This is a genomic window from Fulvivirga imtechensis AK7, from assembly GCF_000331535.1.
In the GTDB taxonomy this organism is placed as follows: Bacteria; Bacteroidota; Bacteroidia; order Cytophagales; family Cyclobacteriaceae; genus Fulvivirga; species Fulvivirga imtechensis.
Genome location: NZ_AMZN01000015.1, coordinates 1 through 57671 on the forward strand (window position 1 = coordinate 1; position 57671 = coordinate 57671).

General features: G+C 42.3%; 56 protein-coding genes (1 of these 56 running past the window's edge). 34 read left to right on the top strand and 22 right to left on the bottom strand.

The features are described 5' to 3' along the window. Positions 1-66 precede the first annotated feature (66 nt). The 3 genes from C900_RS05300 to C900_RS05310 all read right to left on the bottom strand — a co-directional run bounded on the left by C900_RS05300 (position 67) and on the right by C900_RS05310 (position 3047). Positions 67-525, bottom strand: coding sequence for a bactofilin family protein (locus C900_RS05300; protein WP_009578625.1), 459 nt, complete (start codon positions 523-525; stop codon positions 67-69). A 430-nt stretch (positions 526-955) separates the two neighbouring features. Continuing rightward, positions 956-2206, bottom strand: coding sequence for a cation:proton antiporter (locus C900_RS05305; protein WP_009578626.1), 1251 nt, complete (start codon positions 2204-2206; stop codon positions 956-958). Continuing rightward, positions 2199-3047: a universal stress protein gene (locus C900_RS05310; protein WP_009578627.1), complete on the bottom strand. Its 849-nt coding sequence runs from the start codon at positions 3045-3047 to the stop codon at positions 2199-2201. Before C900_RS05310 ends, C900_RS05305 begins: the two co-directional genes overlap by 8 nt. A gap of 164 nt (positions 3048-3211) precedes the next feature. Here C900_RS05310 and C900_RS05315 point away from each other — a divergent pair, with 164 nt between their 5' ends. Next, entirely contained in the window at positions 3212-3550 is a 339-nt protein-coding gene (locus C900_RS05315; RefSeq protein ID WP_009578628.1) for an MGMT family protein, read from the top strand. A gap of 509 nt (positions 3551-4059) precedes the next feature. Here C900_RS05315 and C900_RS05325 read toward each other — a convergent pair. From C900_RS05325 to C900_RS05365, 9 genes are all read right to left on the bottom strand, one after another. Further along, positions 4060-4764, bottom strand: coding sequence for a M48 family metallopeptidase (locus tag C900_RS05325; protein ID WP_009578629.1), 705 nt, complete (start codon positions 4762-4764; stop codon positions 4060-4062). Next, on the bottom strand, positions 4764-7886 hold the full coding sequence (locus C900_RS05330; protein WP_009578630.1) for a type I restriction endonuclease subunit R: 3123 nt from the start codon (positions 7884-7886) through the stop codon (positions 4764-4766). The genes C900_RS05325 and C900_RS05330 overlap by 1 nt, the downstream gene beginning before the upstream one ends. Next, complete coding sequence (locus tag C900_RS05335) at positions 7879-8880, bottom strand: virulence RhuM family protein/type II toxin-antitoxin system death-on-curing family toxin (RefSeq protein WP_009578631.1); 1002 nt, start codon at positions 8878-8880, stop codon at positions 7879-7881. The genes C900_RS05330 and C900_RS05335 overlap by 8 nt, the downstream gene beginning before the upstream one ends. Positions 8881-8983: 103 nt before the next feature. Next, positions 8984-9388: a GxxExxY protein gene (locus C900_RS05340; RefSeq protein ID WP_009578632.1), complete on the bottom strand. Its 405-nt coding sequence runs from the start codon at positions 9386-9388 to the stop codon at positions 8984-8986. Positions 9389-9614: 226 nt separating this feature from the next. Beyond that, positions 9615-10916, bottom strand: coding sequence for a restriction endonuclease subunit S (locus tag C900_RS28125; RefSeq protein ID WP_157493900.1), 1302 nt, complete (start codon positions 10914-10916; stop codon positions 9615-9617). 20 nt (positions 10917-10936) lie between these two features. After that, positions 10937-12340 carry a Fic family protein gene (locus C900_RS28130; protein ID WP_009578634.1) on the bottom strand — a complete coding sequence of 468 codons (1404 nt, stop codon included), beginning with the start codon at positions 12338-12340 and terminating at the stop codon, positions 10937-10939. Positions 12341-12346: 6 nt separating this feature from the next. Further along, positions 12347-13855 carry a type I restriction-modification system subunit M gene (locus C900_RS05355; RefSeq protein WP_009578635.1) on the bottom strand — a complete coding sequence of 503 codons (1509 nt, stop codon included), beginning with the start codon at positions 13853-13855 and terminating at the stop codon, positions 12347-12349. Next, entirely contained in the window at positions 13845-14186 is a 342-nt protein-coding gene (locus C900_RS05360; protein WP_009578636.1) for a hypothetical protein, read from the bottom strand. Before C900_RS05360 ends, C900_RS05355 begins: the two co-directional genes overlap by 11 nt. A 5-nt stretch (positions 14187-14191) precedes the next feature. Next, complete coding sequence (locus C900_RS05365; protein WP_009578637.1) at positions 14192-14773, bottom strand: restriction endonuclease subunit S; 582 nt, start codon at positions 14771-14773, stop codon at positions 14192-14194. Between the two features lie 126 nt (positions 14774-14899). On the opposite strand from C900_RS05365, the gene C900_RS05370 reads away from it, so the two are divergent. From C900_RS05370 to C900_RS05380, 5 genes are all read left to right on the top strand, one after another. Continuing rightward, complete coding sequence (locus C900_RS05370) at positions 14900-15565, top strand: JAB domain-containing protein (RefSeq protein WP_051052790.1); 666 nt, start codon at positions 14900-14902, stop codon at positions 15563-15565. Between the two features lie 83 nt (positions 15566-15648). Further along, positions 15649-15825 carry a hypothetical protein gene (locus C900_RS29725; RefSeq protein ID WP_157493901.1) on the top strand — a complete coding sequence of 59 codons (177 nt, stop codon included), beginning with the start codon at positions 15649-15651 and terminating at the stop codon, positions 15823-15825. Between the two features lie 83 nt (positions 15826-15908). After that, a complete protein-coding gene (locus C900_RS29730; RefSeq protein WP_157493902.1) occupies positions 15909-16082 on the top strand; it encodes a hypothetical protein in 174 nt (57 codons plus the stop codon). A gap of 428 nt (positions 16083-16510) precedes the next feature. Then, positions 16511-19525 carry an eCIS core domain-containing protein gene (locus tag C900_RS29735; protein WP_009578643.1) on the top strand — a complete coding sequence of 1005 codons (3015 nt, stop codon included), beginning with the start codon at positions 16511-16513 and terminating at the stop codon, positions 19523-19525. Positions 19526-19760: 235 nt separating this feature from the next. Further along, positions 19761-20120: an iron chaperone gene (locus C900_RS05380; RefSeq protein WP_009578645.1), complete on the top strand. Its 360-nt coding sequence runs from the start codon at positions 19761-19763 to the stop codon at positions 20118-20120. A 727-nt stretch (positions 20121-20847) separates the two neighbouring features. Here C900_RS05380 and C900_RS05385 read toward each other — a convergent pair. Continuing rightward, a complete protein-coding gene (locus C900_RS05385) occupies positions 20848-21747 on the bottom strand; it encodes a LysR family transcriptional regulator (RefSeq protein WP_009578646.1) in 900 nt (299 codons plus the stop codon). Positions 21748-21942: 195 nt separating this feature from the next. Between C900_RS05385 and C900_RS05390 the strand changes: the two genes are divergently transcribed. From C900_RS05390 to C900_RS05455, 14 genes are all read left to right on the top strand, one after another. After that, positions 21943-22335 (top strand): rhodanese-like domain-containing protein, encoded by a 393-nt coding sequence (locus C900_RS05390; protein WP_009578647.1) that lies wholly within the window; start codon positions 21943-21945, stop codon positions 22333-22335. Next, on the top strand, positions 22335-22781 hold the full coding sequence (locus C900_RS05395; protein WP_009578648.1) for a GNAT family N-acetyltransferase: 447 nt from the start codon (positions 22335-22337) through the stop codon (positions 22779-22781). Before C900_RS05390 ends, C900_RS05395 begins: the two co-directional genes overlap by 1 nt. 66 nt (positions 22782-22847) lie before the next feature. Beyond that, complete coding sequence (locus C900_RS28135) at positions 22848-23159, top strand: ArsR/SmtB family transcription factor (protein ID WP_009578649.1); 312 nt, start codon at positions 22848-22850, stop codon at positions 23157-23159. A 12-nt stretch (positions 23160-23171) separates the two neighbouring features. Beyond that, positions 23172-23513: a hypothetical protein gene (locus C900_RS05405; protein WP_009578650.1), complete on the top strand. Its 342-nt coding sequence runs from the start codon at positions 23172-23174 to the stop codon at positions 23511-23513. A gap of 5 nt (positions 23514-23518) precedes the next feature. Next, positions 23519-23869, top strand: coding sequence for an MmcQ/YjbR family DNA-binding protein (locus tag C900_RS05410; RefSeq protein WP_009578651.1), 351 nt, complete (start codon positions 23519-23521; stop codon positions 23867-23869). Positions 23870-23933: 64 nt separating this feature from the next. Beyond that, the gene (locus tag C900_RS05415; RefSeq protein ID WP_009578652.1) at positions 23934-24662 is read left to right on the top strand and encodes a class I SAM-dependent methyltransferase; all 729 of its coding nucleotides are present in this window, start codon (positions 23934-23936) and stop codon (positions 24660-24662) included. A gap of 470 nt (positions 24663-25132) precedes the next feature. Further along, positions 25133-26284: a M57 family metalloprotease gene (locus tag C900_RS29135; protein WP_185113952.1), complete on the top strand. Its 1152-nt coding sequence runs from the start codon at positions 25133-25135 to the stop codon at positions 26282-26284. A gap of 297 nt (positions 26285-26581) precedes the next feature. Further along, positions 26582-26914 (top strand): winged helix-turn-helix transcriptional regulator, encoded by a 333-nt coding sequence (locus C900_RS05425; protein ID WP_040495751.1) that lies wholly within the window; start codon positions 26582-26584, stop codon positions 26912-26914. Then, positions 26911-27813: an NAD(+) diphosphatase gene (gene nudC, locus C900_RS05430; RefSeq protein WP_009578655.1), complete on the top strand. Its 903-nt coding sequence runs from the start codon at positions 26911-26913 to the stop codon at positions 27811-27813. Before C900_RS05425 ends, nudC begins: the two co-directional genes overlap by 4 nt. Positions 27814-27941: 128 nt before the next feature. Beyond that, on the top strand, positions 27942-28472 hold the full coding sequence (locus C900_RS05435) for a dihydrofolate reductase family protein (RefSeq protein WP_009578656.1): 531 nt from the start codon (positions 27942-27944) through the stop codon (positions 28470-28472). Positions 28473-28953: 481 nt separating this feature from the next. Further along, positions 28954-29424: an OsmC family protein gene (locus tag C900_RS05440; protein WP_009578657.1), complete on the top strand. Its 471-nt coding sequence runs from the start codon at positions 28954-28956 to the stop codon at positions 29422-29424. Positions 29425-29648: 224 nt separating this feature from the next. Then, complete coding sequence (locus C900_RS05445; RefSeq protein ID WP_009578658.1) at positions 29649-30062, top strand: hypothetical protein; 414 nt, start codon at positions 29649-29651, stop codon at positions 30060-30062. 225 nt (positions 30063-30287) lie between these two features. Continuing rightward, a complete protein-coding gene (locus tag C900_RS05450; protein ID WP_009578659.1) occupies positions 30288-30758 on the top strand; it encodes a DinB family protein in 471 nt (156 codons plus the stop codon). 78 nt (positions 30759-30836) lie between these two features. Next, the gene (locus tag C900_RS05455; protein ID WP_009578660.1) at positions 30837-31295 is read left to right on the top strand and encodes a GNAT family N-acetyltransferase; all 459 of its coding nucleotides are present in this window, start codon (positions 30837-30839) and stop codon (positions 31293-31295) included. Between the two features lie 826 nt (positions 31296-32121). Here C900_RS05455 and C900_RS05460 read toward each other — a convergent pair. Beyond that, positions 32122-34782: a cation-translocating P-type ATPase gene (locus C900_RS05460; protein ID WP_009578662.1), complete on the bottom strand. Its 2661-nt coding sequence runs from the start codon at positions 34780-34782 to the stop codon at positions 32122-32124. 946 nt (positions 34783-35728) lie between these two features. Continuing rightward, positions 35729-37204, bottom strand: coding sequence for a sodium:solute symporter (locus C900_RS05465; protein ID WP_009578663.1), 1476 nt, complete (start codon positions 37202-37204; stop codon positions 35729-35731). Between the two features lie 69 nt (positions 37205-37273). Between C900_RS05465 and C900_RS05470 the strand changes: the two genes are divergently transcribed. The 4 genes from C900_RS05470 (at position 37274) to C900_RS05485 (ending at position 40793) form a co-directional block, all read left to right on the top strand. Then, a complete protein-coding gene (locus C900_RS05470) occupies positions 37274-37549 on the top strand; it encodes an ATP-dependent Clp protease adaptor ClpS (protein ID WP_009578664.1) in 276 nt (91 codons plus the stop codon). Between the two features lie 133 nt (positions 37550-37682). Beyond that, positions 37683-38294: a recombination mediator RecR gene (recR, locus tag C900_RS05475; RefSeq protein WP_040495753.1), complete on the top strand. Its 612-nt coding sequence runs from the start codon at positions 37683-37685 to the stop codon at positions 38292-38294. Positions 38295-38606: 312 nt separating this feature from the next. Next, on the top strand, positions 38607-39800 hold the full coding sequence (locus C900_RS05480) for a pyridoxal phosphate-dependent aminotransferase (RefSeq protein WP_009578666.1): 1194 nt from the start codon (positions 38607-38609) through the stop codon (positions 39798-39800). Next, a complete protein-coding gene (locus C900_RS05485; RefSeq protein ID WP_009578667.1) occupies positions 39801-40793 on the top strand; it encodes a bifunctional heptose 7-phosphate kinase/heptose 1-phosphate adenyltransferase in 993 nt (330 codons plus the stop codon). 229 nt (positions 40794-41022) lie between these two features. Here the strand turns inward: C900_RS05485 and C900_RS30335 are convergent, their stop codons facing one another. The 3 genes from C900_RS30335 to C900_RS05500 all read right to left on the bottom strand — a co-directional run bounded on the left by C900_RS30335 (position 41023) and on the right by C900_RS05500 (position 43029). After that, the gene (locus C900_RS30335) at positions 41023-41295 is read right to left on the bottom strand and encodes a DUF2335 domain-containing protein (RefSeq protein WP_009578668.1); all 273 of its coding nucleotides are present in this window, start codon (positions 41293-41295) and stop codon (positions 41023-41025) included. A gap of 13 nt (positions 41296-41308) precedes the next feature. Then, complete coding sequence (locus C900_RS05495; protein WP_009578669.1) at positions 41309-41506, bottom strand: hypothetical protein; 198 nt, start codon at positions 41504-41506, stop codon at positions 41309-41311. Between the two features lie 302 nt (positions 41507-41808). Beyond that, positions 41809-43029 (bottom strand): carboxypeptidase-like regulatory domain-containing protein, encoded by a 1221-nt coding sequence (locus C900_RS05500; protein ID WP_040495755.1) that lies wholly within the window; start codon positions 43027-43029, stop codon positions 41809-41811. Between the two features lie 234 nt (positions 43030-43263). Here C900_RS05500 and C900_RS28140 point away from each other — a divergent pair, with 234 nt between their 5' ends. After that, positions 43264-44382, top strand: coding sequence for a sensor histidine kinase (locus C900_RS28140; protein ID WP_051052780.1), 1119 nt, complete (start codon positions 43264-43266; stop codon positions 44380-44382). Between the two features lie 28 nt (positions 44383-44410). Beyond that, on the top strand, positions 44411-45160 hold the full coding sequence (locus tag C900_RS05510; protein WP_040495757.1) for a LytR/AlgR family response regulator transcription factor: 750 nt from the start codon (positions 44411-44413) through the stop codon (positions 45158-45160). Here the strand turns inward: C900_RS05510 and C900_RS05515 are convergent. Further along, positions 45157-45702 (bottom strand): hypothetical protein, encoded by a 546-nt coding sequence (locus tag C900_RS05515; RefSeq protein WP_009578674.1) that lies wholly within the window; start codon positions 45700-45702, stop codon positions 45157-45159. The two genes, C900_RS05510 and C900_RS05515, sit on opposite strands and share 4 nt — an antisense overlap. A gap of 208 nt (positions 45703-45910) precedes the next feature. Here C900_RS05515 and C900_RS05520 point away from each other — a divergent pair, with 208 nt between their 5' ends. After that, complete coding sequence (locus tag C900_RS05520) at positions 45911-47590, top strand: alanine/glycine:cation symporter family protein (protein ID WP_009578675.1); 1680 nt, start codon at positions 45911-45913, stop codon at positions 47588-47590. A 223-nt stretch (positions 47591-47813) separates the two neighbouring features. Here the strand turns inward: C900_RS05520 and C900_RS05525 are convergent, their stop codons facing one another. After that, positions 47814-49181: a TonB family protein gene (locus C900_RS05525; protein WP_157493903.1), complete on the bottom strand. Its 1368-nt coding sequence runs from the start codon at positions 49179-49181 to the stop codon at positions 47814-47816. Positions 49182-49221: 40 nt separating this feature from the next. Next, positions 49222-49797, bottom strand: a complete 576-nt coding sequence (locus tag C900_RS05530) for an RNA polymerase sigma factor (protein ID WP_009578677.1) — start codon at positions 49795-49797, stop codon at positions 49222-49224. A 108-nt stretch (positions 49798-49905) separates the two neighbouring features. Between C900_RS05530 and C900_RS05535 the strand changes: the two genes are divergently transcribed. Both C900_RS05535 and C900_RS05540 read left to right on the top strand, forming a co-directional pair. Then, positions 49906-51762, top strand: a complete 1857-nt coding sequence (locus C900_RS05535) for a YfbK domain-containing protein (RefSeq protein ID WP_009578678.1) — start codon at positions 49906-49908, stop codon at positions 51760-51762. 375 nt (positions 51763-52137) lie between these two features. Next, positions 52138-53622 carry an ArnT family glycosyltransferase gene (locus C900_RS05540; protein WP_009578679.1) on the top strand — a complete coding sequence of 495 codons (1485 nt, stop codon included), beginning with the start codon at positions 52138-52140 and terminating at the stop codon, positions 53620-53622. On the opposite strand, the gene C900_RS05545 is transcribed toward C900_RS05540, so the two are convergent. Continuing rightward, entirely contained in the window at positions 53602-54279 is a 678-nt protein-coding gene (locus C900_RS05545; RefSeq protein WP_157493904.1) for a lipopolysaccharide core heptose(II) kinase RfaY, read from the bottom strand. The two genes, C900_RS05540 and C900_RS05545, sit on opposite strands and share 21 nt — an antisense overlap. A 294-nt stretch (positions 54280-54573) precedes the next feature. Between C900_RS05545 and C900_RS05550 the strand changes: the two genes are divergently transcribed. From C900_RS05550 to C900_RS05570, 5 genes are all read left to right on the top strand, one after another. Next, on the top strand, positions 54574-55158 hold the full coding sequence (locus C900_RS05550) for a sigma-70 family RNA polymerase sigma factor (RefSeq protein WP_009578681.1): 585 nt from the start codon (positions 54574-54576) through the stop codon (positions 55156-55158). Between the two features lie 4 nt (positions 55159-55162). Beyond that, a complete protein-coding gene (locus C900_RS05555) occupies positions 55163-55456 on the top strand; it encodes a hypothetical protein (protein WP_051052781.1) in 294 nt (97 codons plus the stop codon). Positions 55457-55462: 6 nt separating this feature from the next. Further along, the gene (gene gmk, locus C900_RS05560) at positions 55463-56035 is read left to right on the top strand and encodes a guanylate kinase (protein ID WP_009578683.1); all 573 of its coding nucleotides are present in this window, start codon (positions 55463-55465) and stop codon (positions 56033-56035) included. Positions 56036-56193: 158 nt separating this feature from the next. Next, the gene (gene nadD, locus C900_RS05565; protein ID WP_040495760.1) at positions 56194-56766 is read left to right on the top strand and encodes a nicotinate (nicotinamide) nucleotide adenylyltransferase; all 573 of its coding nucleotides are present in this window, start codon (positions 56194-56196) and stop codon (positions 56764-56766) included. A gap of 57 nt (positions 56767-56823) precedes the next feature. After that, positions 56824-57671: the beginning of a DUF5686 and carboxypeptidase regulatory-like domain-containing protein gene (locus C900_RS05570; RefSeq protein ID WP_009578686.1), read on the top strand. 1774 nt of this gene lie beyond the right edge of the window; only the first 848 of its 2622 coding nucleotides appear in the window; it begins with the start codon at positions 56824-56826; the stop codon falls past the right edge of the window.

Below are 57671 nucleotides of genomic sequence, written 5' to 3' on the forward strand. Positions count from 1 at the left end.
CTAACGTCACTTCGAGCGACTGATAAGGAGCGTGGCAGTCCCCTTTTCTAAAATCGTAAATCAGAATTATCCCGTAGCCTTAGGTATCGACTTTTCTTCTTTAGGAGTGTTTTCTCTTGCTTTTTCTTTCTCATCAACTTTCAGGTCAAAGTCAATCTTTTTGGCGGCTCCGCCCATTTTACATTGGCCTTCGAATTTGGCGCCAGCCTCCACCACGAGTTTGTTGGCAATAATATCTCCTGAAATAACACAGGTGGGCTTTAAGATAAGCATATCAGTTACCTCAACCGAGCCCTTTACTTCGCCTTCAATTTCAGAGACCTGGGCGAGTATATTGCCTTCAATATAGGCAGATTGCCCCACAGCGATCTTTGACTTTGAACGTACGTTGCCAATGATCCTACCCTCCACGCGCAGATTTCCATACGTATCAATGTTGCCGGTGAAAGTGCTTCCCTTACCGATAATGTTATTTGAATTAACAAAGTCTTGCGACACTTTTTCTTCTTTGGGATTTTTAAACATTGAAATTTCAAACTTTTGATGTACACCTATATAAAGATAACTAAATACTAGCAGTCAACATAGCAATCTTCTATCAACTGCTTATTTGGCGGATCAAATACCTGAGAAGGCTCTTTCGTGATTAAATAGATTTACTTAAAGGCACGTGTTACACTATCCGTTAAACGCGCGCCAGCATAAGACGATGTTGATGTCATACCTTCTATTGGTACTTATCCCACATGACCCTGAAGGGGGCAAATACGAATAGTACCGGGTAAAGCCCGGTAATTAATAATCAAACGTCAAAAGTGTGCCATAGGAAAACCCCACTATGAAACACAACCAGATTTGGCACACACAGTAGTAACAGCCCGGAAGCGTCAACCAAACATAGCAAGCCTCCTTTACCGGAACATCTATTTCACCACACGATGAAATTACCGCCCCTCTAAATGGTCTCGTTTTTATTGAATTTCAAACAATACTTCATCAGTGGTGCCGAGGCTACTATGGTAGCCACCACCATTACCAGTATGGCCACAAACACTTGATCGGTGATCAGCCCGGCCTGCAGTGCTATGGCTCCCAGGATTACCTCCAGCGTTCCGTGCGTATTCATTCCGAACCCAACGGCAAAGGATTCGTATTTGGAAAGGCCACCCATGCGTGCGCCCAATGTGGCCCCCAGCACTTTGAAGATAAACGCTATGATGAGTAGTACCAGTACCGTCTGAATGTTAAAGCTTTCAATGAAATTGATGCCCAGCCCGATGGAGACGAAGAACAACGGGGCAAAAATGTTATTGATAAACTGGTGAATGATCTCTTTTGCACGTTCAGACAGGTGCTTGGAATCGCCAAGGGCAACACCGAGTATGAAAGCTCCGAATATACTGTGTATGCCGATGTATTCGGTGAAAGCTGCGGCCAGAAAACAGAGGGCCAGTGAGAGGGAGAGCAAACCACCGGGCCACGCCAGCCTCTTGTTGATCCATGGTAGTGCGCGGTTGATGAGCCCTTTGCCAATAGTTAGCATCAAAATGGTAAAGCCAATCGATAGCCACAAAGTTTTTCCAAGACTCAGGCTTTCTGATGCGTTACCCATCATGTTCAGTATCACCGTAAAGATGATCCATCCTAACAGGTCGATGATCATGGCGGAGGCAATGATGAGCATTCCCATCCGGGTTTTGAATACCTCCAGGTCCATAAGTACGCGTGCTACTACCGGTAGGGCCGTTATAGCCATTACAGTACCGATAAACATCGCAAAAACCAGCAACTGGCCCTCATTGGCGTAGTGAAAGAGCTCCGGAAAAAACCACGTGACCACAAATCCTGCAGCAAAAGGAATGATCAGCGACATCATACTCACATACAGCGCTTGTTTACCCTGCTGGAAAACAATATGCAGGTCTACTTCCAATCCAGCTATAAACAATAGTAGCACCACAGCCACCTGGATAAAACCATCGAGTACTACTGCGGAGGCGCCGGTAGTTGGGAAAAGCATATCAAAAAGGTCGGGGGTGAAGGTGCCCAGTATGGTGGGTCCCAGGATAATACCCGCCAGTATCTCACCAACCACGGCCGGTTGGTTAAACTTGCGGGCTAATTCCGCCATTATCCGCGCAAAGCTGAGCATGACGGCCAACTGGATCAATAAGTTGATAACTTCTGTATGGTTGAGTTTATCCATTGTTCTTCTTTGGGTGAATAATTAATATGTCGCACGGCAGATCTGCGAAAATGTATTCGAGATCGTGGGGAAAGATCCTGTCAAAAATGCCCATCTTTCGATGTGGAGAGCCTACCACCAGCAGGTCGCTATCTACACGCGAGCAAAATTTAGACAGTTCGAATCCCGATTTTCCCGACATCACTTTTATATTAATTTTCAATCCCTCCGTATCCATCGTTTTTAATATCTTTTCTACATTCGTGATCTCATCTGAGACCATATTCTTTCTGGCGTCAGACAGCTCCTCTTCCGTAAGCCCACTGCTGACCGACATGGCCAGGCCGTAGAGTTTTATTTCCCTGACAATGTGCAACTGACGTGCTTTTTGTAGTTTGCCGATGTAGACACCGGCTTCTATAGCATCAATAGCATACGGACTATCTTCTGCGTGGATCACTATACGCTCAAAAGGATTGCTTTCAGCAGAAGGCTCAGTGATCATCAACACACTACAATCCGCTTTGCGCAGAATGTATCTTGCAATTGACCCGAGATAGTAGGTGAAAAAGTCCTCCTTTTTTAATGCCCCGGCTACCAGCAGGTCCACTTTTTCCTTTTTACACACTGAGAGGATCATCCTGGCAGGGTCTCCTGTTTCCCATACTACTCTTACACGATCATTTACCAGCTCTGCCTGTTCAAGCTGCTCAGTCATAAACTGATCATCTCTCTCAGTATGCGACCCCACGTGGATCAGCACCAGGTCGGCATCAAACAGATTCTGCGTTCTCCGGGCTTCTGCCAATAGTGTCTGAAGCCTGGGCGAAAAGGCTATTGCTATTGCTATTTTTTTAAACATTTCAACTTGTGGTCAAAAAGTGCCTTTTAAAAATAGGGATTTTAAATGACTTGAAGAATTTCAAATCGTTTTGATGCCTAAATCATTGATCCATAGTGGTATATGAATAAATAATTCTGTCATTTAAAGGAAAGTTATGACAATTGCTCTATTTTTGGCCGCACATGGAGCAAAAACACAAGGACTTTTTTGACCAGGTATACCAGGTGGTAAGACTTATTCCAAAAGGCTGTGTCACTAGCTATGGCGCCATTGCCAACTACCTGGGTGCGAAAGGTAGCTCAAGAATGGTAGGCTGGGCCATGAATGCCGCACATGATTTGGACGATGTACCTGCACACCGCGTAGTGAACCGTGTGGGATTGCTAACGGGCAGGCACCATTTCACTCCCCCTGACCAGATGCAGCACCTGCTTGAGCAGGAAGGTATAAAGGTAGAAAATGACCGTGTAAAGAATTTTAAAGCCGTTTTTTGGGATCCAACCGTTGAACTGGAATTGTAATGGAAAAAATTTATATGAGAAATTTTTTCCCAAATATGGAATTACTATTGACAAAATGTACGTTTAAACGTATATTATCTGAAAAATCGTAATTGGCACAGTCATTGATTTACGGTTTAACAGGTTAGGTTGAAAATAAAGGCTGTAAATTTTCGTTTTTAGTTGGTTTTAGACGTTACAGCTTTGGCCGCCCTCTGGTAAAGGGCGGCTTTTTTTGTGGAGAATGGAAAAGTCTGCCGGTGCAAACCTTCACCTCAATGGAAATTAATAGGTCTGTTAGCTGCTGCGGACTAGTTAATTATTCGGGCTTTCTACTTAGTGTTTGTAAGAAAACTCTAAGTGGTTTTAAGAAAACGTTCCCGCCAAAGGGCGGGACGAAGTCCCAAAAAGCGGAGCGTACTAAGGTACGAGAGTATTTTTGGGACAAGCGTAACGCAGACATTGACGTTTTCTTAGAGACACTACTTAAATTACAAAATTCATGATTCTCCGATGCCATTTCCATGCTATCAGATCAATGTCCTTTCCAACCTCTCCTTCCATTTCTCCCACCCAGGCATTATCTCAGATTGCAGATGGTAGAACTGTCGGCTGTGGTTTTGATGGATTAAATGGCATAGCTCGTGGATGACAACATATTCAATGCACTTTGATGGTGCTTTTATAATTTCAGGGTTTAGAATGATATTACCATTGGGAGTACAGCTTCCCCATCTTTTTGCCATTCTCTTTATAATCAGCGGAGGTTCCGACAACTGGTACTTATCAAACTTTTTCAGGGAATCTCTGATGGATTCGGAAAATCGCCTCCTGGCATGCTGATAATACCAGTCGGCCAACTGCCGCCTAACCATATCGTTATTTTCTGGTTGCGGAACAAAAACCTGCAGTTCACCTCCCCGTAACTTGACATCTTTGTCCACAGATTGCCGCACTTTAAGCAGGTACTTTCTTCCCAGATACAGATGAGACTCACCCGATACATACTCCCGCTCTGGTGTGCGTGGCAAAAACTGCTCAAAATACAGTTGCTGTTTAACAATCCAACTGCCTCTTTTGAGTACCTTTTGTTTTATGTCTTCAAGGTCTGCAGAGGGCGGTGCTATAACCTGCACGGACTGATCTGGGTGCACCTCTATAGCGAGTGTCTTTCTTGCTGACCTGCTGACAGAAAACTCCAGCAGCGTATTTCCATAAGAAATTTGTTCCTGCATCAATAGTTGTTTTTTGCCACTTTCAAACATTTGGCCAGAATATCATCTATCTCTTCAAAGGTAATTTCAATACCTAGAGTTTTACGATGCTCTATCAGGTAATCCTCTATCTCGTTTTCCATTTTGTTCTGAATATCCAGATTCCGCTTCCAGTCTCTTATAGTTAGCTTCTCTACAATCGAAGCTATCTGGAGCCCCGCTTGTGCCAGTTGATCTCCAATCTTTGCTGTCTGCTCCTTACCATGCGAAACCGTTAATACTTCAGATAACGCTCCAAAGAACGCCCGGGCTTCAGATTTATCCATCAAGATATCGGGTATACCTTCCTGATAGCCTGCGGCAAGGTCAGACCTGGTATGAAGTATTCTTTCCAGGTATTCCTTTTCATCTATACGACCCTCCTGAAAAGCCTGAATAGTCTCTTCGATCAGTTCTGAAAACTTTTTGTAAAAGGCTTCATCCTTCTCCATGTTTTCAGTAATTACCTTTTTCAACTGGTGAGCAATCATATCAGCTTTGGATGCCGGTGTTTTGCCATACGACTCCAGGGCTTCATTCACCATATTTTTATTGAAGATGTTGAACTGGCCGGTGAGGTTTTCTACATAATCAGCCTGCACATAGGTATCGAGAAGCTTCTTTACCCGTGGCTCATATTCTTTGTAGCTAACAACCTCGGCATATCGGTTTTGCACCGATATTTTCATTCTCTGAAAGAACTTTAACTCTTTTTTGAAATTGAAAATTTCGTCATCACTGTACTCTTTGTAGAAGTCATCAGATGAAAGAGCAACCTGTAGTATCCGGGCATAAGCAGAAAGCCGCTGGTAAAATGTATCTCTGATGTCTTTAGGGCTCAAATGCCGCTCTAATGCCTCCAGATCTTTGCGCGGCACACCTTTGAACAAATCCCAAAGGTCTGCGAGGCGCAGCGGCACATTTCTGATCTCCTTTTTTATGTCCAGTACAGCACCTTTCAAATCTTCTTCTTCAAAGCCTTCAAAGGCACTGTACTGCGTCAGGGCCTCGTCCAGTTTGCCAAGTATTCCCACATAGTCGATAATATAACCATGCTCTTTACCTTCGAAAAGCCGGTTGACGCGGGCAATCGCCTGAAGCAAATTATGCTCTACCAATGGCTTTGCCAGGTACAGCACTGTGTTTCGAGGAGCATCAAAACCGGTAAGTAGCTTGCTCACCACAATGATCATCTCCACGTCATTGGAGGAGTCTTTAAAACGATCTATAGTGTCGTTTTCATATTCTTCCTGGCCGTGATACCGCTCCATCAGGCTATTCCAGTAGTTTTTCGCTTCACTGGAAGCTTCCGACCATACATCCTCATAGTCTTTACGGCTATCTGGTGGGGTGAATACCACCCTGGTATTGATCTTTAGCTGAGGATCATGCTGATTTTCAAAATACTTCTGATATCGAATGGCCGTATCAATTTTCGGAACAGCGAGCTGGGCTTTAAACCCTGTGTCCTGCCAGTTTTGGCAATAATGTTTTGAAATATCAAAGGCCACTTCTTCCACTACCTGCTCCGACTCGTATATTCTGGATATGGATGCGAATTTTTTCTTCAAATCCTTTTGTGCCTCCTCTGAAAGTGGCGCTGATAACCTTTCGAAGCCTTTATCGATCTGCTCTTTGTTTACACTGAGTTTGGCCGACCTGCCTTCATACAGCAGGGGAAGAACGGCTTCATCTTCCACGGCCTGATCGATGGTGTACTTGTGGATAAAGCCGCCAAATTTTTTGGCCGTACTCTTTTCAGACTTTAGTAAAGGAGTTCCCGTAAAACCGATATAAGCTGCGTTGGGTAGCATCGACTTCATTTTTGCATGAGCAGAACCATACTGCCCGCGATGGCTTTCATCTACCAGTACAAAGATGTTTTTGGAGACATCTTTAAAATCGGTTCTTTTTAGGGCTGTCTGGAATTTATCAACAACCGCGGTGATGTATTCATTGCCTTTGTCTTTAAGCAACTCTATGAGATCGTTGCCCGACTTAGCTTTGTGGACTGTTTTACCACAATTTGAAAACGTTTTATAAATCTGCTTATCCAGACTTATCCTGTCGGTGACCACAATCACTCTGGGATCTTTGATGGAGGACTCCAGCGCTATGGATTTTGATAGCATCACCATGGTAAGCGACTTGCCGCTTCCCTGCGTGTGCCAGATCACACCACCTTTTCTTACGCCATCAGCATCTGTTTGCTTCACCCTTTGCAGCGCCTCTTTCACTGCAAAATACTGCTGATACCGGGCTACTTTCTTATCCGGGCCATCAAATACTATGAATTTATAGACCAGCTCCATCAGCCGGTGAGGCTCGCAGAGTGCTACAATGGACTGGTCTTGTTGGGTGCCCATTCTATTTTCCGCTTCAGTACCAAAAGCCTTGGACTTCAGTAATTTTTCCGTTTGTTTAAGGTTTTCTTCCTTCCATACCGCCCAAAATTTCAGTGGTGTACCAGTTGCTGCATATTTGACCATATTTGGATGTACCGCCAGCAGTAGCTGCGCATAATGATACAACCGCGGAGCGCCCATTTCCTTCTTCTGATTTCTGATATGCTGCGAAATGGCCTCTTCCAAAGACTCATTCTTATCCCGCCTTTTATTCTCAAACACAACAAAGGGTATTCCATTAACAAAAAGTACAATGTCCGGCCGCCTTTGGGATTTAACGCCTTCTACCACAAACTCCTCTGTAACGTGATAGGTATTATTCTCCAGGTTTTCCCAATCGATGTACTTTAAAGTAAAGTCTTTCCTGTCTCCCTGGATGGTTTCTCCAAAGCTCTTGCCGAGGGTTAGCAGATCATAGATCTTTTCATTGGTTCTGACAATGCCTTCATCAAGCACATTTTTGAGTGCATTGATGGCTGATTGTATATTACTTTGAGAGAATTTGTACGACTTGTTTTTGTATTCGAAGGCATTGATATGATGCAACTGTTTCTCTAAAATGGCTTCCAGCACTACATTGGAGAGAATTTGTTCTCTTTCTTCTTCACTTTGCTTTGGTGAGATGTACTGCCAGCCTAGCTTTTTCAGTAAGCGAAGAGCAGGCTTCTGGGAGTCAGTCCATTCGGTATAGTTAGTCATGTTTCTTTTCGGTTAAAAGGTTAACCACCACCTTGATCATCATGTCTTTGTCATCAGGGTTGCTTTCGGCTATGAGCAAGGTCAGTGCTACCAATGCATTATCAGGAATGCGTTTTTGCCTGTTTTCCTTAAACAGTATGCCATTACGCTCCAAAAACCACACAAACAGGAAGGCCGCTATACGCTTATTACCATCTGTAAACGAATGATTTTTAGTAACAAAATACAGTAAGTGAGCTGCTTTTTCCTCCACTGAAGGATACAGATCGTGACCATCGAAGGTCTGGTATATATTTTCCAGTGACCCTTTGAACGAATCATCTTTTTCTTTACCAAATAATCCCTGAAAGTTCGTTTGTTTTCCTAATGTTTCAATAGCTCTTTTGGCTTCATCATAGCCTATTTGATAGACTTCCGTTGTAGAGCTTCCGGGTAGTTTTAACCGCTGATGGTCGTAGTCATCTAATATGTCGAGCGCCAGGGCATAGTCCGCAATTACCCGGATCAAACCTTCTGCTTCACCTCCCTCTAACTGGTAATTCGTTATTACCTGATCCTGCAGTTGCACCACCTTCTTTAACTCCTCCAACTGCTCCACCTTCTCCTTTAACCTCTTTTCATTAATGGCAAATCCTTTAACCAGATACTCTTTTAATACCTTATTGGCCCATATTCTAAACTGGGTACCTCTTTTTGATTTAACTCTGTATCCAACTGATATTACTACATCAAGGTTATAATGAACGGTATCTCTTGATACAGTTCTATCTCCTTCTGTTTGAACTGTTGCATATTTTGCAACAGTTGCATCTCTATCTAATTCCTCTTCTTTAAATACTGCGCTAATATGTCGTGATACAACTGACTTATCTCTATCAAACAAATCAGCTATTTGATTAAGTGTAAGCCAAACGGTTTCCTCCTCCAGTTTAACTTCTAATTTGGCCACACCATCAGGTGACTCGTATATAATTATTTGGTCTTCTGTATTCATTTTCGTCTTTAACAAGATTTAATTGATTTAGGGATAGACAGGATAATCTTAGTTGTCATCCTGTCTATCCAATAATCTTTTCAAATCCTGTGCTGACAATTGTCTAATCCTTCAAAAATCCTGTACTGACATCAACAAGCTTTTTATTATACACTCGCTTAAAATCCAGGCTAGTACCTCCGAAGTTAATCAGCAGTCCATTAGCCAAATGGTAAGCTTCCAGATAATTAATGGCCTGAGCTTTATGAACGGGAAGCAACAGCTCCACTGCTTTTATTTCCACCATCACCTTTCCTTCAACGAAGAAGTCAACCCTGCGTCTACCAATTTGCTCACCCCGGTAAAGAATGTCCATTTCCTGCTCTCTTACAAAATCAAGCTGATTACTAGCCAACTCAATGGCTAAAGCTCGTTGATAAATCACCTCCTGGAAACCATTACCCAATGTATTATGCACCTGCATGGCGCATCCGATTATCTTGTGAGTTAGTTGATTAATGTCTTCCATATTCATAGTCTTAAACAGGATTTAGTTGATTTAGGGATGGTCAGGATAATCTTGATTATCATCCTGTCTATCTTATAATCCTTCTAATCCTGTGCTGACAATTATTCGTCTTTAACAGGATTTTAGTGATGTTAGTGATGAACAGGATTTTTATTAATCGAAACCCACCAATATTCATTTTTTATTATACCATTCATATTTTAAGAGTCAAAATCAATCATCCTGTCTATCCGGTAATCTTTTTAAAATCCTGTGCTGACAATTTAACCCTCACTTCCCCAGTCAAAAGCTTCTGCATCAAACCTTTCTTCTGCTCTTTGAGGTGTACGAGCTGTTTTTGAAGTATTTTAATTTCGGTATCTGCTTCTGACAGGACAGATGCTATTTTTTGTTGCTCTTTTTTGTCAGGTAACGGAATTAGTAACGCTTTTAGACCACTTGAATAAATATGAACAACAGAATGTCCTTGACCTAATTTGTGCTTTTGTCTGTTGATAGAATTATGGTTTAATAAATAGCCCAAGTACTCGGGGTCTTGGTCATGGCGTCTCAAAATTATGATATCCCCTCCTGCATAAGCCTTAAACGAATTGATAAATGCCGCACTCTTACCTATCTCCTCAAGAGTTTCACCAGATCCTGCAAAAAGAATATCTCCATATTCAAGCTCTTGACTTTCTAAAGTAATCTCTTTAGGAATGTAGGATGAAAAGGATCTTATGATGTTATGGTGCCTTGTATAAAGTTCGCCATATGTCAAACAAGGTAACCCTTCTTTTTTAATTTCTGCTTTAGGCACACCCTTACCTTTAAGAAATATTCCTAATTCACCTAATTTTTTAGCCTCCCAATCCTCCGGAATAACCCCCAACTTCGTTTCCTTCATCTTATCCGACTTCACAAACTCCCTAAACCGCTTCTTCCCCGTGAGCAACTGCTGCATCAGCCCTTTTTTGCGTTCCTGTTTTTTGGTAATGAGCTGCTCGGTTTTGCTGATGGCCTTATCCCAGGTGCTGAGGATTTGGGCTATTTTTTGTTGTTCGGGGAGTGGGGGGAGGGGAAAAGGATATTCAGAAACTAAACTCCAATCTGCTCTAGGCATTTTTGTGCCACTTGTTCTATTCGCAAGCTCAATGAACTTGTGAAGTTGAATCAGATAGAAAAGAAAAATACTTGAACATTTTCCTTTAACTCCTCGTAATATCCATACCTCACTCGAACTTACTCCATCAAATTCTGCAAGCCAATATTTCCGTAAATACGGTCTGAGCTTTGCGAATAATACTTCTCCTTTTGAAAATTTATTCTTTGTACTTTTTTGAGCTTTAGAATTTATATGACCATTTATTCGGCCAGTGTTTTGTTCGATATGCTCCAATTCAATGCAAGGGAATTGCTGTTCATCTGTACGAGGATCATATTTCGTTGAAGACCTTTGAACAAATAGACCAAATTCAAGGTATTCCCATTCAGCGGGAATCCATCCTAGCTTAGTATGTTTACAATCTTGAGAAGTCCTCTTCGTCATATTTATTTCAAGTACAGGCACTATTGTTTAATATTTTTCTTTCTGTTATAGTCGAGATGTTCAAAAAGTGTATTTCCCCATTGTAGTGCTATTTCTCCAATTTCTTCTGAGGTTAATGGCTTATGCAACAGATTTTTTTTAAAAAGTTTTGTTTTTTGCCCTTGAGCTTCTTTATCAAAATATCCCAAATGTATTTCGTACGTGTAACGATCATAGATTACCCTCACACTATAACTACACCCAAAAGGATTTATGCCACTTTTTTTGTAAGCAGCAAAGTGAGTTTGGAAAATTGCCTCTGCTTCTCGAATTTCATGATTAGTTTCATTGTAGCGAAACTCTTCGTTTAATTTTGTATAATCGATCTTATCCCTAAATGTCAAACTTACACCTCTCCCTTCCATTCTCACATTGAGCCGATGATTTGGCTGATCATAAAACTCATTAAATTTGGACGTAACCTTGGCTAGTTCATCAAATAATTCACTTCCCCAGTCAACCAAAGATTCTCGTACAACCTGATAAGTCAAATTCATCTTTATATCATTTTCCGAATCTTCTCCCGCTATCTCCTTCTTTAAAAGAGCCAATTTCTTATCCAAATCTCCAGGCTCTTCCAAAGATTGTCCATGAGCTGCGTCAATCGCCTTATTTAAAGACCACTCCATTTCAGCAATCAGGAACTCAATAAATGGCACCAAATCACCGGTGTCTGCTTTTTGAAGCGCGGTAAGATAGGCTTCTTTGTTATCTACCCGGATGATTAATGGCGGGTATCCTGCCCGAAGCATAATGTAGTTTACCCATAGCCTCGAAACCCTTCCATTGCCATCGTCAAACGGGTGTATGGCTGTAAATTCGTGATGCGCCTTAGCTGCTCTTACAATAGGGTGTTCATCTTTACTCTTTTGATACTCCTCCATCAAATCCTTCATCTTCGCAGGAGTTTCTTCGGGTGTAGCATAGTGATGGATCTCGCCACTTTTCATCCGAACTGAATTGGGCGAAGTTTTATACTGTCCGGGTATGATTTGCTTTCGTGTTTCTTGTCCATCCTCAGTAATGGCTTCTTTCCAGAATGGCTTAACCAAAATAATTTTATTCAGCTCCCTCAGATCGCTCTCAGTAATGTCCCTGCTCTCATCCTGAGCCCACTCCGTCACCATTTTAATAGCCACGTCATGCGCTTCCATTTCGTCATACTCCCTTTTCTCATGCTCACCGGTAGCCTTACCAAAAAAAAGCAGCATCTGAGTTTCTCCATAGGTCAGGGTATTGCCTTCAATATGGTTGGAATGAAAATTCCATTCCAGCCGGTACTTGTCATCTAGCTTTCTCTGCCAGTTCTTTTTCAGCGGCTTCAGGCTTTCAAGCTCTGCTTTTTTGGTGTCGAGTTTTTGTAAAAGGTCTTTTAGTTTTGTCATGGCCTGTTAAAATCCAAGTTCCTTCAAGTATTTGTCCATCTCTTTCCTTACCACTACCAGCTCACCCTCTAACTGCTCTATTTCTTTCTGCACCGCCTGAATATCCACCGGCTCTTCCTCTTCGAAAGTATCTACATAGCGTGGAATGTTCAGGTTATAATCATTTTCTTTGATTTCTTTCAAATCAGCACGATAAGCATATTTGTCTACCGTATCGAAAGCCTGATAGGTCGAAACAATACGCTGGATGTCTTCATTACGCAGCTTGTTTTGCTTTTTCCCTTCCTGGTAGTCTTTACTCGCATCTATAAACAGCACATCCTTATGCTGTTTAGCTTTATTGAAGATAAGGATAGCAGCAGGAATACCTGTACCAAAGAAGAGGTTGGTAGGTAAACCCACCACGGCTTCGAGTAGGTTTTCTTCGATCAGCGCCTGCCTGATCTTACCTTCCGCACTTCCTCTGAAAAGCACACCATGAGGCACAATCACGCCTACTTTACCAGTCGGCAGAGTGGTATCGATCATATGCAAAATGAAGGCATAGTCACCTTTGCTTCTGGGCGGCACGCCTCTTAAAAATCTTCTGAACCTGTCGGCTTCTGCTACTTCATGCCCCCATTTGTCGAGTGAAAACGGTGGATTGGCCACCACTATATCAAATTTCATCAGGTTATCCCCCTCCAGCAGCAGAGGGTTGTTGATAGTATCTCCCCACTCAATATCGGCCGAGTCCATGCTGTGTAGGAACATATTGAGCTTGGCCAATGCCCAGGTGTCACCATTACTTTCCTGCCCATATAGAGAGAAGTCGTGCGAAGACTTGCCCTTCCCATCCTTTACTTCTTCTGCAACGGTAATCAGCAATGAACCTGAGCCACAAGTCGGGTCACAAATACGCGCTCCAGCCTTTGGAGCCAAAAGTTTGGCCAATAGTTCAGAAACTTCATGTGGCGTATAGAACTCTCCTCCTTTTTTACCTGCACCCGAAGCAAACTTTTCAATCAAGTACATGTAGGCATTACCGATTAGGTCTTCTTTACGGCCAAGTACGGAAGGGCGGAAATCCAGAATGGGGTTAGCAAAGTCGCTGATGAGGTTTTTCAACCTTCTGTTCCTGTCCTTCGTTTGGCCAAGCTTTTCAGAATTAAAACTGATGTTTCTGAATACACCTTCAAGCTTTTCGAGGTTCTGATCCTCGATTTTCGCCAGCACTTTATCTATTTTCTCGCCAATATCAGCATCATTCCGATGGTTATGGAGATACTCAAAGGTACAATCCTCCGGCAATACAAAGCGTTCCCGCCTCATCTTCCGCTGCAGAAGCGCCTCGTCATCACCATATTGCTTACGGTACTCCTCATGTTTGTCTTTCCAGACATCACTGAGGTACTTCAAAAACATAAAAACGAGGATATAATTTTTATATTCTGATGAATCAAATGCACCCCTAAATGTATCACATGCCGCCCAAAGGGTGTTGTTGATCTGATCTTGTGTAATTCTAGTTTCCATTAATGTTACCTAACTCTTCTTCTATTTTTAGCTTTGCATTTTCCAGATCCCTAAGATAGTCAATACCACTCATCTTATTTTCGAGAATCATTTGTGTCGACCAGCTTCTTAATCGATCAATTTTCTTGTTACACAAACTCAGTTTATGATATCCTGAATTTAACACTGGATCATTAAATGACTCTGGCACTTCCTTCATGTCCATGAATGCCGATATAGTATCTTCACCTTTGTCTTTTATCTTATCTAGCTCTACCTTCTTGTTAGCCGACTTTGATTCCAGTTCTTTAAATAATTTATTTGCTTCTCTTTTTTGTCTTTCCTGAATCATTGTTTTCAATTAATAATATTAAGTAATTTATTTGAAATCAACTGCTCTCGCTTTTCCAGCAGTCGATGTATCAATAAATACTCGCGTTTTCTTAAAATATCGACTTTTACGATCTTTTCCTGAATATTTTTTTCCGGAAGGCGTATTTCGATTCCCAAAAGGGCAGTTTTGTTCACATTGGGTATATATGTACCGGCTCTGTTATCTACCAGATACTGCTGCACTGGTTTTTGATTAAGGTACCAGGCCAGGTATCCCGGAAGTATTTTTGCAGGATCTGGCCTTAACACAAAAAAAGCGGATGCAGCGACCGCTCTGGGAAAGTTGAGATCATAAACAAGTGCAAAATTGTTAGCACCCTTTGAAATAAACAGCACATCTCCTTTTTGTAAATGATGTTTCGAAGAAATGGATGTCGAATCTACCCGTGTTAACGCTGAGCCAATTTCGGTATAGTTGTTTTCAAGATCCTTCATCTGAATTACTACAGTATCCCCTTGCGGGTCATCCTGTACTTTCCCTCGAAATGAATAGCCGGAGAAAAGCGCTAATAGTACACTCTTGAGATAGGAGGGTTGTATTTTCATTGTAAATGCAATAATAGTTCGTTCTCATAAGATAATCAATAAAATTTTTCGCATAATGACTAGGGTGTAAAAAAAATCAATGTAGCACTTGCTAATCTTTAATCCTGCTCCGATTAATTTGTGGGCGTGAACGTACGATTAAGCCAAGAGCAAAAAATTAAAGTTTTCCACTCTGCAGATGTATATACTATGATGCAGCAAGTGCTGCTGCGTGAAAACAAGATCCGCAGAAACCAGGAGCATTTTTGGGTGGTTGGACTGAATAGCGCCAATAAGATATTGTTCATTGAGCTGGTAAGTCTGGGTGCTGTGAACCGGGTGCAGGTGGCGCCCCCGGAGGTATTCCGTATAGCGATTTATAAAATGGCCGTGAAGATGATACTGGTTCATAACCACCCCAGCGGAGTCCTCGACCCCTCAGATGCCGACAAGGACATCACCGACCGCATGATCAAAGCCGGACAAATGCTCAACATAGAGGTCATCGACCACCTTATCATCTCCGAAAAAGCCTATCTCAGCTTTGCCGATGAAAACATTATCAGCGAACTGAAAAACAGCGGCAACTACGTACTCATGGATCGTGAAAAAGCAGAACTGACGAATCTGAAGATAGCAGTAGTCAGGGAAACTGCTGAGAAGCAGAATAGTATCGAGATTGCGAAAAAGATGATAGAGAAGGGTTATGAAATTGCTACAATTGTGGAACTGACTGGTCTCACTGAGCAGGAAGTTCGGGATTTGCAAGTCAGTAAACAGTACAATAGAATAAGAAATGAAGAAGATGCTTGAGAAAATTGGAGTAGTTATTAACCTTACTCTATATTTTGATCTGCCAAGAAAGCAATTTGTTGAAATTTTATCCGGAAACATAGATGAAGCAAATAATCCTGCCACTGTTTTCAAGCGGTAAAAATATGTGTAAAGGATCAGTTTCGCAAGATGCTTTCAAGCTTAAGGAAAACCATCACGTTTTTGACTCTTCATACAATGATGCAGTCATTACAGGGCAGATAACAGGAAATGAGCAAAAAACTGAGGTGCACGTTTAGAGTTAGTGGCATTACGCTAAGGAACTTTACTTTTTTTTGCAGGAGGGTTACTGTTTTTACTTTTAACACCAATTACTTTAAGAATGGAGGACACTGTTGTAGCGATAGTTGCCAGTGTTATTCTACCCATAGGCTTTATGATTATACCATTCCATTTGAGTAGGACATCAGCACGGAAGATGCTACACAGCTTTGAAAGAGAGCTTTTCTATATGATGGAAAAGATCAAAAGATTGAAGAGTGGGAGCAAAGAGTGATAGCATGACTTAATGCCTCCGATTCAGGGACGGCTTCGTTCCTCGCCATGACGTTAGGAGTTGGGGGAGTTGCTTTAAAGTCTCACATTTCAAATCTCATATCTCAAATCTAACTTACCCACCTCTGTGTCTCCTCCCAAGAGGAGAGTGGTTAGCGTGTTTTTGAATGGGAATCTGTTTTTTCACTCACGACTCACCACTAATGACTAAGAAATTGCCTACTGCTTTTGCCGACTTCGAATTTGGGGATGGCTTAGGTTCCTTGCCATGACAAGATTAGCAAAGTTATGTTTAAATTAGTCCCTTGTATCTGATCTCATTTTTGAACTGAAATAAAATTCTGCTATTTTAATTAAAATATTAGCTATTCTGAAACATTGTCAATTCCTGAATGTCGGAAGTATGCTGAACAGAATAAAGACTACGCCATGAAAAGACACGCTGACAAGAAAAAAGCCAGCCAGAGCGGTACCAGGAGAAATAAAGTTCCGAATGCCCAAACAGCGACTCCAGCCTTTGGGCTTAATGGTCAATTTGAAGCCACCGGGAGCAGAGAAATGCAACTGGTAAATAATAGTGCAGATGTAAAACAGCAGAGTACGCTGCAAGCAGTGGCTAACAGTACTCCCGAAGCTACGCAACTCAGGGCTGTCCGGGGTCTGGTGGAAAATAGTCAGCAGAAAAAAGAAATGATGCAGCTTCAGAAAGCGGCAGATGAGAATACAATGTACGAACCAATACTTCGGAAGTCCAATGATACTGGTTTGCCCGATCATATAAAATCAGGAATTGAAAATCTCTCCGGGTACGCTATGGATGATGTGAAAGTACATTATAACTCTAATAAACCTGCGCAGTTACAAGCGCATGCTTATGCGCAAGGAACGGACATTCACTTGGCTCCGGGGCAGGAAAAGCACCTGTCTCATGAAGCGTGGCACGTGGTACAACAAAAGCAAGGAAGGGTAAAACCTACCGGACAGATAAATGGTAAGGTAAGTATAAATGATGACGCCGGTTTAGAGAAGGAGGCGGACGTGATGGGCAGTAAAGTTAAAAGTGGGTCTTGCAAACTAACTCTTCAAACAAAAACGGAAGCTGAGAATGGTCCGTACGTTGCGCCTTTGCAAGGTGTGTGGGTAAGGAACCTGTCTGGTGAAGTAACATGGGATGACAAGTATAAGACAGACAAAGATTTGAATAATGCCAGGTCATCGGCAAAAGATTCAAGCGACCCCAGCTTGGCTTATATTGAAACATTCGACTCACGTGAGGCAACCAAAAAAGAAGAACTTGAAGGGAAGCCGTCCGGGAAAATCTGGGTAACCGAAAACAGTATGACGGTTTCCGGTACCAGTGGAGAAGAGGGCTTTGTGATAATGATGGGAGAGGGTGTTGAAAAAGAAAACTTCTTAAGGTTGATGGGATCAAGCCCAAAGATCTTAAACTCGGTGGTAAAAATTAATAGTTTTATTGATCAACTGGTGGAACATTCACGGACCAAGCAGGAGTTCGAAGATAAAAGCTATTGGAAAAAACCATGGTTTTATGCCTTTAGGGGCAATAAAGCCAAAGGGATAACGGATGCGCCTTCGTGGCCAGATGAGATCCTAAAGCCTGGTGTTTTGAGTGGTATCGAGGAAGGGATCAATGAAGTTGTTGAAAAACAGAAGTTGGCATTGATCCAAAATTACTCCGGACGTGAGGCTAGTGAAATGATGAAACAGATCACCCTCTTGAATTCAGAATGTGTCAAAATAGGCACTTATATTATGAAAATGTTTGAGAAAAAGCTGGCTGGAGCGATAGGTAAGCAAGAGACAGAGTCTTTTTACAATAGGTGGACAGGAACTATACAAAGCGGGGTCGTTGGTCTTTCAACATTTTTAGGAGGAATATTTTCACAATATTTTGTGACCCCGGTTGCGACCGTTACAACTCCCATAGTTGCCACTTTTGGCTCGTTGATTGGAAATTCAACAGAACTGCAGGAAGCAGTACATTCTACACTATCAAATGCTTTAAATACAACCATTGATAACTCAACTATTCCTGTACTTACCCAGGCAGTCTATGATGCATTTAGCAATATTACAATCTCCCAGGACCAAATACAGGGAGGTTTTGGATCAAAGACCACCAGTGAAGGAGGGGGAACTGAATACCTCCCGATCATGCTGTTTTCGCTTGGAGGAACAGCTCTGGCGTCTTCTCTGATAACCGCCTATATCACCTTAAGGCGAAGCGATCTCTCACCGGTAGCTGCCCAGTCCAAACTTACTGAAGAGCTCAAATCTATAGCTCAAAAAATTCAACAGCGGGCGGACAAGCAAGAGGAAAATATGCTGAAAATGGTAAATATTAAACAAAAAGAGGTAGAACTGGGTGGGGGTGAGAAGGATAAGAGTGGAGGGGATAATGACAGTAAGCATAGTAAAGATACCGCCTCTCCGACAGGGATTTCAAATATTGGGAATACCTGCTATATTTCAGCAGGCCTGAACATGTTGGCTTTCTCTCCTTATTACAATTTGTTTAAACCCAACTCAGAAGGAGACTCGTCAAAAGAGGTATTAAAAGCAGAAGTAAAATCGTTGCTTGATATTATAAAAGGACGCAAAGGAGTGGACGATAAGAAAATAGCTATATTGTTTGGAATGCTAAGATCACACAAGATCATTACTTCTGAATTAGGTAGCCAGGAAGATACTGATGAAATCTTCCTTAACAAACTGCTACCATACGTGGCTAAAAGTGATTTTGAATCAGACTATACCCTTGAGCAGAGTCCCACGCACACTGTTATTGACCCTGAAAATGCCGTACGTGATGAGGAGATTAAGAATCCTCTGGGTTTATCAGAGCTTAACGAACAAAATCAGATAGCAGGGACTCCTTCCAATGAAAGCGTTTTGACTTTACACCTTACTGACGAAAAAGATGATCTGAATACAATCATGAGTCGCTTTTTTAGTGAGTCTGAACCCAAAGATATCAGCTTCAGAAAAAAATCCGAGCAGGAGGAAGATCAGGATAAAGCATTTAAGGCGCCCGCAACCAAAAAAGTTGCCTTGGGAAAAGAAACGCCAGAGGCATTAACAATAAAGTTGCTCCGCTTTACTGCCCATAAAGATTCCAAAAAAATCACCACTAAAATAGACATGCCTGATGCTTTTGTACTCAATGGGTTTGTTTATGAACTGAAAGTTGTGGTCTACAACAGTGGGGAAACACCAAAATCGGGTCATTACACAGCAAACACCAAAGGTGAGGATGATAAGTGGACCTATAGAAGTGACAGCAATGTAGGATCCTCAACGGATACCTTGACTGATCCGTCCGATACGGATGCTTATCTTTACGTTTATGCAAAGAATGAAGCGTATTCTGAAGAAAAGCATACCAATTTGAAACAGCTAAGTGCGAGTGCTTTCATAAAGTAGATACTGCACCCTGGCGTGCGACTTCGATCATCAGTATTCCCGTTTTTCCCTAGCGCCCTCCTACTTCTCTGAAAGAGGGTTGCGCATATACCTCTGTCATCAAAGTCTCCCCGACCTGGGGGGATGTCCGAAGGACAGAGGGATGCCGCAATTCACCACCAAAATTGCCGGTTTCGTACATCATGAAATAGAAATAACCGATGTAATTTTGAAATAGATGCAAAACCTCATTCCTATGAATACAAAACACAATACCATTGATGAATACATCGCTGATTTCCCTGTCGATGTTCAAAATATACTGCAACAAATACGGCAAACTATAGCTAAGACAGCACCTGACGCACAGGAAGCTATCAAATATGCTATTCCAACATTCGTTCTCAATGGCAATCTGGTACATTTTGCCGCTTTCAAAAACCATATCGGGTTTTATCCCACACCTACCGGCACTGAAGAATTTAAAAAAGAGCTTTCTGTTTACAAAAGCGGAAAGGGTTCTGTGCAGTTTCCATTGGACAAGCCCATGCCGTTAGACCTGATTTCCAGGATTGTTGAATTTAGAGTGAAGGAAAGTCTGGAGCGGAAGAAGTAACTGTTTGCCTCCCCCTGCCCCCCCCAAAGGCCTCCTAAAGTCCTCCAAAGGGGGAAAGTCATAAACAGTTTATCGTGAACTTCATTAGCACTGTCCTCCGCTGGCGGAGGTGTCCGAAGGACGGAGGTGGAGAGAATGAAACCATAGCATAATTCCATCACGCACTTCTGACCTCAGTGATCGAGCCTGCTACCCACCTCTGTGTCTCCTCCCAAGAGGAGACTGGCTCGCGTGTTTTGGAAGGAGATCCATCTTTTATTTCTATACCCAAGATTAGGTTGCCTACTGCCACTGCCGTCTGCCAACTCTGAATTTGAGGATGGCTTTCGATACCTCGCCATGACCATGATGAAATTTGTATTGAAGCTTGAAATACAAAGCACCGAACGTCATCGCCAAAGTCTCCCCGGCCTGGGGAGATGTCCGAAGGACAGAGGGGTTAACTTCCGACTTCGGACCTAAAGAGCCGGATTCTCTTCGCCATATTGTGCAGCAGCGTTTCGCTACGGGGCCCCGGAATCCCAACAGTAGTCTGGACAGGCTCAGATCCGGGACTGGTGCTCTTTTTCGGGGAAAATTCTAAAATGGTTTATCGTGAACTTCATTAACACTATCCTCCGCTGGCGGAGGTGTCCGAAGGACAGAGGTGGGGAGGTTGAGAGTGTAGGGCAAAGCGCTGAGCGTAATCTTCTGATCCTTACCCCTGATCCTTGGGAAGGTATGGCGTCTAAGCCAAACTGTCTCCAGCAAAATGCTCCTCAAAGTTCGAGATAAAATCATGGACATATTTCTTACTCCTCTCCACTTCACGAACCACCAGGTAGTGTGTCCTTTTCAATCCATGCTGGCTGATCCTTTTGAAGACCAGATCGTCAGAAATTCTAAACGACTTCAGCGCCCATTTTGGCATACACATGATCCCCATGTTGGCACTGACTATCTCCAGGGCCACTTCCGTAAGCGGGACGGCAGAAATTTTTACAGGAGTGATACCATTAGGTTTTAAAAATTTCTCAAAAACAGACACCGTCTCCAGCGGAAAGGAGTGAATGATCAAATGTATATCTGCAAAGTTACTGACATCGAGGTATTCGGCATCATTTAACACATTCTCCCGGTGCATAATGGCAAATATCTCATCCTCAAAGACCTCGATGGATGATAATAAATCGTTGACAGGTTTTGAAGTGACCAGCGCGATGTCTATGTCGTGTGATAAAAGTTTTGATATGGGTTGATGTGTGGCCTCAAGGATCAGGTCCACGTCTATTTCCGGGTACAGCACGCCCATTTTCTGAATGAACGCGGGTAGCCCCTGGTAAAAAGAATAGCACTCCGTACTCACCTTTATTGTTCCCCTTGAGCCTGTTCTGATCTGCTCAATATTGCTCAGGCCCCGGTCGATGGCGTCAAGCACCTGGTTCGCCAGCCGGTACAGCGCTTCGCCTTCTTCAGTGGTCTTCCACTTATTCCGCGTTCTGTGAAATACCTTAAAGCCCAGGCGCTCTTCCAGGTCTCTCAGTTGGTGACTCAGCGCTGACTGCGTAAGGAAAAGCTTTTCCGATGAACTGGCCATATTGCCCTCTTCCACAATGGTTTTAATAAGCCGGAAGTATTTGATATCCATATCACTAAGTTACTGCAAATCTGTTTATGCTGTATTTGAAATTATTTCAATCAGCCGTTAGAAGCATTCAACCATAAAGGTTACAGCCCGGTGTGAAGGGACATTAGCTTTGTAGGAAAAAGAGTAGAGAGTTCAGGCTTCGAGCCTGTCCACGTCTCAATACTCAAATCTAACATCTCAAATCTCAAGCAAACTATGAACAAACAAATTGAATTCTACGAGAGCAAACTTGCTTACGAAATGGATCCGTCCGATCTCTTTGATGCCCTTGAAAACAATGAAAATGTGGTGGTGGTGGACACCAGGAAACCATTTGGCTATGAAAAGGAGCACATTCCGACCGCCATCAACTTGCCACACCGGGAGATGAATGAAGAAACCACCCGCGGCCTTGATCGCAGCAAGACCTATGTGTGCTATTGCGATGGTATAGGTTGCAATGCCTCTACCAAAGGAGCTCTGAACCTGGCCAGGCTTGGGTTTAAAGTAAAAGAGCTGATAGGAGGGATCGAGTGGTGGAAATTTGACGGCTATGCCACAACAGGTATCAATCCTACGAAAGGCTCAGAAATACAGTGTGCGTGCTGATGACGATCCGACCCGCGAAACAAGAAGACATAGCTCAAATAATAAGCCTGTGCCGGGATCATGCAGAGTATGAAAAGGCTTCTTTTGATCCGGGAGGAAAAGAAGCTTTGCTTTCAAAACACCTTTTGGCCAAAGACAGCATGCTAAAGTGCCTTGTAGCAGACAGAGGCGATCGGTTAATGGGCTATACCACCTTTATGAGGCAGTTTTCCACCTGGGACGCTGCTTTTTACTTGTATCTCGACTGTCTTTACCTGAGAACGGAGGTTCGCGGGCAGGGCTTTGGCTATAAGATCATGCAGTTGATAAAGGCGTATGCAAAGGCAGAAGGGTGCACAATTATCCGATGGCAAACGCCCGATTTTAACACCGATGCCATCGCATTTTATCAACGGTTGGGAGCAAAGGCGAACCTCAAGCAGCGTTTTTTTTGGTCTGCGGTGTAGTAAGTATCAAATTTATTTAGCAATATTGCTAAATAATTTATATATTTACCGGACTACCGAAGGCCGATGGCAAAACAGAAAACACGTGGAGAACAGGACCTGGAGGATTTCGACCTCGTTTTTAAGGCTTTGGCGCATGAATCGAGGCGAAATATTCTGGTGGTACTGCTATCCAGGGGAGGTTCGATGACAGCGGGCGACATTGTCAAGCGTTTTCCGTTTTCCTGGCCTACGATGACCCGGCACCTAAAGCAGTTGGAGCAGGCAGGGCTAATAAGTGTGGATAAAATAAGCAGGGAGCAGCATTATACACTGAAAAAGGATCGGCTGCTGGGGATTGTCAACAATTGGCTGAAATGGTTCGATAATAAACAATAAACTTTTGAAGCGATGGAAAGAAAAGTGAGCACTGATGGTACTGTGTTGGCGTTTGCCAGTTACAAACCAAAAGCAGGCAAGGAGCAGGCTCTTCTTGAGCTTGTGAAAAGACATTTGCCAATATTGCGTGATTTGCAGTTGGCTACCGACCGAAATAACTACATAGCCAGATCTGAAGACGGTACAATCATAGAAGTATTTGAATGGACCTCTACAGGTGCCATTGGTGCTGCACACGAACATCCGGCAGTGGCTGATATTTGGGAAAAAATGACGCTAGTGGCAGATTTTATTCCCATGAACAATCTACAAGAGGGGCAGAGTCCGTTTCCTGGGTTTGCCATAATAAACTAAAGGATATGACCATAGAAGAAATAAGAGCCTGCTGTCTTTCCTTTCCGGGTGTTACGGAAGACATCAAGTGGAGTGACCACCTATGCTTTAATGTGGGCGGGAAGATGTTTGTGGTGACAAGCCCGGATAACTTTCCGGTTACTGCATCATTTAAAACATCAGATGACCTTTTCGGGCAGCTATCCCAGCGAGAAGGGATCATACCTGCTCCGTATATGGCCAGGTATAAATGGGTGCATATAGATGATATCTCCCGCCTGACCGCTGCAGAATGGCTGGAGTTTCTTCAGATAGCCTATAAGCTGGTTTATGAGAAGCTTCCCGCGAAAGTGAAGAAGCAGATAGTATCGCTGTGAATTACCCTTTTAATAAGGATAATAATACCTCTGTGGTTGCCCTTATGAGAATACACGTTATGCCATGACAGTAAAAGAACACTACGATAACCATCTCGCCTCCTTCTACTCCTGGATGGCCGGAGATTTTGACCAGCAAAGTATCGCCTTCGGGGAATTCCTGGAGGACCAGAATATCACCCCCGTCAGCACCAAAGTAGCTGTCGATCTGGGTGCCGGCCATGGCATCCAGAGCATTGCGTTGAAAACGGCCGGATTTGACGTTACAGCAGTTGATTTTAACGATCAGTTGCTGAAAGAGCTGAAATCTCACCCTGATGGAAAGGCAATACGCACCATCGAAGCCGATATTCGTCATACCTGGGAATTTGAAGCTTTGCAGCCCGAACTCATAGTGTGTTGTGGAGATACCATCACTCACCTGGAAAGTAAGAGTGAGGTGGAAAAACTGATCAAGGATTGTGCTGATATGCTTGTGCCCCTTGGTAAGCTGATACTGTCTTTCCGGGATTATACTGTAGAATTGGACGATCTGCAACGGTTTATCCCGGTAAAAAGTGATGAAAGGCGTATTTTTACCTGTATTCTTGAGTATACATCAGAAAAAGTTAAGGTTACAGACCAGCTATATGAAAAAACCGGCTCAGGATGGAAGCAAAAGGTGAGTACTTATAGCAAAGTGCGGATAACACCCCGGGAAGTGGAGACGATAGTGATGAACTCTGGAATGGAATTGTCATTCAGTCGGCCGGTAAACAGGATGCATACACTGATTGCTCAGAAGAGAGATTAAGCAAGGCATTCCTAGATAAACATCAGATGGTCAGCAGGTATAGAAAGGCCACACTTGTGGATGCTTATCAACCCATCGTGACGTAATTTTTTAGTAAAATTTCAAGCGGTCTGCAACTTTGTTTGAGTTTATTGTCTATGACTATACTTCGAGCTTTGGCCCCATTTTAAGAAATTGCACCGGCTGATGCATCAGAGCTGTTATTTTTTTACTATTTACCGTTCCCTGGCTAACCAGCTATAGATAAGGAAGATATGAGTTTTTGTTAGGTGAATTTCCGTCAGCAGGTGCTTAGTTAGTAAAGTTTCTTATCAGAAATGCTGCTGGAAATCATTTTACATAGAAAGTTGTTCCAATATCTTACCTACCCATGCAAGGAGTTGGCTGAAATTTATCAGATTTTCACCTTCAATTATTACTACCTTAACTTCTCAATTTTCCTAACCAAAAACCAACCAAAACCAACCAAAATGACGTTAAAAACCAGCTTAAAAATGCTGTGCCTATGGATGGGCATGGCTGCCTTCACGATCGGATGCTCCGATGAGTTTGAGCCTGGGGTGAATGATGCGTTAACCGTGGATCCTAATGATCCGGTTATTCAGAGAATACTCGATGCAGGTATTGCTCTTGAAGACATTGTGGCCTATGACGACCACTATGTGGCTGAGGGTGACATTGTGTTCTATAAGGAAGAACCACATTTTCCTGGTGACGAAGATCACAATGGTAGAACAGAGCAGGCGCGCTCTACCTATCTTGTGGCTCCGGCTTACCGAAATATCAGAGTTTACCTGGACCAGGCCTCGTTCAGTTCGCTCAACCTCAATGATGCGGTGAACAATGCTATTGCAGCGTTTAATGCCGTAGGCTCGGAGTTGCAGTTTTCCAGGGTATACTCAGCCTCATCTGCCGATATTATAGTGAAAAGGAATAACTCTATAGGAGCGGGCGTATGTGGTCGTGCAGGATTTCCGTTTTCTAACGGCCGCCCTTTCAATAATGTGGATATCTCCGAATCTGTGCTGATCCAGTATGGATTGACCAGCGCCAGTCAGCTCAGGCTTTTGGTGGCACATGAAATTGGGCATTGCATAGGATTTCGCCATACCAACTGGCAGTCGTTGGGCGAGTCTACTGCTATTCATATTTCCGGTACTCCTTCTTCTGATGGGGCGTCAATAATGAATGGCGCCACCTGTGGAAATTCCTGGGCAGGGCTATCATATTACGACAGTAAAGCTATCGAGATTTTGTATGCTGCGCCCACCATTCCGCCTCCGGGCCCTGATAAACTGCTGCCCGGAGACCAGTTGGATCGCAATGAGTCCATTCGGTCTGCCGACAATCGTTTTCTATTTGTGATGCAAGGTGATGGCAACCTGGTATTATACAAATACAACGTTCCACTTTGGGCAAGCAACACGGCCGGACTGCCGGTGACGCGATGCATTATGCAAAATGATGGTAATTTGGTGCTGTATGATAACCTCAACAGGGCCAGATGGGCTTCAAATACCCATGGCAATCCGGGAGCGTGGCTTGTTGCACAGAATGATGGCAACGTGGTGATTTATAGAAATGGCTCTCCGGTTTGGGCTACCAACACCTGTTGTCACTAAAAAATTGAAATCTAACTTATAATCAACCTACCTTGTTTTAGATACAGCGAGGCCCTGACAATTCAGGGTTTTCGCTGTATCTTATCATATATTGAAATTGGTGCGTGTGTTCTGTTATAAGACTTGCTATCTGTTCCGTGCATAAAATCGCTTTCCAGATCACTCTGAAGTACGAAGTATCTAAAAGATTACACCCGTTTGACACACAAGCGGGTAGACGAAGGACGATTTAATTCGCAATTTTTAGCATAAATAATCGCTACACTTTCTGTAGCTTTGCTACTAAATATGTAGCATATGGCAATACCAACACCTGGAAAACCAGTAAGAGGTTCAAAAACCGGACAACCAATAATGGCTTTATTCGATCTGCTTGGAAGGAGTTGGGCCATGGGAATAATATGGCACTTGTACAGAGGCCCCAGTACCTTTCGCAAACTGCAGGAATATTGCGAATCGATTTCGCCTACCACACTGAACAAGAGACTCAAAGAGCTAAATGACTCATACCTCATAGAGCGTTCTGTGGACGGATATATGCTCACCCAGCAGGGAAAGGAGCTTTATGAATTGTTGAACCCACTGGGTAAGTGGGCAAAAACCTGGGCTGCAAACTTCAATAAGCAATGAAACCTCAACATTATAGCAATCCCTATTTTGACAGGGCTACCTGGCTCAGAAAAGAGACAGCAAGCATTTCGCAAAATGATTTTTTAATCATTTCCGTTGAAGAAAAGTTTTACTTCAGCCACAGCAACGGTGAGCCGGAGCCTTTTTTATTCCCTTTGCAATTATTTAAAGCGTTTAGCCGGGAAATCACTTTTCTTGGGAGAGTCGAAGACAAAAACCTGTGGACGCTACAGTTACCCAGCTCTGGATTAATGGATCTGCAGGTGCTACCTTCCGATGGTGAATTTTTTAACATCCGGGAACTGGTCGGGCTCCTAAACAGGGAGCAAGCCGCCTATTTGTCGTATGCTCTAGGCATTCACAGATGGCACACGGTATCTCGATTCTGTGGCGCCTGTGGAGCGCCCACGGAAAGCCGGGAAAATGGACATGTCAGACGGTGTACGTCTCCGGCATGTGCAACATTGTTCTTTCCGCAGATATCCCCGGCAGTAATTGTGCTGATCGAGTATCGGCCTGAAGGCGATGAACCTCTCTGTCTACTTAGTAAAGGGCGCACCAGTGATGGTCTGGTATGTTCTACATTTGCCGGGTTTGTAGAGGTGGGGGAGAGTCTGGAAGAAGCAGTAGTACGGGAGATGCAGGAAGAGGTAAACCTAAATGTAGGTCGTATACGCTATGTCAGCTCTCAGCCGTGGCCCTTCTCTTCGTCTTTAATGGCCGGCTTTGTAGCGGAAGCAGCAACTATGGAATTCAAGGTAGATGGCGAAGAAATAAAGGATGCAGGATGGTTCACTGCAACAGAGTTAAGGAAGCTTGTGGCGGCTGACAAAATAATGCTTTCCCGGCCTGATTCTATTGCCAGATACCTCATAGAGTCGTGGATCTGGAATAATTGATATATCCGGATTTTCCCTGATGAATGAAACTTTAATTCGTATTAAACTTTTTGCCGGGAGTTAAGATCTTATTCTCAACATAGTATATTTGATCCATACCCGAGAATAAAAAATCAAAACCAACTACCATGAGAAAAATTATTTACTACGTTGCCACTTCACTCGATGGATTCATTGCCGGACCTGATGATGACGTCAGTGCATTTATACAGCAGGGTGCCGGCGTGGATCAATATTTTAAAGACCTGCAGGCGTTTGATACCGTGATCATGGGTCGTAGGACCTACGAATTTGGCTATAAATACGGTTTGCAGCCCGGCCAACCGGCATATCCGCATATGGAGCATTACATATTTTCTGATACACTCGAATTAGAAACTCCCCACGAAAAAGTGAAAGTGGAAAAGCGGGATATCAACCGGATTATGGAACTTAAAGCAGGGGCAGGAGCAGATATTTATCTTAGCGGAGGAGGGGAGTTTGCCGGATGGCTCCTAGACCACAATATGATCGACCGGTTGAAAATAAAACTGAATCCTATCATATTAGGAAGGGGTATCAAACTCTTTGGTTCCTCCTCTTCAAACGCGGATCTCCAGCTACTCGAAACATTAAAATTTGATGATGGTTTTCAAATCATGACCTTTAACGTCAGGTAGGTCTTCACGCAAGAAGAGTGTAATTGTGTTTCATGGCGGTCTTTAATTTCATACTTCATTCTTGACTGAAGTATTAAACAAAATGACACTATATCTTAGCATCGGAAATTAAAATCAGATGTTATGAAATAACTATAAGGCTAAGCCATACCAACTCAAGCTAAATAATCGGCAGTTGGCAGAAGCAGTAGGCAATTCTCTATTCATTAATAGTGAGTCTTGAGTAAAAAGACAGATCTCCATCCAAACACGCGAACTAATCTCCTCTTGGGAGGAGACACAGAGGTGGGTTAGGAAGTCCGAAGCCGGAAGTTGCCCCCTCTGTCCTTCGGACCTCTCCCCAGTTTGGGAGGCGGAAGACCGAAGTCGGAAGTAAGGCTTTAGTAGGCAATCGTGAATCACTGTTTAGCAGGCCGTCAATCGTCAATCATAAATACAGTCTCAACACTCAATACTAACATCTCAATACTAAAATATACACATGAAACATTACGCTAAAATACAATGGCAGAAGCAATCCGCTGAATCCTTTACAGATGGTAAATACCACCGTGGGCATCAATGGCAGTTTGACGGAGGCATTCATTTAAAGGCTTCTTCCTCACCGGAAGTCATCCCCGTACCGATGTCGGATGCCTCTGCTGTTGATCCTGAAGAGGCGTTTGTTGCCGCATTGTGTAGCTGCCATATGCTATTTTTTCTATCCATTGCTGCAGGAAAGAAATATATCGTAGAAGAGTACACCGATGCTGCAGAAGGTATTATGAACAAGGATGCTTCCGGACGCATGGCAATGGATCAGGTTGTTCTTAATCCCGTTGTTAAATTCTCCGGTAACCATTTTCCTGATAAACAGCAGCTAGCAGCAATGCATGAACAGGCGCACAGTCGTTGCTTTCTGGCTAATTCTGTAAAAACAAAAATTATTATCCAACACACCCAGGATGAATAACCGGCAGTTGGCAGAAGCAGTGGGCAAGCAGCTTCAAACTTAATTCGTGTCTCTAAGAAAACGCCAATGTCCGTGCTACCCTCGTTCCAAAAATGCTTTTTCCGACAACTGTAACAACTGTACGGGACTCCTCTTTTGGGACTTCATTCTTAAAGCCACTTAGAGTTTTCTTGCAAACACTAATTCGTAAATCAAAAATCAAAAATCGTAAATAAAATATACATATGAAGGATCTGACGATACGTTTAAAAAATATACCCGGATCATTGGCTGCAATGGGCGAAACGCTGGCAGAGGCTGGTGTAAGCATTGAAGGGGGCGGTGTATGGACTGTAGGTGGTGACGGAGTGGCACACTTTCTCATTGAAGATGCAGAAAAGGCTCGAAAAGCTCTTGAAAAAAAAGGAATTGAGGTGCTCAAGGAAAATAAAATACTTATTCAGCGCCTGAAACAGGATCAACCCGGCCAGCTTGGCAAGATCACCCGCCTGATGGAAAGGGCTGGAGTAAATATAGAGGTACTTTACAGCGATCATTATAATCAGTTGATCCTGGTAGTCGATGATTATGAAAAAGCTAAAATTATTTCGGATAACTGGATGGCCGGCCTTTATGACAGACCAAGTGTATCACCTTAATTAATGTCTCTAAGAAACATCAATGTCCGCGTTACGCTCGTTCCAAAAACGCTCTTCCCGGCAACTGTAACAACTGTACGGATTGCGGCTTTTTGGCACTTCGTCACGCTCTTTGGCCATGACCGTTAACTTAACAGTAAATATAGTCCCGGAGGACATCCCTTTGGCGGGAACCTTTTCTTAAAGCACTTAGAGTTTTCTTACAAACACTAATTAGTAATTTGAATGGATTCAAAAGAGATCATTTTGCTCAACTTTTCAGAAATAAGGAGGCGTAGCATTAAACTGTGGGGGGCAATACCTGAGGAATACTTAGGCTGGCGGCCGGATAAAAATGCTTTTTCAATAATAGAAATGGTGCGTCATGTGCTGGAAGGTGAGCACCTATTTCATAAAATAGTGGAAAATCGCGGAAATCTTGGTGATTACAGATCTCCCTGGGTTGGCAGGGAGTATGCTAACCTGCAAAGCGAACTGAAATACGCTGAGCCTTACAGGCACCGGTTTATGAATATGATCCGGGAGCTGTCAGAAGCAGACCTGCAGGAAATTCGGATTGAGCGAAGCGAGGTGGGTCAGAACAGGGCTCTTGGCGATTATCTCAATCGAATTGCATATCATGAAGCTGTCCACACCGGGCAGATGCTGAGCTACCTGAGGATATTCGGGATAGATCGTGCCCAGATCTGGGATTGAAGACGGTCGAAATTATTGACATCAAGTGTTTACACCTCTGGAAATAATATTACATTTAAAGGCGTAAATGCTTCTTTTATGAATGTTATAGAATCAGTCAGAGGAGATTTTTTCATTTCCACAGACAAGAAAAAACTGGACATCCCTTTGATCCATTCCTTTCTTACCGCTGAGGCGGGGTGGTGCGATGGAATTCCCTACGACACAGTAAAAAATTCAATTGAAAACTCTCTTAATTTTGGGCTGTACAAAAAAGAGAATCAGATAGGCTTCGCCCGCATAATCTCTGATTATGCCACCATTGCATATCTGGGTGATGTATTTATTTTTAAAGATTACAGAGGTTTGGGGTTGAGCAAGTGGCTGATGGATGAAATTATTGGCCACCCTAACCTTCAAGGCCTGAGACGATGGATATTACTTACAAGCACCGCTGAATGGTTGTATCAAAAATATGGATTTGTAAGGCTACCCAACCCAGACATCTATATGGAGAGGCACAACCCGGATGTTTATAAAGCTTCCGAAAAGCGGTAGTAGACCTTCCCGATTTATGTAGTTCTTTCCTAGGATGGGAGACCATGTGCTTCAAGTGAGCTTTGTGAGGGATTTTTGGTCAGAATCATACTTTGGCACGCAAGTTGTGATACCTAAATTGGTTAGGTTGAAAATAAAGCTGTATAATTTCGTTTTTAGTTGGTTTTAGCATGTACAGCTAAGCCGCCCTCTGGTAAAGGGCGGCTTTCTTTTTTTACGACATTGTAGATCACTAAAAGAACATTGGGAATTTTTTCCCAAACAAGGAACTGATTTGAACCTAAAATATGTTTAAACATATAAATTCAACTACATGAGTGCTATTGGCACAGTGGTTGTTTTTTGTTTTTACAGGTTAGGTTGATTTTTAAAGCTGTAAATTTGCTTTTAATTGGTTTTAGCATGTACAGCTAGGCCGCCCTCTGGTAAAGGGCGGCTTTTTTTATTCATCACAAATCAAAAAATGCTCTGATATAAATGCAGATGATCACCTTCCCGCTGAAATGCAGTATCTGTCGATCAGGAGGTTTTCACTACTGCCAAGTTGAATCCCGGGAATTTGTACAAACATTACTTTTAGATCCAATCTGGGAACGCTTTCTCTAATAGGGATTTCATAGACAGTTAAATGTGTTTAAACATGTAAATTTGAAGCATATGTACTTTGGCATATCCATTGTAATACGAATATCAGGTTAGGTTGATTATTTAAAGCTGTAGATTGTTTTTAGTTGGTTTTAGCATATTGCAGCTTAAAGCCGTCCTCTGATAAAGGGCGGCTTTTTTTATACCCACTGCATCTGATCTGAACTTCCGGATCCCATACTCACCTGATCACTTTAAACACCCGTTTTGCTACCTGTATCAAGACATTCGGAATAAAACTGAATGCCAGGATAATGATCCAGTGAGTGAATTCAAGGGGACGAAGCGCCAGCGCTTCTCTTAAGGGAGGTGTCAGCCATGCCATTACTACAATAGCTATGCATATAATAAAGGCCAACCAGATGTATTTGTTTTTGGTAATTTCATTTTTAAACAAAGAAACGCTTGAGACAGGGAGGTTGAAAACATTCCACAACTGTACAAGAACAAGAGTATAGAAAGTCATGTTGTTCACCAGTGGGTCAGGAAAATGCAGCACATAAATACTTAAAAGCTCTATACCCAATACCGCCAGAGTCATAGCCATGCCATATGCTACAATTGAGCCCCACCACGGTTTGGAAATTATAGGGTGGTCAGATCTTCGTGGCGTCTCTTTCATTACATCCCATTCCCCCTTATTCATGCCCAGGGCCAGGGCCGGGAATATGTCAGTAACCATATTTAAAAAGAGGATTTGAAGTGGAAGCAATGGTAGCGGGACACCCAGAAAGGAAGCTGTTCCCACTACCAGGATCTCGCTGAGATTGCAGGAAAGCAGGTAAACGACAAACTTTCGAATATTGTTGAATATGACACGCCCCTGCCTGATAGCTAACACTATGGAAGAAAAGGAGTCGTCTTTCAAAATAATATCAGCCACTTCTTTGGCTGCTTCAGTTCCCCTCTTCCCCATGGCTATCCCTATATCAGCTTTTTTCAGGGCAGGGGTATCATTCACCCCATCGCCTGTCATGCCTACAATATAGTTATTTTGCTGATAGAGTTTTACCAGGTCAAGTTTTTGCGAAGCATTGATCCTTGCGAAAATATTGGCATCCAGAATATGTTTTTGAATAGTCACTTTGCTGCCGACTCCTTTTCCCAGATCCCGTCCGTGTATTTTAGTGGCTTCTCTGCCGTCTTTTACCAATCCCACGGTTTCTGCAATGCTTCCGGCTGTTTCAGGATGATCACCCGTAACCATCACTACTTTAATCCCCGCTTCTTTGCAAGATTGTATCGCTTCTTTTACATCTTTTCTGGCGGGGTCTATAAAGCCTCCTAACCCTATAAATGTCAGATCTTGTATGAAATTTTTATGGTCGGGTTCTGAGCCTGTTTTTTTGTAGGCAAAGCTCAATACCCGCAGTCCTTTTCCAGCCATTTCGTTGACCGCATTATGCCACTCATCATGGTCGCCCAATGGCACTTCATTGCCATCTTCATCCAGCATTTTGGTACACTTTTGCAGTACAGCCTCAGTGGCTCCTTTTACAGAGATAAGATAGGCACCATTGGCTTTATTTGCAGTGCCCATCATTTTTATTTCCGCATCAAAAGGCACTTCAGCTATTCTCGGATACTTCTTCCTGAGGTCATCAGGGGCTCCCAGTATTTCACTGGCGCTTCTTAGCAAGGCAATCTCTATGGGGTCTCCTGTAGTGCTTTCGGTCTCACTTGGGTGGTATGTGCTGTCATTACATAAAGTACCGACAATAAGTAAAAGCTCAATATCACTTTCCATGTTTTCCCGTTCGGCCTCGATATTTCTTTTATAGGTAGAAAGGTTAACAGTGTCCCTTTTGAAGAAGAGGGTTTCGAGGTACATATCATTTTCCGTCAATGTGCCCGTTTTGTCAGTAAGTATTACGTTGGTTTCTCCAAGTGTTTGCACGGCCTTCAGGGTCTTTACTATTGCCTTGTCTTTTGCCAGCCGTACCATACCCCTGGCAAGTGTGATGGTGGCAATAACTGGAAGCCCCTCGGGAATGGCGGCCACTGCCAGCGCCACGGCTGTTTCCAGTAATATCACCAATTCACCGCCTCTGGCAATACCGGCAATGAATATCAAAAAAGTCATCGCCAACGTAAGCCATATGAGCTTTTTACTTAGCTTGCTCAACCGCTTGTCCAGCGGAGTTGCATGTTTTTCAGCCTCTTGTGTTATTTCTGATATCCTTCCCAGCTCAGTATCATTGCCGGTGGCAACAACTATAGCCTTGCCATTTCCACGCGCTACCAGAGTGCCCTTAAAAACGCTGTTCGTGCGATCGGCCAATACCGTGTCCTCAGGCAGTTTTTCCGTATGTTTGCTCACCTGGGCCGATTCACCCGTCAATGCAGCCTCTTTTATGGCGAGATTATGCTGTACAATCAGGCGTGCATCAGCAGTTATCAGGTCTCCTCCTTCGAAATAAATGATATCTCCAGGTACCAATTGTACGGAATCAAGTTCTTTACGAGTACCTTCTCTAAAAACTTTTGTTTTTGCACGACCCATTTTTTTCAATTCAAGCATAGATCGCAACGCCTGCCATTCCATAAAAAAACCAATGAAGGTATTGATGATAACCACAATGGCTATAGCTATTCCTTCCGGGATCTCCCCGAGAAAGAATGCCAGTGTGCCTGCAGCAATTAGCAGCCACACAATGGGACTTGTGAACTGGTCGAGGAGGATCCTGCCTATGCTTTTTTGCTTTTTTTCGATGAGAATATTTGGGCCATACTGAACCAGCCGCTTGCGGGCCTCAGCATTACTGAGGCCCTTATTTAGGTCAGTATTAAATGAGGTCAATAACTCTTCGACTTCCTTTGCATGATATAGCTGCGCTGCCACTTAAACTGTTATTTAAAACACAATTTTTGAGTTCCAAAAGGAACCACTATTAATTTTCTGTTAAAACTAATTGGAATGCAGGAGTAGTAAAATGATAAAGGACATATAAGCAAAAAAAATACTCCGAAAAGAGGCCTGGTAAACCATTGATCAAACTAAGAGGTTTTATAAAAATGGGACTTTTGTCTCAAATTGAGACTGAATTATTGGTAGGATATGCTTAATCGTGTATTTTAAGCTGGTTTATCCTTTGGCACAGGTATTGCCAATTACTTAGTAGGTTAGGTTGATTTACAAAAGCTGTATGAAACTGTGTTTTTAGTTGGTTTTAACACTGTACAGCATAAGAGCCGCCCCCTGGTTAGGGGCGGCTTTTTTTGTGTGTCAGGCATGGTCATAATGCTCTAGGGTGTAAGTCCCGAACGAGAGTTACAGTACTTATCGTTAGCCAATAGCAAGGGTGTCGTGGGCGACTGCGAATCTGAAAGAAGCTGGCGGCAAATATTCGAGCCTACGAACAGAAACTTCATACAAGGCGGTTATGTGTGGGTGATGAAAACGTGCCGGACAAGGGTTGTTAATTTGTTGAAGTTAAAGGCGAGCAAGCAAAAGTCGTATGAAACACATACTTGCGGCTGACCAAAGCAGCACAGCTATCATTATTTTAACAAACCGCCCTGTACCGAACGGTACGCAGGGTGGTGTGAGAGGACAGATAGGGAAATAATCCCTATCTTCCTACTCGATTTTGATCAGATTGAATCTCCAGGCAGTCAAGACCGGATAGCCTGCAAGCTTTGAATTTTAACCGGCAGAACATCAAACATCGCAATCAAACACGTGTCAGTAGGAAGTAGCGCCTCAAGCTTTAAGCTTCAAGAGTAAGCAGGCCAAACTGCAATCTGAGAAACATTGAACTGAGAACTGAGAAAAATTATTCCGACTACTACATCCTAACACTTCCACTTGATTGGTTCTTTTGTAGTAGAAGCAGGCCTATAAATGTTATTGCTCCGTTCACAATTAATATCTCAAAACCAAATCTATAGCCAAACAAGAGCTCTTCAGAATGCTTGCTGAGCAGATAGGAAAGTACAGGAGATAAGACGCATACAATAGGTACACCATAATCTCTGACCTGCAGGTTGGTAAACAATCCAAAAGCATATAGTCCTAATAGCGGGCCGTAGGTATAACCCGCGGCCGTAAATACAGCGCTGATCACAGCTTCATCATTGATTTCCTTGAAAACCATGATTACAAGAAATAACAAAGCAGAAAAGCCTACATGCACTATCAGTCTGGTCTTTTTTTGCTTTTTCTGTAGCTCCAGCGTGTCTTCCAGGGTGTTAAAATTGAGAAAATCAACGCAAAATGAGGTGGTGAGGGCTGTTAGTGCAGAATCTGCACTGGAGTATGCAGCGGCCACTATGCCCAGTAAAAAAATTATACCCACAAAGATGTTGAAATGCTCAAGCGCCAACATGGGAAAAAGATCATCAGAACGCACTGGAATAGCGATACCTTTAGTATCTGCATATATATAGAGTAGGGCTCCCAGTGCAAGAAACATCAGGTTCACAACTACCAGAGTAAGTGAAAACCAGAACATGTTTTTCTGCGCATCACCAATATTTTTGCAGGTCAGGTTTTTCTGCATCATATCCTGATCCAGTCCTGTCATCACTATGGCAATAAAAGCGCCTGCGAAAAATTGCTTAAAGAAGTTTTTGCTGGTTTGCCAGTCCCAGAAAAAAATTTTCGAATACTTGCTTTCACTTATGGTGGTTGTTAGCTCAACGGCTGACAAGCTGAGCTCCTGACTGATCAGGTAAATGACTATGCCCACTGCCGATAGCATAAAAAGAGTTTGCAAGGTGTCAGTCCATACAATTGTTTTTATACCACCCCGGAAAGTATAGAGCCAGATCAATACAATAGTCACCATTACCGTAACCGCGAAATCTATGCCCCATGCATCAAAGAGGGCCAACTGTAAAACCCCTGCCACAAGAAATAGGCGAAATGAGGCGCCTACTACCCTTGAAAGCAGGAAATAAAATGCGCCTGTTTTATATGACCAGAAGCCAAAACGCTGATCCAGATAGCCATAGATAGAGACTAAATTGAGGCGATAGTAAAGTGGCATAAGAACTGTAGCTATCACAAAATAGCCCAACAGGTATCCAAACACTACCTGCATGTAGGAAAATTGGGTTCCTGCTACCCAGCCAGGTACGGAAATGAAGGTGACCCCTGAAAGAGAGGCGCCTATCATTCCAAATGCAACAAGGTACCACGGAGATTGCCTGTTGGCAGTGAAAAAAGTCTTGGAATCGCTCTTTCTGCCCGTGAGTAAAGAAATGGCAATGAGCAGGATAAAGTAGCCGGATATGACAGTAATAACTAGTGATGGACTCATAAATCATGGAATATACCGGCTAAAGTTGTAATTTTTTTTTACTTTTGACAAACAAAACCAAAGCTCTATATGGATTTAGGACACAAAGAAGAAGAATTAATTGACGTTCTAGAGGATGTAGCAGATGTTAAAGATCTAATGGTATTTAATGACGATGTAAATACTTTTGATCATGTCATCGACACTCTTATACGTGTATGCAAGCATTCTGCAGAACAAGCTGAACAGTGTGCCTATATTATTCACTATAAAGGTAAGTGTTCAGTCAAAAAAGGCCTCCTAAAAATACTAAAGCCTATGAAAGAGGCCATCTGTGATGCTGGTATTGATGCACGCGTGATGTAGACTTACATCCTTTATCTTCAATTTTCCTTGCAAGGCCTGCGCTTTTCCTCCTGCCAGGCATCCACGAAACTCTTGCCCGAATATTTTCCTTTTCTATGTCTGTGGTGTTGCATATCTTTGACATTAATACACTATGGAATACCCCTCTAGACTCATTGAGAACGCAGTAGAAGAGATATCACGTCTACCAGGTATTGGAAAGAAAACTGCCCTGCGTTTGGTGCTTCATCTGCTGAAGGAGCCCGAAAACAGTACGTATGCCTTGTCCGAGGCGCTGAACGAGCTTCGGTCGAAAATAAAATACTGCATAGAATGCCATAATATTTCGGATGATGAGATTTGCAATATTTGTAGCAGCCACCGAAGAGACCGATCGACTATTTGTATTGTAGAAGACACACGAGATGTATTAGCCATTGAAAATACTTCGCAATATACGGGGCTATATCATATTCTCGGTGGTGTTATTTCTCCTATTGAGGGGGTAGGGCCTTCCGAGTTGAATGTTGAACAGCTCTTGAAACGCATTGATACAAACAAAGAAGAGGTAAAAGAAATTATTTTTGCACTTAGCCCCACTATGGAAGGCGATACCACCGCCTTTTACCTGACAAAAAAGCTCAAGGAATTCGATATTAAGATCAGTACCATTGCCCGTGGAATTCCCATTGGCGGAGAGCTCGAATACACCGATGAGATCACCCTCGGGCGCAGCATCCTGAGCCGGACAACCTATAATCAATAGCGGAGACGGCCCTAAGCTACAAACGGGCAAACTGTGAACTGGCCACTAGTCACTGGCCACTAGTTCATGGCTAGTCAGCTAAAAGACTTGAACAAACTGCGAACTGCGAACGGAGAACTAAGAACCGGCAACCGAATAAAATTCACCTAATCATAGTAACTGAATGTCATTATATATAATTTTGGGCTGTTTTGTCTAAATCCCACTAATATGTGCCGGGCCAGGCAGATTGGACATATGGTGGAAGTAATATCGGAGGGATTTGCAAATGCAGTTTCCCGGAAGTATTTCAATTAAATTATAATAAACCACATGAACTTATCTGACAGAATCAACAATCTGGAAGAGTCCGCCACACTTGCAATGGCGGCAAAGGCCAGGGAATTTAAGGCCAAAGGGATCGATGTTATTAGTCTCAGTCTGGGAGAGCCCGATTTTAAAACTCCCAAGCATATCCAGGAAGGCGCAAAGAAAGCTATCGATGAAGGTAAATACTTTGCATATCCTCCCGTGGCAGGATACCAGGACCTGAGAGAAGCTATTGCTAAAAAGCTGAAACAGGAGAATAATATCGACTATACTGCTGAAAATATTGTGGTTTCAAATGGAGCAAAACAATCCATTGCCAATGTGATGTTGGCTTTGCTTAACCCTGGCGATGAGGTGATCGTGTTTTCGCCATACTGGGTAAGTTACTCTGCGTTGATACAATTGGCGGAAGGTACACCTGTGTTTATCAACGGCAGCATTGAGAATGATTTTAAAGCAACAGCACAGCAGTTGAAAGAGGCGATCACCAACAAAACCAAAGCAGTGATCTATTCTTCTCCTTGCAATCCGACAGGCTCTGTTTTTACCAAAAATGAACTGGAAGCAATTGCTGAAGTGATCAAAGCACACGATGATATTATTATAATTGCTGATGAGATATATGAACATATCAACTACACCGGAGAAAGGGTGAGTATAGCTTCACTTCCAGGAATGGTTGACCGTACTGTTACTGTAAATGGGTTTGCCAAAGGGTTTGCCATGACCGGCTGGCGTGTAGGATACATCGGAGCGCCATTGTGGCTGGCGAAAGGCTGTAATAAGGTGCAGGGCCAGATTACTTCGGCCAACTGCTCCATCGCTCAGAGAGCTGCCTATGTCGCTATCACCAGCGATTTGGAACCTACCTATGAGATGACCAGAGCCTACAAGAACAGGAGACAGATCGTTTATGACCTGCTCAGGGAAATTCCCGGCATTAAAACAAATATGCCTCAGGGTGCATTTTATTTCTTTCCTGATGTAAGCGCTTATTTTGGTAAGTCTGCCGATGGATTCAAAGTAAATGATGCAAGTGATTTCTGTATGTATATTCTTGAAAAAGCTCATGTTTCCCTGGTTTCAGGTGATGCTTTCGGAGACCCCGATTGTGTTAGATTGTCATATGCAGCATCAGAACAGGAATTAAGAGAGGCCATAAAACGAATTAAAGAAGTATTAAGCAAACTTTCTTAAATGCAGTACCGAACCATTGAAGAGATATTTGACGCATTTGACCGGCTCAAGGTATTAATTATCGGAGATGTAATGGTTGATGCCTATATCTGGGGTGCTGTTGAAAGAATCTCACCTGAGGCTCCCGTGCCGGTGGTTAGGGCCACCAAGCGGGACTTCAGGCTTGGTGGTGCGGCTAACGTAGCGCTCAATATCCAATCACTTGGCGCTGACCCCTTGCTTTGCGCTGTTATTGGTGATGATGATAGTGGAAAAAAATTCGTTGAAAGACTACATGAAAGAAATATTTCTGCCGAAGGTATTGTCACCAGCGGGGAGCGCCCCACTACAGTAAAAACTCGTATTATGACATCTCATCAGCATGTGGTGCGTGTTGATGAAGAAACAGATAAACTGCTGAGCAAATCTGAGGAAGATGCATTGTGGAAACGAATCAAGAGCCTTATGCCACAAGCTGATGTCATCATTTTTGAAGACTACGACAAGGGAGTGATCAGCAAAAATATCATTAAAAAAACGGTCGATCTGGCTAATGAACTGGGTGTGCCGACAGTAGTTGATCCCAAAAAGCGTAATTTTCTCAACTACAAAGGGGTAACTTTATTTAAGCCCAATTTGAAAGAGCTTCGGGAAGGCCTTAAGCTGGATTTAGAAAAGAATGACCAGCAATCTATGGAAAAGGCAGTGGAGCTGCTTGGAGAAAAACTGAAGAGCAAAGGAAATTTGATCACACTTTCCGAGAGAGGTGTATATATACATTTTGCCGGAGAAAAACATCTGATTCCCGCCCATGTGCGTGAGATCTCCGATGTATCCGGTGCAGGAGACACAGTTATAAGTATTGCTGCTCTTGGTGTTGCCCTCAAACTTTCACCATATCTCATTGCTGCTTTGTCCAATCTTGGGGGTGGCCTCGTTTGCGAGCATATTGGGGTTGTTCCTATTGAGAAGGCCGCGCTGCTTGCCGAATCGAAGAAAAATCGGTGGTTGTAGAAGTTACTTCTTATCTAAATCTTTTTTCTGAATTTTTTTTCCGATTACAAAGACAGATACCAAACTAACAACTGTAGCGCCTGCAATGATTCCTCCAACGTAAGGCTGACCTATTTATGCAAGGAAAGTGCCACACCCAAGGCCAAGTAACCCCAAAATGAATCCAAAAATCTGACCCATTTTACTTTGACTAATTTGAGCAGTTATAACTTTGGATTCTAATTCATGTCTATGTCTTTTGTTGGTTCTCAGCCATAGCCATAATTCTCTCTGCTCCATTTGGAATGATTTTATTATAATGACTTAGGGTTTCAGGATCTGGTATAGGGCCAGAATGTGTTTTTTCCTGGATGAGAGTAAAAGTAATACTGCGAAGAATTTCATCTTTTTTCTTTTTACCGATTCCTTCAAACAATCTTGGATTAATGGATCTGAGGTGTTTTTCTATTTCTTTAAGCTCTTCTTCAGGCTCGTTAGCACCTCGTATTAGTTCATCTGACATAATTGAATTCTAATTACTCAGATAACATAGTTTTATAAGCATGAGAGATGTCTTCCCCTACACTGCACCAGTCTGATTTTATGGCTTTTAAATCGGCTTCTCTTTCATTCTTTGAGCTGTTGAAGCTATAATAGTTTCCTGCTATATTTAATACAGAACCGGCACCTGTCAAAAAATTCATTTTTGAAAAAAGAAAATCTGATCTGTTCATAGTACAAATTTAACGATTTAATATAGGATTTAGTTTTATAAAACAAAAATGATTTGTAAAACCCAATTAAAAAACAAATCCTTACAGGAAGTTATACGGAAGTTTTTCTTCAACAAAAAATACCCCCAAAAGCGCCTTGGCTCTGGGGGTATTTTCGTGTCTATAGTTGGCTTTAATTGATACTAAGTACGTGGTTTTAGGTCAGAACATAAAGTACACCTCGATACGATTGTTTTTTTTGCCGGTGAAATGCTTTCAGCAACGATGAGTAAATAGCAACGATGCGTAAAAATAATCGGGGTTCAATAATCAAACTGCTCATCCAGGCCGCCCGACTTTTCCAGATCGCGCACTATTTCCTGGTCAAGGGGAGTCTCTTTGATCACGTTATAGTTGTCCCAAAATTCTTTGTTATACCTCTGATCCTGATATTGCAGGCCATATCTGCGCATTTTACGGCTGCTGGCTATCCTTTCATCCGGCTCGGTATATACTTTGTTGATCAGTAATTCCTGATAAAGCTCTGTCTCAAACTTCAGGTCTCCTGATTTTTCATTATACCAATTGATCTTGGAGGTCAGGTTCATATAATTCAGGTACATCTTGCCCTGAAATTCTTTGAAATCGATGACTTTTTTGTCGCTTACATACCTGCTGAATATGGAGTTTTTCTTTTTTACTACCCAGTCTGCAGGGTACACCCTTTCATATTCAAGCCGAATGATAGCATAATTATTCACTCCAATGTACATTTTAAGGAAATAGTCATCTGATCTTAATGCCACTACATGTACCCTCCTGCCATTGTAGAACGATGTCTTCTGTCGCTTAAAACTGTCAAAAAACAAGGCCTCATCTGAAAACTGCCTGTACCTGACTGTATTGTGTAACAGCAGTTCTTCCAGCAGGTTCTTCTGATCAAAATACTGAGCGAATTTATTGTTGTAGCCCAGACTCTTTCTTACTTCTATCAATGCCACACGTTCGCGGAGTCTTATTTTATTTCTGGGTTCTTTATAGTCTTCATCATATATTTTGACTGCAGCTTCCAACAAAGAAGAATATATGCCACCTACCTTTTTAATATCTCGATAGAAGCCATCCAGCATAAATGGGGTCATGGGATAGTTTTGTTCGATCCTGGAGATAGCAATACTTACAATATCACCTCCGGAAAGAGAATCTTTGATAATTACTTCATCCAGTACTTTTACGGCTTTATTAAGTCTGAAAATAAGCGTATCACGTCCCATAAGGTTCTGTATGAGGGCCTCCATACTTTCATAGCCCAACATACTGATGACCATTCGGCCATTTTTATGTTCAGCGGGGATATGGAAATCAAACTCACCGATCTTATTCGAAACGGTGCCCAATGATGTCCCCTTTATTCCAATGGAGGCAAAAATCAATGGCTCGCCAGTCTCCTTGTCTATAATTTTTCCTGAGATGGTTATAGAAGGTTGAGCTTGCGCAAAAAGGATAGAGACGCAAAAAAATAATAATAGACCGAAGAGGCGCATATGTTGGTTCCAACTATCAGCTTCAAAAATCAAAGATGTAAATGAAACTGCACATTGTCAATATTTGTTCTAAACGATATTTGTAATAATTAAACGTTATTGCAAGGTTTTTATCGAAAATCTACTTTTGTAACGTCTTTTTTTGTAAAATGGTATACCATGACACGAATATTGATGGCCAAAGTCTTACGTATTTTGTGACAACGCAGTATTAATTAAAACCGTTCGGCCCTTTTGAACATAATAGAGAGAATACCAAAGATCTGGAAGATAGCTTACCTGCTCATTTGCGGTTGGTATGGACTCAACTATGCATTAAGCTCAATTATTGAATGGCAGGTCTTCCGCCCTTACAATACTTCGGTGCTATGGAATGGATTTTATCTCTTCGAAACCGTCTGTATTTTCGTAGGGCTTACCTTTTTCTACGCTCACTGGCTGTTCAGGTTTAAAGTTGTGGTTCAGGTGTTAGGCCATGTGGGAGGGCTGTTTGTTTATTTTATGTGTATTAGCTATCTGTCTTATTATTTCGACTACTATCTTGATGGGCTCGTTTATTTTGATGACTGGAAGGAGTATATGCTTAACCTCCTTAGCTGGGATGCCATGCGTTTTTATGATCAGTATCTTATAACAGTGGCCGTTTACTATGTTATACGATATTTTGAAACGCTGCAACACAAAGAGCAGGAGAAAGGGGAGCTGGCACTTAAGAACAAAGAGATGGAACTTTCACTCTTGAAGTCGCAGATCAATCCCCATTTTTTATTCAACACCCTGAACTCCATCAGTACATTGATCGGCACTAATAAGGAAAAGGCCCGAAAGGTAATCACGCAGTTGTCTGATGTATTCAGATATGCATTGGATTCGCACACCGGTGAGAAGGTAAGACTGATACATGAACTCGATTTTATTGAAAATTATATCAGAATTCAACAGGTAAGATTCGGAGATCGTCTTAAATTTATAATGGATGTAGAGCCTACCTGCTTAAGCGTAGATATACCGCCTATGGTTTTACAACCATTGGTAGAGAATTCGGTGAAGTATGGTATAGCGCCTAAGGATGACGGGGGTACGATCAGGCTGATGGTTAAGCGTATTCCCGGTGGTATATATTTTGAAATTTCTGATGATGGGCTGGGAATAAATGCTCAGAAGGTTTTAGATGGAAAATCCACAGGAGTAGGGCTCAAAAATTCGGATAAAAGATTAAGAAGTATTTATGGAAAATATGCAGGTTTGCACATTAGCGCCCGGCAGGACGGGTATACTGTAAGCTTTAGATTACCACCTAACGGCTATGTGCATGCAGAAGATGCCGAGGAGTTGGAGACGGCAACTGTTTGAGCGTTAAAAGTCACCTTAGAATAAAAATATGATGAAAATAGACTGTTTAGTAATAGATGATGAAAAACTGGCCCGTGACCTGCTTCTGGAATTCCTGGAGCCCTATCCTGAAATAGAAGTTGTGGCGGAATGCTCCAAGGGTAAAGATGCCGTGGAAAAGATTGATAAGCTTAAGCCAAAGCTCATTTTCCTTGACGTACAAATGCCCGGGATGGATGGCTTCGATGTGCTGGAGGCTATTGAGCATAAACCCTATGTTATTTTTACCACCGCCTACGACCAGTATGCCATTCAGGCCTTTGACAAAAATGCTATTGACTACCTCCTTAAACCTTTGGATGAGGAACGGTTCAAGCTGGCCATTAAAAGAGCTATTGACAGAATAAAGGCTGAGCAAACTAATGTTGAGGACATAATTATGAACATAAAATCGGGAGGCGATGATGGTAAGTATTCCAGCCACCTGTTTGTTCAAAAGTCAGAAAAACTGCTCAACCTGGAGGTGAAGGATATTGTTCATCTCGAAGCTTCGGGAGACTACACTGTGCTTACTACAAAAAATGATCAATATCTTAGTTCTTCAGGCATTGGCAAGCTCGAGGAAAAGCTTAATCCGGAAACATTTATTCGGATACACAGATCAACGATCATCAATCTTAACTACCTGAAGGAAATTGAAAAGCATTTCAATGGTGGACTGATCGTAAAAATGGAAAACGGGAAAAGCTTTCCTGTCAGCCGGACCTATGCGAAGCAGATAAGAAAAAAGGTGGTCTAATTAGCCACCTGCAGTTTCTGTTTGATCAATCGGGCTTCAGGGTCCGTAGTAATTTCATCCGAAGCCATATATCTTGCAATGTAGGCAGCAATATCCTCACCCAATTCCTGGATATTTAATTTGTCAAGGTTAGCTAATATGGCAGCCTTGTCCTCTGCTATGTCTTTGCTCATACCCATATATGAAGGAATGCTTCTTTGAATATAGAGCCTGAGGAACCTTATCTCAGGATTTTCAGTGTCTTCTTTTACAGCCCTGTTTAATAGCTCCTGCGCTTCTTTAAGGTAAGTATATTTATTGACCGGGTTCCAGCTATGCTTGGCCATAAGTGATTGGGCGGCAGCCTGATATGCTTGCATGATAGGGCTTTTGATATTTAGCTCCACAATACGGTTATAATAATTCAAGCACTTGTCAAAGTTGAATTCAGTATAAAACAATTCGTTGCGAATTTCTTTGATCGGGTTTTCAGTCTGTGCATAACCCTGTGAAATGCCACTGATAAAAAATATTGATAAAAAGAGGATATTTAACTTTCTCACCTTTGCCAAAATATAGTAACCTGTACATACGTTAAAAACTTTGCAAAGTTAAACCTGACAACAGATTTTTTGCGTTTTTTTCGTTAGAGTTGCCAAAAAAGTTACCAGCCAATGATTTTTCCGGTTGTGCATTCCTGTTTTTGCCATCTGGATTAATTTATTAGATTTGCCAACTGTGGTAAAAAAATCAACCTCTACAAACTAAATTATGCAGACTCTTAACGATTTTCTTGTACTCATTGATAGCTATATCGGCAGTGCTGTATGGTTTCCATACGCCCTGTTGGGAACCGGTCTTTTCTTTACAATTTATTTGGGTTTTCCTCAACTGAGGTATTTCGGCCATGCACTAAAAGTGGTAAGAGGTAAATTTGACAAACATGGAGATGAAGGTGATGCTTCGCACTTTCAGGCATTAGCAACGGCACTTTCAGGTACTGTGGGTACTGGTAATATCGGGGGAGTAGCGCTGGCAGTCTACATCGGGGGTCCTGCCGCCTTGTTTTGGATGCTGGTCACGGCTTTTTTTGGTATGACCACCAAATTTGTAGAAGTAACACTTTCCCATAAATACAGGGAAAAGACGGCTGATGGTACTATGGCGGGTGGGCCGATGTATTATATGAAAAACAGGCTGAACATGAAGTGGTTGGCCGCGATATTTGCCGTTGCCACGATCCTTTCTTCATTTGGCACAGGCAATATGCCACAGATCAATAATATTTCGAACGCTCTTTTCTCCACTTTTGGTATTAAGCAATGGATAAGCGGTCTGGTACTGGCGATAATTTTGGCGATGGTAATCCTTGGCGGGATCAGAAGAATTGTAAAGGTTACCGAAAAGCTGGTGCCGACAATGGCAATCTTATACTTCTTAGGCGCCCTGGCAGTTATACTATACAATTACGAAAACATTATACCCAGTTTTATCAGCATCTTTGAAGATGTATTTACCGGAACGGCTGCTACAGGAGGCTTTGTCGGAGCAACCTTCAGTTATGCCTTTATAAGAGGAGTTGGCCGGGGTCTTTTTTCCAATGAGGCAGGGCAGGGTTCTGCTCCTATTGCCCACGCAGCAGCGAAAGCACATGAGCCGGTATCAGAGGGAATGGTGGCCATTCTCGAGCCTTTTATTGATACTATTGTCATCTGTACGTTAACCGGTCTTGTCCTGCTTTCTTCGGGAGTGTGGAAGGAGAAGCATCAAAATACTTTTCAGCCCACCGATCTTGAAGTACTGGCTACTGTATTTGATGAAAATGATACCACCAGGAGGAATCAGGTATATCGACACCTCGTGGGTAAAGAGGCGTTGCCGCTATACACAGGTTCTGTAGATGTGGAGGAGGGCAGAATTAGCGGAGACGTTACTATAATACATGCCCGATCTTTTGCTGAAGATGTAACAGTTTATCAGGCAGGTACGCCATATACAGGGGCACTGACTGTTGATAATGGTAGAATACAAGGTATGGGTACTACCTTTATCATTCAGGGTAAGTCTTTGATTCATAGCGCACCATTGACAGCGGAGGCCTTTAAACATGGCTACTTTGGTAGATATGGGGAATATATAGTAACCATAGGATTGTTGCTATTTGCTTTCTCAACGGCCATCAGTTGGTCATACTATGGAGATAGAGCGACAACCTACCTGTTTGGTAGTAAATATGTAATGCATTACAGGGTAGTTTATATCCTGGGCTTCTTCTTTGCTTCATTTGCAGATACAACAGTGATCTGGACGTTGGCAGGTATTACTATTGCGCTGATGACGATCCCTAACCTTGCTGGTATCCTGTTCCTGCACAAAGAAATGAAGAGCACCGTAAAAAATTACTGGATCGACTTCAAGAAAGACTGGCCAAATGAAAAAACTCCGGAATAGTAGCAGTTCGTAGTTTCTGTTTACTGTTTTACCGCTCCCAATTTTAATATTCGAGCCACCACTTTACCGTTAAGAATGGTCAGTGGTGGCTCGAATAATTTATAGAGAAACCTTCCATAAAAACGGCCAGGTAAATTAAAGGCACCGATAGAACTGAGAACTGAAAACTGAGAACTGAAAACTGAAAACTGAGAACTGAGAACTGAGAACTGAGAACTGAGAACTAAAACTTCACCCTTACCCTAGCGGTATCATTCTCTGGTATCCCATTCCGTGTGGTGGGGCTCCACTTTGGCCCTTCTTTTATTACCCGAATGGCTTCCTGATCAAAGGACTCTCCCAGGCTCCTGATTATATTGAAGTTAGCCAATTCACCATCGGCAAGTACCTCGAACTCAACTATAACTCTGCCTTTAACACTGCTTGTATCTGATGGATACCTAAGGTTGTCCTGGATGTATTTTTTAAACGTGGCATTACCTCCCTCGGGTTTAGCACGTATTATATAGTCTGTAGAATTGTTATCCCGACCTACTCCATAGCCAGTCACCACCACCTCGCTTAGAGCCGTTGCATCGCTGGAGAGCTGCACATCAATTTCTGTTTTGTCAGCGACCTTCACCTCTTCGCTGTTCATTCCGATAAAGGAAATGACAAGAGTAGGGTCCATGCCTGCCGGAACGGAAATTTGATATTGGCCATCAATATCTGTAACAGTTCCGATGGTAGTACCTTTTAATACTATATTAACCCCCGGCAGCGCTGCTCCATCTTCCATAGAGGTTACTTTTCCGATGATACTCCTTTGTGGCAGATACATGGTTTCCGGTGTCGCTGCAGCGCGCGATCTTAATTCCATCTTCTTTTCAGCTCTTTCTGACCGGCTTTTTGCCAATTCTGTAGCCTGAACACCGGCAGCTTTATCGGCCAGATCTTCAGTGGCTGTATCCTCAAGTTCAGGAATAGTGATTTCTACTGCTGCAATTTCAATATCTGCAGCAGTAAAATCAATCTGTTCTTCCTTCGCTTCTGCAAGGGAAATAGGCTCTACTACATCTGCTTCGGCTATCAATTGTTCTTCGTTTTCTTCTGCTATTACCTCAGCTTTGGTCTTTTCTTCGTAAGCACGAGTAGTTCCCGCAACTCCTTTCGGCTCAACGGGAGGAGGAGGCGCTTTCTTTTGTTCAGTCTCCCCGGGTCCTTCATTTAAAGCTATCATGGTGTCTGACGAAAGCGCTGCATCATCCTTACCTGCTGATTGTTCGGGCATAGCTGCCTCGTCTTTAGCAGTAGACCCGGCCAGCTCTTGCTGCGGTGCATGGTTCAAATTGAGGTTGATTACGAAAATAACAGCAAGCGCCAGTACCAGCAATGAGGCTGCTATCTTCAGCCAGAAAAAGCCGCTTCGATGCCCTGGTTGTATCCTTTGCTCTAACCTCTTTTCCAATATATTAAGATCATGAGCCATATGTTCTGCGCCTGCACCTTCAAAACCTTCCATAGCCTCTGCATCGAAGTCGGAATTGAGCATGAGTTTCTCCACTGCGTTCATCTCCTGATGCGAAAGTTCTCCATTTAAGTACTTCTCCATTATCTCAGGAGTTAGTGTAGGGCCTATATGGTTTTTTCCTTTACTCACGATTTTTTTCCATGCAGTTTTTCAGGTTTCTCTTGCCGTTTTGGATATAGCTTTTGACTTTTTTAAGCTCAAAAGTAGTTAACACTTCAATCTCCTTATATGATTTGCTCTCAAGGTAAAACAATCGTACACACGTCTTCTGTTCACTTTGAAGCTCATCAATGCACCTTTCAAGCAGGTTGAGATCCTGCTCCAAAACAGGTTCATTATTATGATGCAAAACCATGTCAGTTTCCATAACTACCTCCGAAATATCTTTAGAAGTTTTTTCCTGCTGATATTGCTTTGATCGCAGTTTCATCAGACAATGGTTCTTGCTTAAAACAAAAAGCCAGCTTTTAAAATTTGCTACTTCATGATTTTTCAAGGTGGTTGTAAGCTTTTCAAAGATCTGCATCACAGCGTCCTGGCTCTCCTCTCTGTTTTTAAGATACTTCAGGCATACCCCATATACAAGGTGCATATAATTATTGAACAGTCTTCCCACATGCTCCAACTCACCCGTCTGTCGGTACATGGCTATGAGCCGCGCTTCTTCCTGTGGATCGATTGAAGGTGATTTGGACATGCTGTTTATCAAACAATAAATCCTAAGCTAAAAAAAAATTAGAAGAATTTATGGAAATGGTAAATGGTCTGCATCATGATAGTGAAGTTTTACTAAAATAAATCAATTATGAAAAGGACAGGAATATTCATCGCACTACTTGTTATCATGTCGTCCATGATGTATTTTGAAGAGAAAGAGATCACGGGCACCGTTACATCCGCCCAGGATGGAAGCCCGATACCCGGAGTTAATGTAAAGGTGAAAGGCACAACAAATCGAACCATGACCAATATCAACGGGTACTACAGCATAAAAGTGCCGGAATCGGGCACCTTGGTTTTTTCCTTGCCAGGTTATGCTACTAAAGAAGTAAAGGTTGGGAATAAGGGGGTTATTAATGTGGCTATGGAGATGCGAATAGAGGCAGAAGATCTGGCTGAAGTGGCAGCAACACAATCTGCCAGAAAGAAGGAATACCGCAGAAGCGAACAGAAATCCATGGGAAGGCCTATGATGGATGTGTCCTATAATTCACCACCACCATTGGAAAATTACCCGGTCCACAATACCGAGGAGTATGATGCTATTAATGAAAATATCTTTCATGGAGCGCTGAAAAATCCGCTATCAACATTTTCCATAGATGTGGATGCAGCTTCCTATAGCAATGTAAGAAGGTTTTTAAATAACGGTCAGTTACCTCCAAAGGATGCTGTCAGGATAGAGGAAATGGTCAACTATTTCAGCTACGACTACCCACAGCCTGATGGACAGGACCCTTTTTCTATCACTACGGAAATCTCAGCAGCTCCATGGAATACAAAGCACAAGCTGGTGCATATTGGCTTGCAGGGCAGAAAAATTTCCACCGAAAAGCTTCCTCCTTCTAATTTGGTATTCCTGATCGATGTTTCAGGCTCCATGAGCAGTGCCAATAAGCTGCCACTTTTGAAATCTGCTTTTAAGCTGTTGGTAGACGAGCTAAGGCCACAGGATAATGTAGCCATTGTGGTGTATGCAGGGGCTGCCGGTCTGGTATTACCTTCAACAGCAGGCAGCGACAAGGAGACCATTATAAATGCACTTGAGCAACTATCGGCCGGAGGGTCAACGGCTGGTGGAGCCGGGATAAACCTGGCTTATAATGTGGCTCAACAACATTTCAAAAAAGGAGGTAACAACCGCGTCATTCTTGCAACCGATGGTGATTTTAATGTGGGAGCCTCCAGCAATGCAGAAATGGAAAGGCTGATTGAAGAAAAAAGGGACAGTGGTATTTTTCTGACAGTATTGGGATTTGGAATGGGTAACTACAAAGATTCCAAAATGGAGGTGATCGCAGATAAAGGCAATGGTAATTATGCTTATATAGATAATATATTAGAAGCGAAAAAAGTTTTTGTTAACGAATTTGGCGGCACATTATTTACCATAGCAAAAGATGTGAAGATACAGGTAGAGTTTAACCCTGCTAAGGTGAAAGCGTACAGGCTGATTGGCTATGAAAACAGGGCTCTCAGAAATGAAGATTTCAATAACGATAAAAAAGACGCAGGCGAGTTAGGAGCGGGGCATACTGTGACAGCATTGTACGAGATTATTCCTGTAGGAGTAGAAAGTCAGTTTGATCCGATTGATGAGCTGAAGTATCAGGAGAATAAAATTGCCCAGGAGGCGTATAAATCGAAAGAACTGATGACAGTAAAGCTACGCTATAAGCAGCCTGATGGAGATAAGAGCAAGCTAATAACCCATGCATTGATGGATAATCAGGTTGACCTGGATAAAACCTCTGCTAATTTTAAGTGGTCTGCTGCCGTGGCAGGTTTTGGTATGTTGCTTCGCAACTCTGAGTTTAAGGGTGACCTTACACACGATGATGTATTGAAGCTGGCACAGGAGTCGAAAGGTAGTGACCAGGAAGGATATCGAATTGAGTTCATCAACATGGTGAAGTCTTTTGGCCTGCTGGCAAGGAAGTAGCATTAAAGAGATGTAAAAGCAAAAAAGCACGGTTTTCAATCGTGCTTTTTTATTGGATACTATTAACCTAAATAATTTGAGTTGTTTTAACCCTTAGTTTCCTGATACCTATTACCCATAAGCGTGCCAAAGCTCAAAAGAGCAAATTAGGGCTGTTTTTCTGATAGGACGAGGTGAGAATTGTGCGAATACGTACATATTGTGATCGGTAACGACTAACAATTGTCTGACGTAACTGGCAGCAACCACGGTGGAGAAAGCTTGTGCCGAACAAAATAAAATCCATCCAAACAGGAATGCATTTGAGAAATTATTTTTGATAATTGTGTTTTTAAAAGAAGTTCCGGGCTAATAAAGATCAAGATATTGCTTCTTATGATACACAGGCTATTCAATATTATTTTTTCAAAGAGAGTACTTCAATGGCTGATAGCGATATTTTCAGTTTTTTATCTTCTGAGCTTATACCACAGGTACATTCAGCAAGACGAACCGTGGTTTGGCGAGCAGGCTTACTGGCTGCTGAAAGAGGGTGAAGTAAAAATAAAAAGTATGCCTGGCATATTTAACTGGACAGAAAGTATGCTGATCTACCACAAACTCTTTGTATGGATCGGAGCCCTTATCATAAGCATCTTTGGGTGGTCGCTATACCCATTGAAAGCTTTTATATTGCTGGTATTTCTTGCCAGTTGCTGGCTGCTGATTTCTTTTTTGAAGAAGTATCAAAAGGATTCTCATCTGTGTTGGGTGGCAGCTTTTCTTCTGATAACCACACCTGAGCTGATTCATCGCAGCTTTATGTTCAGGCCTGAAGTTGTTGTAATGTGCCTGGGGTTTCTGTCATTTTACATGCTGTATAGAACCATTGACGAGAAAAGAGGTAGTGCTCATTGGGCAGGACTATTTTCAGGATTGGCTTTCCTCACTCATCTCAATGCTCTGATATTTCCGGTTGCAGGATTTCTTTTGCTGATGTGCTATAAAAAGTGGCAACAGCTTGTCATCTATACAGTGATCTGTGGAGCTGTTTGTAGCGTTTACACTATCGGATTGTGGGATGCCGGCCATATTGAAACATATACCTATCAAATGCAGCACTGGCCTACCCATCAAAAGGCCTTTGGTGAAAAAGTGGATGGCGGAATTATTGGAATAATATGGAATAATATCTCCCGGCTTTTAAATGAGCATAAAAGATACTTTTGGGATCAGGATGTGTGGATGATTAGTGCATTTTTTCTTTTATCCCTTATAGTGCGGTTTCGTTTTTTGTGGAGGCAGCACCGCCTGTTGCTTGGCTACACGCTGATCTTAATGGTGTTACTTGGAGTTCTGGGCAGCGGCCATAGTCCGCGCTATTTGGTCTACCTGATGCCATTTATGACTGTTTTGAGTGCTTTGGTTGTTCAAAATATTGCGGTGGGAAGGCATGTTGTGTTAAAAATGCTATTGGTGCTGGTTTTGCTTGGTCAACTGGGGATTGTTGGGATAACATTTAAAAAAATATATACTACCAACTATAACCATGTGGCGCTTCATCATGAGATATTGTCGGTAATTGAGCCAGGCTCAAAAGTATTGGCGCCATGGGAATTCATCTATAATGAAATAGATAACTATGCCCTTCATTCCTATAAGACCTACGAATACATCGAGGATCAGGAGAAAATGAAGCTAACACAAAATGAGTTGCTGGCATTAGCCGCTAATCGTTTTGAGATGGACTACATAGTGATAGATGAGAAAAGGAAAAGAGATAAGAATTTTTCATGGTTTTATGATTGTAACATAAACGACAACCCTCATTATGAATTTTACCGGGAGGGAGAGGGTTATTTAATTCTTAAAAAGAAATAGTTTTTTGATCTTCCTGCGTGTCCGTACAAATTTGCGTTCATAGATATCATATTTGAAGGCAAGTTTGTACAGCCGCCAGTTATTGATCTCTCCGAAATATGCTTCGATACCCGGAGCGCTTTTTCTCAGGTAGGCAAATTCGTATGCTCTGGAAAAACCCGTTACCCCCACCCGTTTTGGGTTGCTGTCTATCACATAGATCTGGCTACTCCTGTGTAAAAAATTTCTTATTTGAGGGTCTCCATGCAAATAGCCTTTGCTGTGGATCAGCTTGAGCTCTTTCACCACCATCGGATAAAACTCCTCTCGGTCCAGACAACTTTCGCCATCTAAAAATTCATACAGCAGCCATGAGTCTGTCACCATTCCCAACTTACGTTTTTCAGCCGCCATCACTGGTTTGGTGGTGTGAAGGCCCAGCTCTTCATACTTAAACATCCCTTTTATGTTTTTGAAGGCCTCCCCATCTCTGAAAAGTGTAGTGAAGCGGATCCACCATTTTTTATTTTTCTCCTTCGGGGTCTTTAAAACATATTCCTGTTTATTAATTTCTATTTTATAAACATCGCTTCTGTGGTGCTCTTTGAGAGGGGATTTGATGGTATACTGACCTTCGCTGATCATGTCAAAAAGACTGATATTCTGAGATTTACTCAATATATTCCAACCGTTTTTATGCCTTACTGACAGGTCCATTACGCAAAACTACATGTTCCTGAATATTTGAGAACGCATTGGTACAATAAATGAAAAATTATAACACTTAATTCTAACTTATTGGGCTATTTGTTGTTCTCATGTCAGGTATAGTGTCCAAAACAAGACATTAGGCATCCTTTTTGATAAATTTTTACGTATAAGATATATATGTAGATTGACGGATTACGTATAAGAAGGTAATAATCAAGATTTACATTATTTATTAAATTCATAATTACTATTTTTGATCCGATGTCCGAAACTAAAAGACAGAGTTATTCGCAGGTAGAGAAGGAAAGAACTTTTGAAAAAGAGTTTCTTCCACATATTGATTCTATGTATAACTTTGCCTATCGATTGACCTTTGATGAAGATGATGCAAAAGATCTCGTACAGGATACTTACCTAAAGGCTTATCGGTTTATCGAATCGTTCGAAAAAGGAACTAATGCCAAAGCGTGGTTGTTTCGAATATTGAAAAATAGCTTTATCAACGACTTTAGAAAGCGCAGCAAAGAACCTTCTAAGGTAGATTATCAGGAAGTTGAATCTTTTTACAACTCCGAAGACGTTGATAGAACTATAACCACAGATTTGCGTGTTGAGACTGTTCAGGATATGATTGGGGATGAGATCTCCAATGCACTGAACTCATTGGATGTGGATTTTCGGACTGTTATCATTCTTTGCGACCTGGAAGGCTTTAAGTACGATGAGATGGCTAAGATATTAGACATCCCTATCGGAACCGTAAGATCCAGATTGCATAGAGCAAGAAATCTTTTGAAAGAAAGGTTGAGAGATTATGCAAAAAAAATGGGATACAAAAATAGTTAGTTATATGGGATTATCCTCTACAAATTCATTTGACGAAAATCCGTCTAAGAACTCGTCTGAAGTTCAACCTGACCATAACGAATGTTTGAAAATACTCAATTTGGTACTGGACGAAGAAGCCAGTCCTGAGGAACAAGAATATTTTAAAAAGCATATTGAAAACTGCATGCCATACTATGAGATCTATAGTGTAGATAAGGCTATCAAAGAGATGATCAGAGAAAAATGCTATGATCGTGAAGTGCCCAAAGACCTGATAGATCAAATCAAATCAAAAATTTTTCAGGGAGCAGAATAAACAATAATGCATAACGGAAAGGCTATTATTTTTTCTGCTCCTTCGGGATCGGGCAAAACTACTATTGTAAAACACCTCCTGCACATAAACCCCAAGCTGGGGTTTTCTATTTCCGCCTGCACCAGGGATAAAAGAGGCCGGAATGAAGAAAATGGTAAAGACTACTATTTTCTTTCTCCAGAGGAATTTAAGAAGAAGATAGACAACGATGAATTCATCGAATGGGAAGAGGTATATTCAGGTAATTTTTACGGGACTCTTAAGTCTGAGGTAGAACGTATCTGGCGAGAGGGCAGGCACGTTATCTTTGATGTGGATGTAAAAGGAGGCCTTCACCTAAAAGAATATTTCGGAGATAAAGCCCTGGCAGTCTTTGTTAAGGTTCCTTCTATTGAAGCACTTAAAGAACGACTTACTGACCGCCAGACAGAAACTGAACATAGTCTTTCCCAAAGGATATTTAAGGCTAAATTCGAGATGACTTTTGAAGATAAGTTTGATATCACCTTAGTAAATGAAGATCTCGAAGAGTCTCTAAAAAAAGCAGAAAAACTGGTCGGTGATTTTTTGGCTTCCTGAGGCAGGGGCTAAACCAGTCAACAAAAGTCGAGAGTAAGCAAAAAGCGAGTTATGAGGAGTACTTAGTAGTGAGTATTGAGTAGAAGAGCGGCAATAATGATAAAATAAGATCAATTGGTATCAATACTCAATACTAATGTCTCACTAATTACATAGACATGAAAGTAGGTCTGTTTTTTGGTTCGTTTAACCCGATACACATTGGTCATCTGATCATCAGTAATATCATGGTCGAAACCACCGATATTGATCAGGTATGGTTTGTGGTCTCTCCTCATAACCCTTTTAAGAAAAAGAATACCTTGCTACATGAGTTCGACAGGTTAGATATGGTCAATACGGCCATACATGATAACTACAATATGAGAGCAACAGATGTGGAATTTCACATGCCCAGACCCAGCTATACCATTGATACACTGGTTTATCTTTCGGAAAAGCATCCCCGGCACTCTTTTAAACTCGTAATTGGAGAGGACAACTTAAAGAGTTTTCCCAAATGGAAGAATCATGAAAAGATACTGGAGCACTATGGTTTGTATGTATACCCAAGACCAAATGCCGAACCTTCAGAGGTTAGCGCTCATCCGAATGTTAAAATGGTAGAAGCGCCAATGATGGATATTTCGGCTACTTTTATAAGAAATTGTATAAAAAATAACCAATCTATTAAATATCTTGTGCCTCAGGCCGTTGAAGAGATGATCATTGGCCGGAAATTTTATATGTAACATTCACGGCTGCATTTCGTCTAGCAACTTGTACTTAACGTTTATTTTGTTTACTACATGATCTTCAAACGCGCACTGGCTTTAATTTTTATAATCGGTTTTTCCATTAATTACGCCAATGCCGGAGGTGTAAGAGGCACAGTAAAGGGAGACGATGGGCAGTTGCTGGCCTTTGCTACCATTTACGTCAAAGAATTGGGTACGGGTACCACTACAAATGCCGATGCCTTCTATGAGATATCACTTAAACCTGGTAATTATCAGATCATTTTTCAATATGTAGGTTATGAATCTATTCTGAAAGAGGTTCAGGTGGATAGTGATTTCATCAATTTGGATGTAGTATTACGGACTCAGGTGATGATGCTCCGAGACATCGAAATCAGGGCCGGCAAAGAGGACCCTGCATATACCATTATGCGCAAGGCTATTGCCAAAAGCAAATTCCACACACAGCAGGTCAATCGTTATACAGCCAGAGTATATATCAAAGGCACCGGGCAACTTAAAGATTACCCTTTCTTCATGAAAAGTACTATGAAAAAAGAGGGAATAGACCCTGATCGGGTATTCATTTCGGAATCAGTAAGCGACATTGAATACATCAGGCCCAACACCTACAATGAAAAAGTAATCTCCATTTACAGTAGTGGCGATGATAATAATACCAACCCCAATGCATACATAAACGGGTCTTTCTACGAACCTGAAGTGGCCAAGGCGATTTCTCCGCTCTCGCCAAAAGCGTTTTCATATTACAGATTTGTATACGAAGGCACATATCGCGATCAGGGATATGAAATTAGTAAGATCAGGGTGGTACCTCGTTCCCGTGGTGATAATGTATTTGATGGTTTTATCAATATCGTTGAGGGCTACTGGAGCATTTATAGCCTTGACCTGAA

What these genes read in the sequence shown, in the direction of transcription:
- C900_RS05510 (WP_040495757.1), top strand. Translation starts at nt 44,411, where the DNA reads ATGATGAAAATAGACTGTTTAGTAATAGATGATGAAAAACTGGCCCGT.
- C900_RS05530 (WP_009578677.1), bottom strand. Translation starts at nt 49,797, where the DNA reads ATGTCCAAATCACCTTCAATCGATCCACAGGAAGAAGCGCGGCTCATA.
- C900_RS05525 (WP_157493903.1), bottom strand. Translation starts at nt 49,181, where the DNA reads ATGGAGAAGTACTTAAATGGAGAACTTTCGCATCAGGAGATGAACGCA.
- C900_RS28130 (WP_009578634.1), bottom strand. Translation starts at nt 12,340, where the DNA reads ATGACAAAACTAAAAGACCTTTTACAAAAACTCGACACCAAAAAAGCA.
- C900_RS05330 (WP_009578630.1), bottom strand. Translation starts at nt 7,886, where the DNA reads ATGACTAACTATACCGAATGGACTGACTCCCAGAAGCCTGCTCTTCGC.
- C900_RS05535 (WP_009578678.1), top strand. Translation starts at nt 49,906, where the DNA reads ATGAAAAGGACAGGAATATTCATCGCACTACTTGTTATCATGTCGTCC.
- C900_RS29735 (WP_009578643.1), top strand. Translation starts at nt 16,511, where the DNA reads ATGAAAAGACACGCTGACAAGAAAAAAGCCAGCCAGAGCGGTACCAGG.
- C900_RS05435 (WP_009578656.1), top strand. Translation starts at nt 27,942, where the DNA reads ATGAGAAAAATTATTTACTACGTTGCCACTTCACTCGATGGATTCATT.
- C900_RS05380 (WP_009578645.1), top strand. Translation starts at nt 19,761, where the DNA reads ATGAATACAAAACACAATACCATTGATGAATACATCGCTGATTTCCCT.
- C900_RS28125 (WP_157493900.1), bottom strand. Translation starts at nt 10,916, where the DNA reads ATGACGAAGAGGACTTCTCAAGATTGTAAACATACTAAGCTAGGATGG.
- C900_RS29725 (WP_157493901.1), top strand. Translation starts at nt 15,649, where the DNA reads ATGAAGCAAATAATCCTGCCACTGTTTTCAAGCGGTAAAAATATGTGT.
- C900_RS05550 (WP_009578681.1), top strand. Translation starts at nt 54,574, where the DNA reads ATGTCCGAAACTAAAAGACAGAGTTATTCGCAGGTAGAGAAGGAAAGA.
- C900_RS05325 (WP_009578629.1), bottom strand. Translation starts at nt 4,764, where the DNA reads ATGCAGGAACAAATTTCTTATGGAAATACGCTGCTGGAGTTTTCTGTC.
- C900_RS05385 (WP_009578646.1), bottom strand. Translation starts at nt 21,747, where the DNA reads ATGGATATCAAATACTTCCGGCTTATTAAAACCATTGTGGAAGAGGGC.
- C900_RS05390 (WP_009578647.1), top strand. Translation starts at nt 21,943, where the DNA reads ATGAACAAACAAATTGAATTCTACGAGAGCAAACTTGCTTACGAAATG.
- C900_RS05455 (WP_009578660.1), top strand. Translation starts at nt 30,837, where the DNA reads ATGAATGTTATAGAATCAGTCAGAGGAGATTTTTTCATTTCCACAGAC.
- C900_RS05415 (WP_009578652.1), top strand. Translation starts at nt 23,934, where the DNA reads ATGACAGTAAAAGAACACTACGATAACCATCTCGCCTCCTTCTACTCC.
- C900_RS05465 (WP_009578663.1), bottom strand. Translation starts at nt 37,204, where the DNA reads ATGAGTCCATCACTAGTTATTACTGTCATATCCGGCTACTTTATCCTG.
- C900_RS05450 (WP_009578659.1), top strand. Translation starts at nt 30,288, where the DNA reads ATGGATTCAAAAGAGATCATTTTGCTCAACTTTTCAGAAATAAGGAGG.
- C900_RS05410 (WP_009578651.1), top strand. Translation starts at nt 23,519, where the DNA reads ATGACCATAGAAGAAATAAGAGCCTGCTGTCTTTCCTTTCCGGGTGTT.
- C900_RS05485 (WP_009578667.1), top strand. Translation starts at nt 39,801, where the DNA reads ATGCAGTACCGAACCATTGAAGAGATATTTGACGCATTTGACCGGCTC.
- nudC (WP_009578655.1), top strand. Translation starts at nt 26,911, where the DNA reads ATGAAACCTCAACATTATAGCAATCCCTATTTTGACAGGGCTACCTGG.
- C900_RS29135 (WP_185113952.1), top strand. Translation starts at nt 25,133, where the DNA reads ATGACGTTAAAAACCAGCTTAAAAATGCTGTGCCTATGGATGGGCATG.
- C900_RS05335 (WP_009578631.1), bottom strand. Translation starts at nt 8,880, where the DNA reads ATGAATACAGAAGACCAAATAATTATATACGAGTCACCTGATGGTGTG.
- C900_RS05495 (WP_009578669.1), bottom strand. Translation starts at nt 41,506, where the DNA reads ATGAACAGATCAGATTTTCTTTTTTCAAAAATGAATTTTTTGACAGGT.
- C900_RS05305 (WP_009578626.1), bottom strand. Translation starts at nt 2,206, where the DNA reads ATGGATAAACTCAACCATACAGAAGTTATCAACTTATTGATCCAGTTG.
- C900_RS05360 (WP_009578636.1), bottom strand. Translation starts at nt 14,186, where the DNA reads ATGATTCAGGAAAGACAAAAAAGAGAAGCAAATAAATTATTTAAAGAA.
- C900_RS05405 (WP_009578650.1), top strand. Translation starts at nt 23,172, where the DNA reads ATGGAAAGAAAAGTGAGCACTGATGGTACTGTGTTGGCGTTTGCCAGT.
- C900_RS05480 (WP_009578666.1), top strand. Translation starts at nt 38,607, where the DNA reads ATGAACTTATCTGACAGAATCAACAATCTGGAAGAGTCCGCCACACTT.
- C900_RS05520 (WP_009578675.1), top strand. Translation starts at nt 45,911, where the DNA reads ATGCAGACTCTTAACGATTTTCTTGTACTCATTGATAGCTATATCGGC.
- gmk (WP_009578683.1), top strand. Translation starts at nt 55,463, where the DNA reads ATGCATAACGGAAAGGCTATTATTTTTTCTGCTCCTTCGGGATCGGGC.
- C900_RS05355 (WP_009578635.1), bottom strand. Translation starts at nt 13,855, where the DNA reads ATGGAAACTAGAATTACACAAGATCAGATCAACAACACCCTTTGGGCG.
- C900_RS05425 (WP_040495751.1), top strand. Translation starts at nt 26,582, where the DNA reads ATGGCAATACCAACACCTGGAAAACCAGTAAGAGGTTCAAAAACCGGA.
- C900_RS05310 (WP_009578627.1), bottom strand. Translation starts at nt 3,047, where the DNA reads ATGTTTAAAAAAATAGCAATAGCAATAGCCTTTTCGCCCAGGCTTCAG.
- C900_RS05395 (WP_009578648.1), top strand. Translation starts at nt 22,335, where the DNA reads ATGACGATCCGACCCGCGAAACAAGAAGACATAGCTCAAATAATAAGC.
- C900_RS05440 (WP_009578657.1), top strand. Translation starts at nt 28,954, where the DNA reads ATGAAACATTACGCTAAAATACAATGGCAGAAGCAATCCGCTGAATCC.
- C900_RS05500 (WP_040495755.1), bottom strand. Translation starts at nt 43,029, where the DNA reads ATGCGCCTCTTCGGTCTATTATTATTTTTTTGCGTCTCTATCCTTTTT.
- nadD (WP_040495760.1), top strand. Translation starts at nt 56,194, where the DNA reads ATGAAAGTAGGTCTGTTTTTTGGTTCGTTTAACCCGATACACATTGGT.
- C900_RS30335 (WP_009578668.1), bottom strand. Translation starts at nt 41,295, where the DNA reads ATGTCAGATGAACTAATACGAGGTGCTAACGAGCCTGAAGAAGAGCTT.
- C900_RS05540 (WP_009578679.1), top strand. Translation starts at nt 52,138, where the DNA reads ATGATACACAGGCTATTCAATATTATTTTTTCAAAGAGAGTACTTCAA.
- recR (WP_040495753.1), top strand. Translation starts at nt 37,683, where the DNA reads ATGGAATACCCCTCTAGACTCATTGAGAACGCAGTAGAAGAGATATCA.
- C900_RS05315 (WP_009578628.1), top strand. Translation starts at nt 3,212, where the DNA reads ATGGAGCAAAAACACAAGGACTTTTTTGACCAGGTATACCAGGTGGTA.
- C900_RS05555 (WP_051052781.1), top strand. Translation starts at nt 55,163, where the DNA reads ATGGGATTATCCTCTACAAATTCATTTGACGAAAATCCGTCTAAGAAC.
- C900_RS28135 (WP_009578649.1), top strand. Translation starts at nt 22,848, where the DNA reads ATGGCAAAACAGAAAACACGTGGAGAACAGGACCTGGAGGATTTCGAC.
- C900_RS05300 (WP_009578625.1), bottom strand. Translation starts at nt 525, where the DNA reads ATGTTTAAAAATCCCAAAGAAGAAAAAGTGTCGCAAGACTTTGTTAAT.
- C900_RS05470 (WP_009578664.1), top strand. Translation starts at nt 37,274, where the DNA reads ATGGATTTAGGACACAAAGAAGAAGAATTAATTGACGTTCTAGAGGAT.
- C900_RS05365 (WP_009578637.1), bottom strand. Translation starts at nt 14,773, where the DNA reads ATGAAAATACAACCCTCCTATCTCAAGAGTGTACTATTAGCGCTTTTC.
- C900_RS05445 (WP_009578658.1), top strand. Translation starts at nt 29,649, where the DNA reads ATGAAGGATCTGACGATACGTTTAAAAAATATACCCGGATCATTGGCT.
- C900_RS29730 (WP_157493902.1), top strand. Translation starts at nt 15,909, where the DNA reads ATGGAGGACACTGTTGTAGCGATAGTTGCCAGTGTTATTCTACCCATA.
- C900_RS05340 (WP_009578632.1), bottom strand. Translation starts at nt 9,388, where the DNA reads ATGGAAGACATTAATCAACTAACTCACAAGATAATCGGATGCGCCATG.